At 61.6% G+C, this 57,190-nt stretch carries 48 protein-coding genes and 11 pseudogenes (2 of these 59 only partly in view); 43 read left to right on the top strand and 16 right to left on the bottom strand.

The genetic code is table 11. The features are described from left to right. Positions 1-1,213, top strand: partial view of a sensor histidine kinase gene (locus AC5WJ1_RS30290; protein ID WP_494477144.1) — the 3' portion only. 644 nt of this gene lie to the left of the window's left edge; only the last 1,213 of its 1,857 coding nucleotides appear in the window; its start codon lies off the left edge, out of view; it ends in the stop codon at positions 1,211-1,213. Between the two features lie 271 nt (positions 1,214-1,484). Here AC5WJ1_RS30290 and AC5WJ1_RS30285 read toward each other — a convergent pair. After that, positions 1,485-1,679, bottom strand: a pseudogene (locus AC5WJ1_RS30285) (IS110 family transposase); the annotation flags it as partial. 98 nt (positions 1,680-1,777) lie between these two features. On the opposite strand from AC5WJ1_RS30285, the pseudogene AC5WJ1_RS30280 reads away from it, so the two are divergent. After that, positions 1,778-2,793 (top strand): annotated as a pseudogene (locus tag AC5WJ1_RS30280) (IS110 family RNA-guided transposase). 492 nt (positions 2,794-3,285) lie between these two features. On the opposite strand, the pseudogene AC5WJ1_RS30275 reads toward AC5WJ1_RS30280, so the two are convergent. After that, a pseudogene (locus AC5WJ1_RS30275) lies at positions 3,286-3,978 on the bottom strand (IS6 family transposase). 68 nt (positions 3,979-4,046) lie between these two features. Here AC5WJ1_RS30275 and AC5WJ1_RS30270 point away from each other — a divergent pair. Further along, positions 4,047-4,485 (top strand): annotated as a pseudogene (locus AC5WJ1_RS30270) (transposase); the annotation flags it as partial. A 472-nt stretch (positions 4,486-4,957) separates the two neighbouring features. Here the strand turns inward: AC5WJ1_RS30270 and AC5WJ1_RS30265 are convergent. From AC5WJ1_RS30265 to AC5WJ1_RS30255, 3 genes and pseudogenes are all read right to left on the bottom strand, one after another. Continuing rightward, positions 4,958-5,687 (bottom strand): annotated as a pseudogene (locus AC5WJ1_RS30265) (IS6 family transposase). Between the two features lie 340 nt (positions 5,688-6,027). Next, the gene (locus tag AC5WJ1_RS30260; protein ID WP_494477143.1) at positions 6,028-7,713 is read right to left on the bottom strand and encodes a cation acetate symporter; all 1,686 of its coding nucleotides are present in this window, start codon (positions 7,711-7,713) and stop codon (positions 6,028-6,030) included. A gap of 3 nt (positions 7,714-7,716) precedes the next feature. Beyond that, positions 7,717-8,034, bottom strand: a complete 318-nt coding sequence (locus AC5WJ1_RS30255) for a DUF485 domain-containing protein (RefSeq protein ID WP_494477142.1) — start codon at positions 8,032-8,034, stop codon at positions 7,717-7,719. 110 nt (positions 8,035-8,144) lie between these two features. Between AC5WJ1_RS30255 and AC5WJ1_RS30250 the strand changes: the two genes are divergently transcribed. Then, positions 8,145-8,375 carry a hypothetical protein gene (locus tag AC5WJ1_RS30250; RefSeq protein WP_494477141.1) on the top strand — a complete coding sequence of 77 codons (231 nt, stop codon included), beginning with the start codon at positions 8,145-8,147 and terminating at the stop codon, positions 8,373-8,375. An 87-nt stretch (positions 8,376-8,462) separates the two neighbouring features. Here AC5WJ1_RS30250 and AC5WJ1_RS30245 read toward each other — a convergent pair whose 3' ends face one another. Continuing rightward, positions 8,463-9,371 (bottom strand): LysR family transcriptional regulator, encoded by a 909-nt coding sequence (locus AC5WJ1_RS30245; protein WP_494477140.1) that lies wholly within the window; start codon positions 9,369-9,371, stop codon positions 8,463-8,465. A gap of 43 nt (positions 9,372-9,414) precedes the next feature. Here AC5WJ1_RS30245 and AC5WJ1_RS30240 point away from each other — a divergent pair, with 43 nt between their 5' ends. Both AC5WJ1_RS30240 and AC5WJ1_RS30235 read left to right on the top strand, forming a co-directional pair. Beyond that, on the top strand, positions 9,415-9,597 hold the full coding sequence (locus AC5WJ1_RS30240; protein WP_494477139.1) for a hypothetical protein: 183 nt from the start codon (positions 9,415-9,417) through the stop codon (positions 9,595-9,597). Positions 9,598-9,906: 309 nt separating this feature from the next. Beyond that, positions 9,907-10,146, top strand: coding sequence for a hypothetical protein (locus tag AC5WJ1_RS30235; RefSeq protein WP_494477138.1), 240 nt, complete (start codon positions 9,907-9,909; stop codon positions 10,144-10,146). A gap of 218 nt (positions 10,147-10,364) precedes the next feature. On the opposite strand, the pseudogene AC5WJ1_RS30230 reads toward AC5WJ1_RS30235, so the two are convergent. Both AC5WJ1_RS30230 and AC5WJ1_RS30225 read right to left on the bottom strand, forming a co-directional pair. Next, a pseudogene (locus tag AC5WJ1_RS30230) lies at positions 10,365-10,811 on the bottom strand (transposase); the annotation flags it as partial. Positions 10,812-10,886: 75 nt separating this feature from the next. Beyond that, positions 10,887-11,582, bottom strand: coding sequence for an IclR family transcriptional regulator (locus AC5WJ1_RS30225; protein WP_494477137.1), 696 nt, complete (start codon positions 11,580-11,582; stop codon positions 10,887-10,889). Between the two features lie 168 nt (positions 11,583-11,750). Here AC5WJ1_RS30225 and AC5WJ1_RS30220 point away from each other — a divergent pair, with 168 nt between their 5' ends. The 4 genes from AC5WJ1_RS30220 to pcaF all read left to right on the top strand — a co-directional run bounded on the left by AC5WJ1_RS30220 (position 11,751) and on the right by pcaF (position 17,477). Then, positions 11,751-12,944: an acyl-CoA dehydrogenase family protein gene (locus tag AC5WJ1_RS30220; protein WP_494477136.1), complete on the top strand. Its 1,194-nt coding sequence runs from the start codon at positions 11,751-11,753 to the stop codon at positions 12,942-12,944. A gap of 12 nt (positions 12,945-12,956) precedes the next feature. Next, positions 12,957-14,087 (top strand): acyl-CoA dehydrogenase family protein, encoded by a 1,131-nt coding sequence (locus AC5WJ1_RS30215; protein WP_494477135.1) that lies wholly within the window; start codon positions 12,957-12,959, stop codon positions 14,085-14,087. A gap of 109 nt (positions 14,088-14,196) precedes the next feature. After that, on the top strand, positions 14,197-16,260 hold the full coding sequence (locus AC5WJ1_RS30210; RefSeq protein ID WP_494477134.1) for a 3-hydroxyacyl-CoA dehydrogenase NAD-binding domain-containing protein: 2,064 nt from the start codon (positions 14,197-14,199) through the stop codon (positions 16,258-16,260). Next, complete coding sequence (gene pcaF, locus AC5WJ1_RS30205) at positions 16,260-17,477, top strand: 3-oxoadipyl-CoA thiolase (protein WP_494477133.1); 1,218 nt, start codon at positions 16,260-16,262, stop codon at positions 17,475-17,477. Before AC5WJ1_RS30210 ends, pcaF begins: the two co-directional genes overlap by 1 nt. A gap of 195 nt (positions 17,478-17,672) precedes the next feature. Here pcaF and AC5WJ1_RS30200 read toward each other — a convergent pair whose 3' ends face one another. Beyond that, positions 17,673-18,494, bottom strand: a complete 822-nt coding sequence (locus AC5WJ1_RS30200; RefSeq protein ID WP_494477132.1) for an IclR family transcriptional regulator — start codon at positions 18,492-18,494, stop codon at positions 17,673-17,675. 133 nt (positions 18,495-18,627) lie between these two features. Continuing rightward, on the bottom strand, positions 18,628-19,416 hold the full coding sequence (locus AC5WJ1_RS30195; RefSeq protein WP_494477131.1) for an enoyl-CoA hydratase-related protein: 789 nt from the start codon (positions 19,414-19,416) through the stop codon (positions 18,628-18,630). A gap of 406 nt (positions 19,417-19,822) precedes the next feature. Between AC5WJ1_RS30195 and AC5WJ1_RS30190 the strand changes: the two genes are divergently transcribed. From AC5WJ1_RS30190 to AC5WJ1_RS30130, 13 genes and pseudogenes are all read left to right on the top strand, one after another. Then, positions 19,823-21,073, top strand: a complete 1,251-nt coding sequence (locus AC5WJ1_RS30190) for a CaiB/BaiF CoA transferase family protein (RefSeq protein ID WP_494477130.1) — start codon at positions 19,823-19,825, stop codon at positions 21,071-21,073. A 43-nt stretch (positions 21,074-21,116) separates the two neighbouring features. Further along, the gene (locus tag AC5WJ1_RS30185) at positions 21,117-22,262 is read left to right on the top strand and encodes an acyl-CoA dehydrogenase family protein (protein WP_494477129.1); all 1,146 of its coding nucleotides are present in this window, start codon (positions 21,117-21,119) and stop codon (positions 22,260-22,262) included. A 45-nt stretch (positions 22,263-22,307) separates the two neighbouring features. Beyond that, positions 22,308-22,787 (top strand): MaoC family dehydratase, encoded by a 480-nt coding sequence (locus tag AC5WJ1_RS30180; RefSeq protein WP_494477128.1) that lies wholly within the window; start codon positions 22,308-22,310, stop codon positions 22,785-22,787. Positions 22,788-22,855: 68 nt separating this feature from the next. After that, positions 22,856-23,623, top strand: a complete 768-nt coding sequence (locus AC5WJ1_RS30175; protein ID WP_494477127.1) for a glucose 1-dehydrogenase — start codon at positions 22,856-22,858, stop codon at positions 23,621-23,623. Positions 23,624-23,707: 84 nt separating this feature from the next. Beyond that, positions 23,708-24,691: a Bug family tripartite tricarboxylate transporter substrate binding protein gene (locus tag AC5WJ1_RS30170; RefSeq protein WP_494477403.1), complete on the top strand. Its 984-nt coding sequence runs from the start codon at positions 23,708-23,710 to the stop codon at positions 24,689-24,691. A 57-nt stretch (positions 24,692-24,748) separates the two neighbouring features. Beyond that, positions 24,749-25,498 (top strand): electron transfer flavoprotein subunit beta/FixA family protein, encoded by a 750-nt coding sequence (locus AC5WJ1_RS30165; protein ID WP_494477126.1) that lies wholly within the window; start codon positions 24,749-24,751, stop codon positions 25,496-25,498. An 18-nt stretch (positions 25,499-25,516) separates the two neighbouring features. Continuing rightward, a complete protein-coding gene (locus tag AC5WJ1_RS30160; RefSeq protein ID WP_494477125.1) occupies positions 25,517-26,452 on the top strand; it encodes an electron transfer flavoprotein subunit alpha/FixB family protein in 936 nt (311 codons plus the stop codon). A 25-nt stretch (positions 26,453-26,477) separates the two neighbouring features. Then, complete coding sequence (locus AC5WJ1_RS30155) at positions 26,478-26,888, top strand: PaaI family thioesterase (protein ID WP_494477124.1); 411 nt, start codon at positions 26,478-26,480, stop codon at positions 26,886-26,888. 147 nt (positions 26,889-27,035) lie between these two features. After that, positions 27,036-28,178, top strand: coding sequence for a CaiB/BaiF CoA transferase family protein (locus AC5WJ1_RS30150; protein ID WP_494477123.1), 1,143 nt, complete (start codon positions 27,036-27,038; stop codon positions 28,176-28,178). Then, positions 28,175-29,221, top strand: coding sequence for an acrylyl-CoA reductase family protein (locus AC5WJ1_RS30145; protein ID WP_494477122.1), 1,047 nt, complete (start codon positions 28,175-28,177; stop codon positions 29,219-29,221). Before AC5WJ1_RS30150 ends, AC5WJ1_RS30145 begins: the two co-directional genes overlap by 4 nt. A 50-nt stretch (positions 29,222-29,271) precedes the next feature. Then, entirely contained in the window at positions 29,272-30,042 is a 771-nt protein-coding gene (locus AC5WJ1_RS30140) for an enoyl-CoA hydratase/isomerase family protein (RefSeq protein ID WP_494477121.1), read from the top strand. Between the two features lie 283 nt (positions 30,043-30,325). After that, positions 30,326-30,712: pseudogene (locus tag AC5WJ1_RS30135) on the top strand (tripartite tricarboxylate transporter substrate-binding protein); the annotation flags it as partial. Positions 30,713-30,746: 34 nt separating this feature from the next. After that, entirely contained in the window at positions 30,747-31,142 is a 396-nt protein-coding gene (locus tag AC5WJ1_RS30130; protein ID WP_494477120.1) for a tripartite tricarboxylate transporter substrate-binding protein, read from the top strand. A 178-nt stretch (positions 31,143-31,320) separates the two neighbouring features. Here AC5WJ1_RS30130 and AC5WJ1_RS30125 read toward each other — a convergent pair. Continuing rightward, a protein-coding gene (locus AC5WJ1_RS30125) for an IS5 family transposase (RefSeq protein ID WP_494477119.1) occupies positions 31,321-32,308 on the bottom strand; the annotation gives its coding sequence in 2 pieces (ribosomal slippage) (positions 31,321-32,172 and positions 32,174-32,308; 987 coding nt in all). Between the two features lie 119 nt (positions 32,309-32,427). Between AC5WJ1_RS30125 and AC5WJ1_RS30120 the strand changes: the two are divergent. From AC5WJ1_RS30120 to AC5WJ1_RS30105, 4 genes and pseudogenes are all read left to right on the top strand, one after another. After that, positions 32,428-33,346, top strand: a pseudogene (locus AC5WJ1_RS30120) (NAD(P)H-dependent flavin oxidoreductase). A gap of 10 nt (positions 33,347-33,356) precedes the next feature. Beyond that, complete coding sequence (locus tag AC5WJ1_RS30115; RefSeq protein ID WP_494477402.1) at positions 33,357-34,907, top strand: class I adenylate-forming enzyme family protein; 1,551 nt, start codon at positions 33,357-33,359, stop codon at positions 34,905-34,907. A gap of 51 nt (positions 34,908-34,958) precedes the next feature. Continuing rightward, positions 34,959-35,936 (top strand): IS30 family transposase, encoded by a 978-nt coding sequence (locus AC5WJ1_RS30110; protein WP_494477401.1) that lies wholly within the window; start codon positions 34,959-34,961, stop codon positions 35,934-35,936. A 71-nt stretch (positions 35,937-36,007) separates the two neighbouring features. After that, positions 36,008-37,696 carry an MBL fold metallo-hydrolase gene (locus tag AC5WJ1_RS30105; protein WP_494477118.1) on the top strand — a complete coding sequence of 563 codons (1,689 nt, stop codon included), beginning with the start codon at positions 36,008-36,010 and terminating at the stop codon, positions 37,694-37,696. A 112-nt stretch (positions 37,697-37,808) separates the two neighbouring features. Here the strand turns inward: AC5WJ1_RS30105 and AC5WJ1_RS30100 are convergent, their stop codons facing one another. Further along, a complete protein-coding gene (locus AC5WJ1_RS30100; RefSeq protein WP_494477117.1) occupies positions 37,809-38,003 on the bottom strand; it encodes a hypothetical protein in 195 nt (64 codons plus the stop codon). 306 nt (positions 38,004-38,309) lie between these two features. On the opposite strand from AC5WJ1_RS30100, the gene AC5WJ1_RS30095 reads away from it, so the two are divergent. Further along, positions 38,310-38,606 (top strand): hypothetical protein, encoded by a 297-nt coding sequence (locus AC5WJ1_RS30095; RefSeq protein ID WP_494477116.1) that lies wholly within the window; start codon positions 38,310-38,312, stop codon positions 38,604-38,606. Next, entirely contained in the window at positions 38,590-38,865 is a 276-nt protein-coding gene (locus AC5WJ1_RS30090) for an H-NS family nucleoid-associated regulatory protein (protein WP_494477115.1), read from the top strand. The genes AC5WJ1_RS30095 and AC5WJ1_RS30090 overlap by 17 nt, the downstream gene beginning before the upstream one ends. 81 nt (positions 38,866-38,946) lie before the next feature. Here the strand turns inward: AC5WJ1_RS30090 and AC5WJ1_RS30085 are convergent, their stop codons facing one another. Continuing rightward, positions 38,947-41,652 carry a winged helix-turn-helix domain-containing protein gene (locus AC5WJ1_RS30085; protein WP_494477114.1) on the bottom strand — a complete coding sequence of 902 codons (2,706 nt, stop codon included), beginning with the start codon at positions 41,650-41,652 and terminating at the stop codon, positions 38,947-38,949. A gap of 692 nt (positions 41,653-42,344) precedes the next feature. Here AC5WJ1_RS30085 and fabG point away from each other — a divergent pair. The 13 genes and pseudogenes from fabG to AC5WJ1_RS30020 all read left to right on the top strand — a co-directional run. After that, entirely contained in the window at positions 42,345-43,097 is a 753-nt protein-coding gene (gene fabG / locus AC5WJ1_RS30080; RefSeq protein ID WP_494477113.1) for a 3-oxoacyl-ACP reductase FabG, read from the top strand. Positions 43,098-43,177: 80 nt separating this feature from the next. After that, entirely contained in the window at positions 43,178-44,152 is a 975-nt protein-coding gene (locus AC5WJ1_RS30075; protein WP_494477112.1) for a Bug family tripartite tricarboxylate transporter substrate binding protein, read from the top strand. 187 nt (positions 44,153-44,339) lie between these two features. Further along, a complete protein-coding gene (locus AC5WJ1_RS30070) occupies positions 44,340-44,513 on the top strand; it encodes a DUF2889 domain-containing protein (RefSeq protein ID WP_494477111.1) in 174 nt (57 codons plus the stop codon). Further along, positions 44,513-44,935 (top strand): annotated as a pseudogene (locus tag AC5WJ1_RS30065) (DUF2889 domain-containing protein); the annotation flags it as partial. The gene AC5WJ1_RS30070 and the pseudogene AC5WJ1_RS30065, both read left to right, overlap by 1 nt. A gap of 8 nt (positions 44,936-44,943) precedes the next feature. Continuing rightward, a complete protein-coding gene (locus tag AC5WJ1_RS30060; RefSeq protein WP_494477400.1) occupies positions 44,944-45,849 on the top strand; it encodes an SDR family oxidoreductase in 906 nt (301 codons plus the stop codon). Between the two features lie 8 nt (positions 45,850-45,857). Then, the gene (locus AC5WJ1_RS30055) at positions 45,858-46,727 is read left to right on the top strand and encodes a MaoC/PaaZ C-terminal domain-containing protein (protein WP_494477110.1); all 870 of its coding nucleotides are present in this window, start codon (positions 45,858-45,860) and stop codon (positions 46,725-46,727) included. 46 nt (positions 46,728-46,773) lie between these two features. Further along, entirely contained in the window at positions 46,774-48,303 is a 1,530-nt protein-coding gene (locus AC5WJ1_RS30050; protein WP_494477109.1) for an AMP-binding protein, read from the top strand. Then, positions 48,272-48,469, top strand: a complete 198-nt coding sequence (locus AC5WJ1_RS30045) for an acyl-CoA dehydrogenase family protein (RefSeq protein WP_494477399.1) — start codon at positions 48,272-48,274, stop codon at positions 48,467-48,469. Before AC5WJ1_RS30050 ends, AC5WJ1_RS30045 begins: the two co-directional genes overlap by 32 nt. 15 nt (positions 48,470-48,484) lie before the next feature. Continuing rightward, the gene (locus AC5WJ1_RS30040) at positions 48,485-49,642 is read left to right on the top strand and encodes an acetyl-CoA acetyltransferase (RefSeq protein WP_494477108.1); all 1,158 of its coding nucleotides are present in this window, start codon (positions 48,485-48,487) and stop codon (positions 49,640-49,642) included. 2 nt (positions 49,643-49,644) lie between these two features. Beyond that, positions 49,645-50,058, top strand: a complete 414-nt coding sequence (locus tag AC5WJ1_RS30035) for a Zn-ribbon domain-containing OB-fold protein (protein ID WP_494477107.1) — start codon at positions 49,645-49,647, stop codon at positions 50,056-50,058. A gap of 108 nt (positions 50,059-50,166) precedes the next feature. Beyond that, entirely contained in the window at positions 50,167-52,197 is a 2,031-nt protein-coding gene (locus AC5WJ1_RS30030) for an oxidoreductase (protein ID WP_494477106.1), read from the top strand. A gap of 180 nt (positions 52,198-52,377) precedes the next feature. Further along, entirely contained in the window at positions 52,378-53,304 is a 927-nt protein-coding gene (locus AC5WJ1_RS30025; RefSeq protein ID WP_494477105.1) for an IS110 family transposase, read from the top strand. A gap of 479 nt (positions 53,305-53,783) precedes the next feature. Beyond that, a pseudogene (locus AC5WJ1_RS30020) lies at positions 53,784-53,903 on the top strand (DDE-type integrase/transposase/recombinase); the annotation flags it as partial. On the opposite strand, the pseudogene AC5WJ1_RS30015 reads toward AC5WJ1_RS30020, so the two are convergent. Then, positions 53,874-54,549 (bottom strand): annotated as a pseudogene (locus AC5WJ1_RS30015) (Fic family protein); the annotation flags it as partial. The pseudogenes AC5WJ1_RS30020 and AC5WJ1_RS30015 overlap by 30 nt on opposite strands. A 474-nt stretch (positions 54,550-55,023) precedes the next feature. Here AC5WJ1_RS30015 and AC5WJ1_RS30010 point away from each other — a divergent pair. After that, entirely contained in the window at positions 55,024-55,737 is a 714-nt protein-coding gene (locus AC5WJ1_RS30010; RefSeq protein ID WP_494477104.1) for a hypothetical protein, read from the top strand. Here AC5WJ1_RS30010 and AC5WJ1_RS30005 read toward each other — a convergent pair. Both AC5WJ1_RS30005 and AC5WJ1_RS30000 read right to left on the bottom strand, forming a co-directional pair. Then, positions 55,701-56,468: an AraC family transcriptional regulator gene (locus AC5WJ1_RS30005; protein ID WP_494477103.1), complete on the bottom strand. Its 768-nt coding sequence runs from the start codon at positions 56,466-56,468 to the stop codon at positions 55,701-55,703. The genes AC5WJ1_RS30010 and AC5WJ1_RS30005 overlap by 37 nt on opposite strands. Positions 56,469-56,516: 48 nt before the next feature. Further along, positions 56,517-57,190, bottom strand: partial view of an acyl-CoA dehydrogenase family protein gene (locus tag AC5WJ1_RS30000; RefSeq protein WP_494477102.1) — the final stretch only. The gene runs 1,681 nt beyond the window's last position; only the last 674 of its 2,355 coding nucleotides appear in the window; the start codon falls outside the window, past its right edge — the gene reads right to left on this strand; its stop codon occupies positions 56,517-56,519.

Genomic DNA, 57,190 nt, shown 5'->3' with positions numbered 1-57,190 from the left:
CGACAGGGATGTCGGGCGCATCGAAGAGCTGGCGGAACTGGTGGCCACCAGGATCGGCAACAGCGACGTGACTCGGAAAGCAGGCCTGCGCAAGATCGATGCGCTGTACTTTGGCTTGGGCATGGATTTGGTCAGGCAGATCCGCGACGCCAGCCGGAGGATGGAACCCTACGGCCTCTCAGCGGCGGACTTTGCGGCGCGCTACGTGCCGACCATGCAGCCCATCCTCGATCTGCGCGATGCCGAACTGGCGCACGCTGGTACGCAGATAGACGAGGCCCTGGAACAAGCGCGCTTTTACCTGGCGACTGCCATCCTCTTCTGTACGCTGTTGTTGGCGGCCATCCTCATGCTCATGCTGACATTCAAGCGCAAGGTGATCCAGCCTGTCGTGGCAGTCTCCAAGGCAATTATGTCCGAAGCGCGAGGAATGCCAGGCTTTGCCCGTCAGAAGGACGACATCGCGAATCTGCAGCAAGGCCCGCAATTGTTGCAAGCCGCCAATGCGGAGAACCTGCTTCTGCTGGACCAGCGCGAGCAGGCGCTGAGCTTCATTTCACATGACATGCGGGCGCCGCTGACCTCGATCATCGCGCTCATTGAATCCCGGAGAGACGCGGCAGGGCCCAACGACGAGGTGACAATGCGTGAGCGTATCCTGCGTCAAACCAGGCGGGCGCTGGCGCTGGTCGACAACTATCTGGCACTGACACAGGCTGAATCCAAGACCTGGGACACGCAGGAGGTCGATTTACGCGAGATCATTGTCGAAGCCATCGATGATGCCTGGGCTTTCATGAATCAGCGCCGAGTCCGGATCGTACACTGTGAAGCCGAGAAGGGCGCCTGGGTGCGTGGCAACTACTGGTTGCTGCTTCGGGCAATCGGCAACTTGATCAACAACGCTATCAAATTTAGTCACGAACTCGGCGAAGTACACGTGGACTTGGCGCGCCAAGACGCCTGCTGGAAGGTATCTGTGACGGACTTTGGCGCCGGGATCCCGGCGAACCTCATTCCCAGACTGTTTCAGCCATTTCAGCGTATTCAGGAACCTGGCCCATACGCTGGTTCCGGTGTTGGACTGGGGCTGGCGTTTGTGCGCACGGCAGTCCTGCGGCATGGCGGCAACGTGTCGGTGACGAGCACGCCGGAGGACGGCACGACGTTCGTGGTGACCTTGCCGGCTGCAGGTTCGCCTGTAGCCGACTAAGAGCGGCTTATGTGGACGCCTCCCGGATCGCAAGCCGGTTTTGCATGTTGGTAGGCAGCACGCTTATGTCCGGCCTGTTTGCGCAGGCCGGTTGGCCTGCTGGCCCATATGGATTTCGCTGGCGAGGGCCTTAGCTAACAATCGAACTTGGAAGTTCAACACTCTTATCAGGCTTTCCTCGCCCCGGTCCAACCTGTTTGCCATCATGCAGTTTTGCTTGCGCTCGTTGGTGAAAGGGTTCAGTGAGGTGTAGCCTCATGCAGACGAGCGACTACGCTGCCGTGCTCGCCTGTTGGTATCTGGTTCCTCGGTGTAGGACAGCCCATATCGTGCGGGCAAGCTTGTTCGCCATGGCCGCCACTACAACGTTGAATGGACGTCGCTGAAGCAGGCTGTCAAGCCACGGCGATCGTATGCCACGCGTGATCACGGCTCGGGTGCCGTGCATCAGTAAGGTTCGCAAATGGGGGCTCTGATAATCATATAGCCGGCCTCCCCTCCGTTCGGGTCGAACGGCTGGCGTAGAGTCGAGTTGCGAACTGACGTGACGCACAGGAGGCCGGCATGAACAAGTTTAGTGGAATCGACCTGCACTCGAACAACAGTGTGGTTGTGGTCAGCGATGAAGCTGACCGGGTTATCTACCAGCGGCGGTTACCAAACGATCCGGTCCAGATCCGGACGGCCCTGGCGCCGCATCGTGACGAGCTGGTGGGGGTGGTAATCGAAGCCACGTTTAATTGGTACTGGCTGGTTGATGGCCTGATAAAAGATGGCTACCAAGTGCATCTGGCGAACCCCGCAGCGATCAAGCAGTACGAGGGGTGAAATATAGTGGGGACTTCGCGGATGCTGCCCATCTCGCACAACTGCTGCGTCTGGGGCTATTGCCAGAAGGCTACCTTTATCCAGCAGAAGAACGTCCGGTGCGCGATCTCTCGCGCAAGCGCATGCAACTGGTGCAGTGTCGAACGGCCCAGATCCTCGCGATCGAGAACCTGTTCTCACGCCACACTGGTGGGCAGATGCGGGGTGAACGGGTCAAGCGTCTGGATCAGACACAGGTCAGCGAATTCGGCTTTGCACCGGATGTGGCACTCGCGATGCAGGCCAATCTGGCGGTGATGCAAACCTTGCAGGAGCAGATCGAAATCCTCGAGAATCGACTCATGGAGCGGGTGAAACTGCAACCCGACTACGTGTTGCTGAAGTCGGTGCCCGGCATTGGTCCGGTTCTGGCAACCACGATCATGCTGGAAACCGGAACCATCTCGCGTTTCACCGAGGTTGGTGATTTCAGTTCGTACTGCCGCTGTGTGGACAGCCGGCGCGAAAGCAATAGCAGGAAGAAAGGCGAAGGCAATACAAAGAACGGCAACAAGTATCTGGCGTGGGCATTTGTCGAGGCGGCGAACTTCGCCATGCGCTCGTGCCCGGAAGCCAGGCGCTTTTACGAGCGCAAGAAACGTGCACGTAACGGGATTGTCGCGATCAAGGCGCTGGCGCACAAGCTGGCGCGCGCCTGCTATCACATGCTTCGGGAGCACAAGCCATTTGACGTAACCCGCTGCTTTGGCTAAAAGGCGGTGCAAGGGGAACGAGCCCGGTATTGCGACTGGTGAAAAGCCATGGCTCTGATTGGGTCTTCCCTTTGCCCCGCTTCCTGTTTGCAGATAACCGGGTCGCCTAGACAATGAGCCACGCTTGACTGGCGTTGCGCAGGCAACAGCCACGGTTCTGAAACCCATTGGACCTTGTCTGGCACCAACGTTTCTCTGGGGCGGCACCGCCGCCAGGGCGATCGACAATTCATCGCCGATCGCTTGATCCCGATGGGTGTCTGGTGCGATCCGGTTCGCAACCAGCCGCGAGAAAACGGATGCGATACCGCTGGCCCTGCAGGCAGCCTGCGACAGGATAACGGAAGGAATTTCGCCGGATTGGCATGACGATGAAAATGATCATCATCATGCCAATCCGGCGATGGGGAAGATTTGCGCCTTGACTTCGGCCGACTAATGGGTGTCGCGATAAGCGAGCGAGGGCGGACGAACCCTGGGGGCGCTGTTGCCTTATGCAGCCAGGGAATAGAACTGCTGCGCAGCCGACGGATTGCTCCCTTCGTGGCACTGCATTTGGCCTTTGGCGCTCATATGCATGAGCTCGATACCGCCCAGCAGGATGCGCGCGCAGCGAAAGTCCTTGAACCCAAGCATCGGTCGGGTCAGGCGTTTGATGGCTCGATGGTCCTGCTCGACGATGTTGTTCAGCTACTTGACCTGGCGAATGGCGATGGGAGTTTCCCGTTCGGCGTTGAGGTCGTGCAGCGCCGCCAGGTTGGCCGGGCTGCCGTCGATGGTCACCGTGTCAGGCTGCCCGTGCTGCGCGATGGCCTTCTCGAAAAACCGCCGTGCTGCGGCCTTGTCACGCTGGGCGCGCAGCAGGAAGTCGATGGTATTGCCCGCCTTGTCGACCGCCCGGTACAGGTATTTCCACTGACCGCGTACCTGGATGTAGGTCTCGTCCATGCGCCAGCTCTTGCCCACCGGTCGCTTGTGCCGGCGGAAGATCTTGTTCAACGCTGGCAGCAATTTGAGCGCCCAGCGGTGCACGGTCGAATGGTCAACCGAGATGCCACGCTCGGCCATCATCTCCTCGAGATGACGCAGGCTCAGCGGATAGGCGACATACCAGCGCACGCAGGTCAGCATCACCTCCAGCGGATAGTGCAGGCGCTTCAATACCTTCGCAATCTCCGCGTTCATCACCACTGCCAACCTTGCCTGAGTTCGATATCGGCTCATTCTACCGGAGGCTTATTGCGACAAAACCACAGATTGCAATCCTCGAGAAGCGGCTAGCCGAGTGCGTCAGGTTGCGCCCCGAATATCGTTTGCTGAAGACTGTGCCTGGGATCGGCCAAACGCTGGCGACCACCATCATGTTGGAGATCGGAGACCCAACGAGGTTTGCGAAAGTGGGCAATTTCAGTTCGTATTGTCGCTGCGTGGATAGCATACGGCAAAGCAATGGCAAGAAGAAAGGTGAAGGCAACACCCGCAACTGGCAACGCGTATCTCGCGTGGGCCTTCGTCGAGGCCGCCAATTTCACGTTGCGCCAATGCTTACCCGCGCGGCGCTTCTACGAGCGCAAGCTTTGCGCCACGAACAGCTTCGTCGCGCTCAAGGCGGTGGCTCACAAACTGGCCCGCGCCTGTTATTACATACTGCGTGAGCAGCAGCCGTTCGATGTGACGCGATGTTTTGTTTGATGCGTCGGTGCAAGGCGGCGAGCCACTAAGTTGACTGGCCTGCAGCCAAGGCACTGATTGGATGCCGTCCTGCGCCGACTAACTGTTTGCGGAAGATGAATCGCCCAGCCCGTGAGCCACCGAATGACTGGCGTCGCTTGCGATAGCCAAGGCTTTGTAAATCGCGCCTTTGGACACGGTCTGGCGCCGATGGGCCAGAGTCAAGAGACAAGAATTCCCCCCCATCGTAGGGTGCAGTGGCGAAGCACTGTTGCATCGCCACTGCACCCTACGAAACAAGCTGACTGCGAACAGATCCGCAGCCGCCCTGGCGGCGTTGACCACCCCAGAAAACCATTTCTGGCAATCGCTACCGTGCTGCTCGTGGAGCGAAATCGCGCCCATGTTTTCGTTTGGTTGGCTGCGAACTGAATCGCACCAGACACCCATCGGGATCAATAGGGAGGCAAGGCCGTGACGGCGGGCCTATTGCTCAGGAAGCGGTTGACGGATTTTGGGCCACTTCAGTGACTTCGTGCCAGGCGGCAAACCTCGTGGCAAGCTGCTTGCGATAGAGCGATGTGCGCAGCAAATGACGCTTGAGCGCGAAGTGCTGCCGGATCGGGCCGAAGTTCGACAGGAACGCCTGCGTGCGCTTCGGGTTGCGGAATCCACGCATGTGCCGCTCGCGTTCACGGGTGGGTTGGTGGCATCTCGGCGCGATTGTTCACACGGGCGGCGGCCTTCACGAACACGTGCTTGACGCTGGCCAGCGCCGGGATGTCGGCCTTTGCGGCCGGATAGCTGCGCAGTTGATCCGTGACAATCTTGCGCGGCGCTGGGCAGGAACGCAGCACGCGTAGGAAGAAGCGTTTGGCCGCGGCCTTGTCGCGCCGCTTCTGCAGCAGGATGTCGAGTTCGGCGCCATGCTCGTCGACCGCCCGCCATAGCAGGTAGGGTTCGCCGCGCAGCGTCACGAACATCTCGTCGAGATGCCAGGTGGTCCCCGGCTTGCGCCGTGCGGCCTTGACGCGATGCGCGAAGCCCGCGCCGAATTTATCGCACCAGCGGCGAATCGTCTCGTAGGTCACGATGACACAGCGCTCGAACGGCAGCTCCTCGATATCGCGCAGGCTCAGGTTGAACCTGAAATACCAGCGCACCGCGCAGCTGATGATGACGGCGGGGAAACGGTGACCGCGATAGCGCGATTTCTTCTTCATCGCGCCATCTTACGCGACCTCGCCAACGTGACAGTGCCGCGCGGGTTATACAGGGCGCAGTTCCGACCCCGTCATGACGAAATTGAGGTGATGCCACGACCTTCAAGCCCTGTGGTCGATCGACGTCTACCCCTCAGGTCGTCACGGCGTTGCTGCCGGATGGCTTGAGTCTTGCCCCAAGCGGAATCTCGCCATGTTGCAGATATCGCCACAAGGCGATCGCGAGACGGCGCGCGAGCGCGTACGCCGTTGTGGGACGGAGATGCGGCGGGTGTCCGTTTGCGCGGAACCGGCGGTTCGCCCGCCTATTCCATGAGTGGGGGCGGGGGGCGAACGCGTCTCAGTGATCCTGCGCCTGGATCGGCAGTATGCCGGTATGGCCGTAGAACTCCTGCATGGCGAACGCCTCGCGCTCCTGCCGGGAGCGTGCGCTGCGGTCGAGCATCGAGAACACCCAGATGCCCAGAAAGGCCAGCGGCACGGAGACCAGAGCGGGATTGTCAAGGAACACCGGGGCGTGCGCCTGGTGCAGCACGTCGACCCACACTGATTTCGAGAACAGCGTCAGCAGCACGGACGAGACCAGTCCCAGCGTGCCGCCCATCACTGCGCCGCGCGTGGTCATGCCGCGCCAGAAGATCGACGAGACCAGCACCGGGAAGTTCGCGCTGGCCGCCACCGCTGCCACGAGGCCAACGAGGAAGGCCACGTTGATGTTTTCGAACAAGATGCCAAGACCGATTGCGATCAGGCTCAGGAACAGCGTCGACACGCGGGAGATGCGCATCTCCTTGCGCTCGTCGGTGCGGCCCCGGGAGAGCCAGCAGGCGTACAGGTCGTGCGACACCGTGGTCGCGCCCGAGAGCGTGAGGCCGGCCACCACCGCCAGGATCGTGGCGAAAGTTACTGCGGCGATGAAGCCGTAGAACATGTTTCCGCCGATGGCTTGCGCCAGTTTCACGGCGACCATGTTGGAGCCGCCGATCAGATCGTGCGTCAGGTTGAAGCTGCCGTTGGCGCCGGTCGTGAAGAATTCCGGATGCTGGGCAAGCAGCGCGATCGCCGAGAAGCCGATAACGAACGTGAGCAGGTAGAAGTAGCCGATGAAGCCGGTGGCGATGAACACCGACTTGCGGGCTTCCTTCGCGCTCGGCACCGTGAAGAAGCGCATCAGGATGTGCGGGAAGCCGGCCGTGCCGAACATCAGCGCAATGCCGAGCGAGAACGCGTTCAGTGGGTCCTTCAGCAGCTTGCCCGGGCCCATGATGCCGAGGCCGCCAGGGTGCACCGCGACGGCGTGCTCGAACATGGCCTCGGGGCTGAAGCCAAACTGCGCGAGCGCGGCGAGAGCCATGAACGTGGCGCCGCAGAGCAGCAGGACGGCCTTGATGATCTGGACCCACGTGGTTGCTGTCATGCCGCCGAAGAACACGTAGACCACCATCAGCACGCCCACCACGACCTCGGCCATCCAGTAGTCGAGGCCGAACAGGAGCTGGATCAGCTTGCCGGCGCCGACCATCTGCACCACGAGGTAGAAGATTACGACGACGAGCGAGGTGCTGGCGGTCAGCAGCCGGATCGGCGCCTGCGCGAAGCGGTAGGCCACGACGTCGACGAAGGTGAACTTTCCGAGGTTGCGCAGCGGCTCCGCGAGCAGGAACATCACGAACGGCCAGCCCACCAAGAAGCCGATGGAATAGATCAGGCCATCGAAGCCGAACGCGAACACCATGCCGGACAGGCCGAGGAACGACGCAGCCGACATGTAATCGCCGGCAATAGCCAGCCCGTTCTGGAAGCCGGTGATGCCACCGCCGGCCGTATAGAAGTCCTTGGTGGTGCGAGTGCGGTGCGACGCCCATTTCGTGATGCCAAGCGTCACGAGCACGAACAACACGAACATGCCGATGGCGACGGGATTCAGCTCGACATGGTCGGGGACCGGCCCGGAGATGCCGTTGGCGCGGGCGAGGGCCGCGGCGAACGCGAGGGCGGCGCCGCAGAGGAAACGCAGGGACTTCATGGCTCAGTCTCCCTGGCGCGCCTGCAGCAGCAGGGTCTGCATCAGCGGGTCGAGGGTGCGGTTGGCGCGCCAGACGTACCAGCCCGTCAGGCCGAAGGCGGCGGCAATGATGCCGACGCCGGCCAGCACTCCTGTGCTGGTGGCGGCGCCCGCGTACAGCGGGCGCGACAGCGTCTGCGGCGAGAGCGCGACGAAGAGGATGAAGCCGTAGTACGTGAGGATCATTAGCGCCGTCAGCGCGAAGCTGAAGCGCCGGCGCGACGCGACGAGCTGGCGGTATGCCGGGTTCGCCTTGACGGCGTCGATCTGGGACTGCTGCATGGGTCTGTCTCCTGTGTCATTTCTGGGCGGGCGGTCCGGGTCAGAGGACGCCCTGTGCCTTGAGTAGTTGCGCCAGTCGTTCTGCCGACAGCCCCAGCATCGCATGGAGCATGGCGTCGGTAGCATCGGCGAGCGCCGGCGGACTGCGGCGCACTGGCACGCTCGCCGTCGAGGCGGAATGGCGGGGCGAGCAACTGCGTGCTGCCGGCCTCGGCGTGCGGCTGGGTAGTCACGAGACCGCCCCGCATGGCGCGCGGCAAGGCCATTACCTGGCTCCGCAGCCTTGTTTCCTTGTTGCTCAGATTCTTGCATTGCCTTATTTGATTAACAATACCACCTGACATTTACAAAATGTTAAGCAGTAATGGACAAATGGGTTGGATCTCGGCAATGTTGCGCAGCTTGTACCCGCGGGCTGGCCTGGCTGCTCAGGTCCAGGTGGCGGACAGGTCGGCGATGGCCTGGCTCAGGTAGTCGATCAGGGCTTGGGTCGCGGGGGTCGGATAGCGGTTGGGCAGCGTGACGATGTAGAGCGTGTCTTGCGGGCCGGCGATGCGGTAGTCCGATAGGACCGGCACGAGCGCGCGGTTGGCCGGCACTCGCGAGACATAGGCTGGCATCAGGCCGATGCCCATGCTCTGGCTGACGGCCTCGGCGAGGAACGGGTAGTCGGTTGATTGCAGGGCTGGCTGGACGGTGATCGCATGGACGCCGCCGTCGTGTTCGTGGGTGAGGGTGATCGTCACGCGGCGGCCGGAGTAGGGCGAGGCGACCACAGGATGCCGGTCGAGGTCCTCGGGCGATTCGACCGGGCCGTGCGTCTCCAGGTAGTCGGCCGAGGCGTAGAGCTTCCAGTCCACCGCGCAGATGCGGCGCGCCACGTAATCCAGCGGCGGCGTGGAGGTGATGCGCACCGCCACGTCCACTTCGGCCGCGATCAGGTCGTCGACGCGGTTGTTGAAGGTCACGGTCAGCGCGATGTTGGGATGGGCGCGCGCGAAGTCGAGCAGCTTGGCGCCCACAAACATCCGGCCGACGCCGGTCGGCACGCTGATGCGGACCTGGCCGCGCAGGGTCTGCCCGAGGCTGTCGATGGAGGCGTAGGCGGCGCCCAACTCGTCGAGCATGCGGCGGCCGCTGTTGTAGAGGGTGTGGCCCGCCTGGGTCATCTCCAGGTTGCGGGTGGATCGCCGCAACAACTGCGCGCCGGTCTCCTGCTCCAGAAGCTTCAGTCGCTGGCTGATGTTGGAGCGGGTCATGCCGAGCTTGCGCGCGGCGGCGCTGAGGCTGCGCGAATCGACGATCTCGACAAACAGGCTTATCAGGTTGAGGTCCATAAGGTGGGTCGGGCGTCGTAAACGGACCGAACGAGACGGCGGCGTGCGTAGATTAGTCGAAATGGCGAAATGGCGGAAACATTTCGGAAATTCGACGGCGTCGCCGGAAACACTAAAGCCGCTCCTGAAGTGTCGTTCGCTGTCGCTGACCGAAGCGGGAGTTGTCAACCGCATCATCACCGACTTGGCGGTTATCGACATGGTCTCTACCGGTATCATCGTCTGAGCGTTGGCACCCGGCATTTCCACGGGTGTGCTGCAGGCCAGGCCGGAACCTACGCTGAGCTTCGTTTGCCCACCTCAAGCTGTGTCAAAGGGGGCTGTCGTCCTTTGCTTGAAGTGCCTTGGGGGAAGGGCGTGAGGACATGACCCGCGCTTCCGGATAGCAACTTGCAGCGATGGTGGTGAATCAGACACATGAGTGGCAAGTTCGTCGTCGTGAAGATCGGCCGCTTGTGGCGGATAGGCGACCGCCTGCCGGCTGGAGGTTGCTAGACTTCGGTTTGCTCGTACTGCCTGGTTGACAGATGGAGTGATGAAAGCATCCGGCCTGGGAATAGAAGGTCCGAGGCCAAGCGCCGAACTGGCGCGAGAAATCCTGGCGCGCTCGCAAAAGGTGGCTAGACCGCGACGGCGGATAACGCTTGCCAAGCACATCGAGGCAATGTTCAACGCGCACGCGATTGCGGGTCGCGAGGTGGAGGCCATCATCGCCAAACTCGTTGCCAATCGCTCGATCAGCGACAACGAGGGCGCCATCAGCTATCACGTCTGACTGGTGACGGTCGACCACAGGCCGACCGTCGGTGTAACGATGTATCCAATTCTCAAGGGAACTGGAACGGGCGCGCGACCGGGCGTGCATCGTTCACATTCTTCGCCGGCTCCTGAGGCCTGGGAAATGGATCGCGGCCAGTAATAGTCCTCCGGCGGTGAGAATTAGAATGTCCTGCAAGAGGTGGCCTCGCTTGTTCGGACAGGGATCCGGAGTTTTTAAGTGGAAGCGCTGGGGCCCGATTTGATCGCTGGCAGGGTCGCGAAGTATGCCTCATCTGGGGTCTGGTCCGCCAGACTGGAATGGGGCCGTCGTTGGTTGTACCAAGTCAGGTAGTTAGCGATAGAGCGGCGCGCGTGGCTGACCGAGTCATAGGCTTTCAGGTAGACCTCCTCGTACTTGACGCTGCGCCACAGGCGCTCGACGAACACGTTGTCGCGCCAACTGCCCTTGCCGTCCATCGACAGATCGATGCCGCGGCTGAGCACGGCGTCGGTGAAGTCGGCCGCGGTAAACTGGCTGCCCTGGTCGGTGTTGACGATCTCCGGCGTGCCGTATTTCGCAAAGGCCTCCTCCAGCGCCTCGACCGCGTGGCAGCTCTCCAGCGTGATCGCCACCCGGTGCGCCAGCACCCGGCGGCTGGCCCAATCCACCACCGCCGTCAGGACCTCCCTCGCAATGGTTTTGTCGTGCTTTGCCCATAATATGGGCAGTATTAGGGCGACCCCGAGGGAGAGTTGTCAGGTGTGGGAATTGACTTCGCCGACGATCAGCGAACCGATCTCATGCCTGCGGGATAACGGCAAGCGAGTCGTGGGGGAAACTATGCTGATGGCAGCGTGTCCTGCTGGCACGGCAAACGCGTGGCCGATGCCCGTGACACCGAAGCCCGCGGCCATGGTGTATCCCAGCCGCCGGCTGCGCTCGACGCCCGTGAGGATACGCGCGATCGTGAGGCCATGACTGTGGTATTCAGCTTCGTGACGAGCGTGATGCTGGCGGACCTCAAGGTTCGTCATCAGCGAAAGCAACGACAGGCTGCCGATACCCAGCCCGAGCAGGCGGGTGTGGCCTACCAGGCTCGCCAGACCGGGATTTTGAGGCGGTTGCTGCTCAAGATGCAGGTTGTAGCTGTAGTCGCCGATACGGACGACCAGGAACACGCCCTCGCCGGTTCGCCGCGCCAATCGGCGCATAGTGTGGAGATAGGCCTGCACCAGCGGTGGCCGTGACATTGTGCGCAGGCCCAGGAATGTCGCGGCCGTACCCAGGCGGTAGACGCGCGTCGTGGCGTCCTGTTCCACGTAATGCAGCGCAACCAGGAAGGCGATCATGCGCTGCGCAGTCGCCCGACTCAAGCCGGTGTACTCCACAAGTTGGCGCAGCGTCATGCCGCTGGCGTGGTGGTCCGCCATCAGCGCCAGAATGGAAAACACTCGCTCCAGGCTCTGGACGCCAGCCGGCGTCGATGATGGAGGTCCCACGTCCAGCGCGCTCCTGTCGATAAATTCTTGCCCACATTATAGGCAGTCAGAACTTTTTTTGTTGGTGCATCGCCAGCCATGTCATGAAATTGCTCTCTAACAACAACCGGGAGACTTTCCATGGATTTGTGCTTTAGCGCGGAGGAAACGGCGTTTCGCGAAGAAGTCAGCGCCTTCGTCCGCGACGCATTGCCCGACGATCTCAAACGCAAGGTCTTGGGGCACAAGCGGCTGGAGCGCGACGACTACGTGCGCTGGCACCGCCTTCTGTGCGAGCGAGGTTGGGGAGCGCCTTCGTGGCCGGTGGAGTTTGGCGGCACCGGCTGGAACGCGCTGCAGCGCATGATCTTCGAGATCGAGTGCTTCCGCGCCGGCGCGCCGCGCTTGCTGCCGTTTGGCCTGTCGATGATCGGGCCGGTGCTGATCAAGTTCGCCAGCCGTGAGATGCAGGACCGCTTTCTACCTCGCATTCCGCCTGTTCTCGATTTCTGGTGCCAGGGATACTCGGAGCCTGGTGCCGGTTCTGACCTCGCCTCACTCAAGACGCGCGCGGTTCGCCGTGGCAACTGTTACGTTGTCAATGGCCAGAAGACGTGGAATACCCTGGGGCATCACGCGGACTGGATGTTCTGTCTCGTCCGGACCGATCCGCAGGCCAAGCCGCAGGAGGGCATCTCGCTGTTGCTGATCGACATGAAGTCGACGGGAATTTCCGTCCGTCCTATCGTCACTCTGGACGGCGGGCGCGAAATCAATGAGGTATGGCTCGAAGACGTCGAGGTGCCAGTGGAAAACCTTGTTGGGGAAGAGAATCGAGGATGGACCTACGCCAAGTATCTGCTTGGGCATGAGCGGACCGGCATTGCCGGAATTGGCCATTGCCACCGCGAACTCAAGCTGCTCAAGGAACTTGCCGCCAGGACGCCCTATGGCGGACGCTCGATGCTGGACGAGCCGCGGATGGGCGACAAGATTGCCCGCATCGAGATGGAAGTCATGGCACTGGAAATGCTGCTGCTGCGCGTTGCTGCCCAGGACGATGGCAGCGGTCCGGGGCCCCAGGCTTCCATCCTTAAGATCCGCGGCTCTGAAATCCAGCAGGACCTTGCCATGTTGCAGATGGAGATTGGCGGGCCGCATGCCTGGCCGTACGACCCGCAATGGCTGGTCGACGGGAACGAGCCTTCGTTCAGCACGCCCGCATGGGTGGCCCCGTCGACAGCGGCTTATCTCGACCTGCGCAAGACCTCGATCTACGGTGGCGCCACGGAAGTACAGAAGAACATTATTGCCAAGATGATTCTTGGTCTCTAAAGGACGATTGTCATGGATCTCAAGGCGAATCCCGAGCAGCGCATGCTGTGCGATAGCCTGCGACGCTATCTCGAAAGCGAATATCCCTTCGAGTTCCGTCGCGCACTTGCCCGCCGTGGTGGCGGCTTTAGCCGGGACACCTGGCGCGCCCTCGCGGACATGGGTGTCCTTGGCCTGAGCATCGCGCCGGAGTACGATGGCTTTGGCCACGGCGCCGCAAGTCAGATGCTGGTGCAGCACGAACTGGGGCGGGCCCTGGTGCTTGAACCTGTGACAGCCAGCGCGGTGATGGCTGCGGCCATTCTTCAACGTCACGGCAACGAGGTGCAGCGCCTCGAATGGTTGCCAGCGATGGCGGCCGGTGAGCGGATGGTGACGGTCGCTTATCTGGACGAGGGGGCGCGATATGCCAGCTGCGAGGTCTCCACGCTGGCACGCCGCTGCGAGACAGGCTATCTGTTGTCGGGCCGCAAGATACTAGTATGGCATGGAGAAGCCGCCGACGCACTGCTGGTGATGGCGCGCGTGGCCGGGGAGGGTCTTGCACTGTTCCTGGTGCCGACAACGGCGAAGGGACTCCGGTGCGAGGGCTATCCCACCATCGATGGCATGCGCGCTTGCGACGTGGTCCTGCAAGACGTGATGATTCGCCAGTTGGATTGCATCGGGCAGCTCGGAGAGGGGGGGATCGCCCTGGAATGTGGGCTCGAGCATGGCATTGCCGCTTTGTGCGCCGAAGCGGGAGGCGCGATGGAGCGCTTGATCGAGCTGACCTCTGAGCATTTGCGTACCCGTCAGCAGTTCGGGAAGCCGCTGGGCTCATTTCAGGCATTGCAGCATCGCGTAGCTGACATGCTGGTGCAGAAGGAAATGGCCGTGTCCATGGCGTTTGTCGCGGCGCGGGCGTTGAGCGAAACCAATCCAGCTGAGCGTGGCCGCATGTTGGCGGCAGCTAAGTTCATGACGGCAAAGGCCGGGCGCTTCGTCGGACAGCAGGCAGTCCAGCTGCACGGCGGCATGGGCATGACCGATGAGCTGGCCGTTGGGGACTATTTCAAGCGGCTGATGATGCTGGATCCGTTGCTGGGAGATAGCGACTACCAACTCGGACGCTACAGGGGGTGGATGGCAGCGGCAGCATGAGCCATCGCACAGGGGCCGCTGCCGTGCGCCAGCAGGGCCTCCTGTGCTTGTCTTTAGCAACAGATTCCAAGGGCTCACCGAGATGAGCCACCTTTGAAGGAAGTTCCAGATGGACGTAGAAATCAAGAGCCCGATCCGTACCGAGCCCCGCGGGGGTATCCTGGTTGTTGAGATTGATAACCCGCCGGTCAATGCCGGATCCTGGGCGGTGCGCAAGGGATTGGTGGACGCCGTTGCTGTCCTGGAATCCGGGTGCGACCTGCACGCCTGCGTCATTGTTGGCGCGGGGTCAACCTTCGTTTCGGGGTCGGACATCCGCGAGTTTAACCAGTCGCTTTCGTTTCCGTCGATGGCGCAGGTGATTGAGGCCATCCGTGCCTGCAGCAAGCCGGTCGTATCAGCGCTGCATGGGTTTGCGTTAGGCGGCGGCTTTGAGCTGGCCCTGGGCTGCGATGCGCGGATTGCCATGGCGGGCACCCAGGTCGGATTGCCGGAGGTAACGCTCGGCATCTTGCCCGCCGCGGGCGGGACGCAGCGTGTGCCGCGATGCGTCGGGCTGGCGCGTGCCATCCGCTTGATCTGCACGGGTGAGCGCATCACAGCTGAGCAGGCGCTGGAGCTCGGGCTTGTCGACCGGGTCGTGTCGGGGAATCTCCTGCCCAATGCCATTGACCTGGCGAGATCGCTGAATGGGGAGAAGCGGGACCTGCTCGACAGGCAGGTGCCCGCGGAAGACGAGGCAATGGTTTCCGCGGCGGAGCAGGCTGGCTTGCGCGCGGGCAAGCGACGCCCGGCAGTTGTCGCGGCGATCGCGTCGATCAGGAACGCAGCCCGGTTGGACAAGGCTTCCGGAATGGCCGCCGAACGGGCGCTGTTCGATCAGCTGCAATTGTCTGACGATGCTGTCGCATTGCGGTATCAGTTCTTCGCGGAGCGGGAATCTGTGAAGCTTCCCGCGGAAATCCAGGTCAAACCGCGAGTCGTGCAGACCCTGGCTGTGATCGGGGCCGGGACCATGGGGGGCGGCATCGCCATCAATGCGCTCGACGTGGGCCTGGAGGTCTTGCTGCTGGAGCAGGATGCGGAAGGCATGGAGCGCGGCGTGCAGCGCATCCAGGCGTATTTCAATGGCCGCGTGGCCGACGGCAAGTTGTCCACGGGCGATGTGGCGTCACGGATCAGCCGGCTGAAAGCGACACTCGATTGGAGCTTGCTTAGTGGTGCGGATGCTGTCATCGAAGCCGTGTTTGAAGACCTCACCATCAAGCAAGAGGTATTCCGGAAGATCGATGCGTTCGCCAGGCCCGGGGCGGTCCTGGCCACCAACACGTCGTACCTCGATATCGACGCAGTTGCCGCCGCGACCCGGCGGCCGCAGGACGTGCTGGGCCTGCACTTCTTCAGTCCGGCAAATGTGATGAAGCTACTGGAGGTGGTGAAGGGGCGCGACACCGTGGCGGACGTACTGGCAACGGGCATGGCCCTGGGCAAACGGCTGCGCAAGACTCCGGTGTTGTGCGGCAATGCCTTCGGCTTTATCGGCAACCGGATTTTCAATGCCTATCGCAAGCAATGCGAGTACATGCTCGAGGATGGCGCCTGGCCCGAGGAAGTGGATCAAGCCCTGGAAGCCCTGGGCCTTGCCATGGGGCCATTTTCAGTGGCGGATCTGTCAGGCCTGGACATCGCCTGGCGCATGCGCAAGGCGCAGGCCGAGCAGCGTGACCCGCGGGAGCGATATGTCGACATTCTCGACCGCCTCTGTGAACAGGGAAGGATTGGCCGCAAGGCCGGGGCTGGCTACTACCTGCATGAGTCCGGCAAGGCGGCGGGAAAGACCAGCGATGCCATAGTGCGAGAAATCATCGAGCAGGCTTCGGCTCGACGTGGGCTGAAGCGACGGCCGCTGAGCGCCGAAGAGATCCAGCGTCGGGCACTTCTGGCGATGGTGAATGAGGCAGCACTGCTGATGCGTGACAACGTTGCGAGTCGGGCTAGTGATATCGATGTCGTCCTTGCGCAAGGCTATGGGTTTCCGCGCTGGGTGGGCGGTCCAGTATTTTGGGCACGGCGGCAGGACCCTGCCTCGCTACAGGCAGACCTGCAGCGATTGGCAGAATCTTCCGGCCACGGCTTTGTGCCCGGCGACGTGTCCACCCTCATCAATTCCTAATGGAGAAATTGACTGTGAACGATGCATTCATCTGTGACGCAATCCGGACCCCGATTGGCCGGTATGGTGGCGCGCTGTCAAGCGTACGCGCCGACGATCTGGGGGCGATTCCCATCCAAGCGCTGATGGCCCGCAATCCCCGCGTCGATTGGGAGGCGCTGGATGACGTTTACTACGGTGCGACGAACCAGGCAGGGGAGGATACGCGGAATGTGGCGCGCATGGTTGGATTGCTCGCCGGCCTGCCGCCGGATGTTCCCGGCGTGACGCTGAACCGACTGTGCGGCTCGGGACTTGATGCGGTCGGGTCCGCTGCGCGGGCCATCCGGGTCGGCGAAGCCGGCCTGGTCATTGCCGGCGGGGTGGAAAGCATGAGCCGGGCACCGTTCGTCATGCCCAAGGCGGAAGGTGCCTTCAGCAGGAGCAACGCGGTTTACGACACGACCATCGGGGCGCGCTTTGTGAATGCGCGCATGAAGGAACTCTACGGCGCCGATAGCATGCCGGAGACCGCCGAGAACGTTGCCATGGAGTATGGCATCCAGCGCGAGGCCCAGGACCGCATGGCGCTGGCCAGCCAGTGCCGCGCCAAAGCAGCCCAGGAGGCGGGGCATCTGGCGCGCGAAATCACGCCAGTTAGTGTCAGGCAGCAGAAAGGCCAGGTTCTGCTCGTCGATCGCGACGAGCATCCCCGGGATACAACGATGGAGGCGCTGGCCCAACTCAAGGGAATTGTCACGCCGGGCGGCACGGTGACAGCGGGAAATTCCAGCGGGGTCAATGATGGCGCGTGTGCCCTGTTGCTGGCTGACAGTGAAAATGCTGCGCGGTACGGACTCACCCCCCGGGCGCGAGTGGTCGGCATGGCCGTAGCGGGCGTGCTTCCGCGTGTGATGGGTATCGGGCCGGTTCCGGCTACCCGCAAGGTGCTGGCCCGGACCAGGCTGACGCTGGAGGAATTGGACGTGATCGAGCTGAACGAAGCCTTTGCAGCGCAGGGACTTGCTGTGCTTCGACAACTCGGCCTGGCCGACGATGATGCCCGGGTCAATGCCTGGGGCGGGGCGATCGCGCTAGGGCATCCGCTGGGTGCCTCAGGCGCACGCCTGGCGACCACGGCAGTGAATCGCCTGCATGCTACCGGTGGCCGCTACGCGCTGTGCACGATGTGCATTGGGATGGGGCAGGGTATCGCCTTGATTCTGGAGCGGATCTGAGTCAGCACCCGGCAGGGCATGGCTGGTGCGAGCCACAGGCCTTGCAGGTATCGCGGAGAGGCGCAGTCGCTGCGCCTTTCCCTTCCGACGAGCAATACGCGGACTTTTGTCGTTGAAGGCTATTTAAAGCCAAGCGACGGGATCCGGCCTGGTGCAGCTCCCTGGCTGGCAGACATCTACGCGTCAGCGTTAGCCTCAGCCTCCAGCGACTGGTCGCTCGATCACGCTGATCATTCCAGAAGCTTTGGTGGCCACTTCCCTGACAGTCGCCTTCAGGAACTCGAGTTCATTCTGAAAGCGCTCTGACGGCCCCGCCACATTCAGGGAGGCCACGCAACGGCCTTCAGCATCAAACACCGGTGCCGCGACAGAGGCCAGGCCCTTGCTGTAGCTGCCGAAAGAGCAGGAAAGTCCTTCCTCCTGGATCTTGGCCAGCTCTTTGGTCAGGGAGGCCCGGGTGAAAGGGATCTCCATCTTGGCCTTCAGGGAAACTGTTGCCAGGTATTGTTTGCGCCATGCCGGAGCGGCAAAGGCAAGCAGCAGCCTGCCTGCCGAACTCGCATAGAGTGGCCGGGAAGTTCCGACCGGGATCTGGTAGCGGATTGGATGTGGACTCTCGATGATTTCCACATAGGTTATGGCTTCCGCTTCCGGGACCATCACGCCGAGCATCACGGTCTCTTCGGTGCGGGCCGCCAGTTCTTCCATGAAGGGGCGGATCATGCGAGGGAAATTCCAGGCCGACATGACGCCCGCAGCGAGGCGGAAAATGGATGGCCCGAGCCGATAGGTCGAGTCGTTGTGCACCAGGTAACCTTCCGCGACGAGTGGGCGCAGAAGGTTCAGCAGACTGCTTTTCGGTGATTCCAGTGCGACATTGAGTTCGGCCAGTGTCATGCCGTCGCGCGTCTTTGACAGGATCTCGAACAGACCCAGCAGGCGAGTCAGCGAGCGCGGGCCGGATGGCTCGCTGGCTTCCTCATTGAGACCTTCACATTTACGGGAGACTCTTGGCATCTGTGGTGCTCACTTTTCCATGTCGCCACACCTTCACGGTGCGGTAGCATCACAATTCTAACCTACGCCATCTTTGCCCGTTGCGGTCAGGCGGCCCAGCCACCGCATACGGGCGTGGCATGGGCGGTGCACCTTACTCGGCTTTCGGGCCCCGGAAATTGGGCTTGCGTTTTTCCATGAATGCGCGCACCCCTTCGTGGGATTCCTCGGTGCCGTAATAGAGGCTGAGCGCCTGCATGCCGAGCCCGCCAATGCCGCGGATCGAGTCCGAGTCGGCATTGAAGGAGCGCTTGGCAATGGCAATGGCGGTCGGGCTCAGTGCCATGATTTCCTCGCACCAGCGCTCCACTTCGGCGTCGAGTTCGTCCGCGGGCACTACGGCGTTGACCAGACCCCATTCCAGGGCCTGCTTCGCGCTGTAGCGGCGGCACATGAACCAGATCTCGCGCGCACGCTTTTCACCGATCACGCGTGCCAGGAAGGCAGTGCCGAAACCCGGGTCCACCGAGCCGACCTTAGGCCCTACCTGGCCAAAGATGGCGCTCTCCGAGGCGATCGCGAGGTCGCAGCAGGTCACAAGCACATTGCCGCCGCCGATGGCGTAGCCGTTCACGCGGGCAACCACGGGCTTCGGGACTTCGCGGATCAGGCTCTGCAGTTCCTCGACCGGCAGGCCGATCAGACCGCGCCCGTCATAGCCACCGTCGTGCGCCGACTGGTCCCCCCCGGTGCAGAACGCCTTGTTGCCTGCGCCTGTGAGCACGATCACGCCGACTGACTTGTCCCATCCGGCCCGGTGCAGCGCGTCGATCAGTTCGTCGCAGGTCTTGCCGCGAAAGGCGTTGTATTTGTCCTGGCGGTCGATGGTGATCGTTGCGACGCCATTCTTCACAGTAAAGCGGATATCGGTGTAGTCAGTCATGGATTCCTCCGTGGTGGTTTGATACATCAAGTCGATACAACGTTGGGCGGGCGCGAAGGTCGTTGACTCAGTCCCGCGAACGCCCTGTTTCAGATACTGAAGTTGACCGCGTGCGGAGTGCCCGGCTCATCGCGGCGAGTCCCGGGCGACAGCAAGCCGCCTGCCCTGCGCATGTGCGCTTTGCTCCCGCCTTCCAGACACATCCATCCTTGTTCTCGCGACCGCGCCATCGATGCGTTGTGTTCACATATTGGAACAACGATCAAAAAACGCTAGACGAATGATGCCATAGTTCGTAGGATTAGAACACTGTTCAAATATTAGAACGAAAGCCGGCGATCGGTCGGCGTCATCAGGCGAGATGACGCCAGCGCAAGCCCGGGGCTTTCCCAATTGGAGAAATGGCGTGGCTGGATCTCTTTCCCGTCTTAGGGTGCTAGACCTCACCCGGGTGCTGGCCGGTCCCTGGTGCACCCAGATGCTTGCGGATCTTGGCGCTGACGTGATCAAGGTGGAGCGCCCGCGTCTGGGCGATGACACACGGCACTGGGGTCCCCCCTGGGTCAAGTCCGAGGAGGGTGAGGAGACCACCGACTCGGCATACTTCACATCGACCAATCGCAACAAGCGCTCGATCGCCATTGACCTGGCCAGCCCGGAGGGCCAGGCGCTGGTTCGAGAGTTGGCAGCCAAGTCCGACATCCTGGTCGAGAACTACAAGGTTGGGGACCTGGCCCGCTATGGCCTGTCGTATGCCGAGCTGCGCGAAATCAATCCGCGGCTGATCTATTGCTCCATCACGGGCTACGGGCAGGACGGCCCGTATTCCGATCGTCCCGGCTACGACTTTATCTTCCAGGGTGAAGGCGGGCTGATGAGCATCAACGGAGAAGCCGACGACAAGCCGGGTGGCGGCCCGATCAAGACGTCCATCGCGGTCACCGACGTGCTGACCGGCCTGAACGCGGCCATTGCGATCCTCGCGGCGGTGGAAAGCCGTCACGCGACCGGAGTCGGGCAGCACATTGACATTGCGCTCCTCGATACCGTGGTGAACTTCGGCGCCAACCAGATTGCGAGCTTCTTCGCTACCGGCCAGATTCCGCGCCGCTGGGGCAATGAACACCCGAACCTGACGCCTTACCAGTCGTTCGCTACGGCCGATGGCCACATCATCGTGGGATGTGGCAACGACAGCCAGTACCGCAAGTTCTGCGCAGTGATCGGGCGTGACGATCTTGTTGCCGAACCGCGCTACCAGACCATGAAGAGCCGCAATATCAATCGCCGTGCGCTGCAACGTGAACTGGACGAGACGATGCGCCAGCAAACGACGGCCTATTGGCTGGAGCACCTTGCGGATTCAGGCGTGCCCTATGGGCCGATCAACAACTACAAGCAGGTGTTCGAGCATCCGCAGGTTGTGCACCGTGATCTGCGCGTGGACATGCAACACGCCCGCGGCGGCACCGTCGGCACGGTGAGGAATCCGATCAGGCTGTCCGGCACCCCGGTCGAGTATCGCATTGCGCCGCCGCTTCGTGGTCAGCATACCTTTGAGATCTTGGCTGAAGTACTGGGCAGGGATACGGAGGCCATCTCGGCATTGCAAGGCGCGGGCGTGGTCGAAACCCCTGTGCAGCCCGCTGAACACTGAACCGACGCCATCGACATACAACACATCGCCAAAGAGAATCGCAATGACCTACACCCTGAATGAGGATCACCGGCAGATCCAGGATCTGATTCGCCGCGTCGCTCGTGAGAAGGTAGCGACACGCGCCGATGAAATCGACCGGACCGCGGAGTATCCGCATGACATGTTTGCGCTGCTCAAGGAGCTTGGCCTGTTCACCCTGCCGTTCCCAGAGCAGTACGGTGGTGCAGGCAGCTTGCTGTCCGCCTGCATCGCGATCGAGGAGTTTGCCCGGGTCTGCTACAACACCGCATACCTGTTGCTGGTCCAGTGGGTGCCGTTCGGTGCGATTCTCTCTGGGGGAACTCCTGAGCAGAAGCAGTGGCTGCTGCCTGGCCTCGCCTCCGGCGACCTGCGCGGTGCTTTCTCGACGACGGAAGCACAGAGCGGATCCGATGTAAGCGGCATTAAGACCCGTGCCAAGAAGGTCGATGGCGGGTACGTGCTCAATGGCGCCAAGATCTGGTGTACGAACTCCGACATCGCCGACTTTGTCCTGGTGGCGGCGAAGTACGGCGACGATCCAAGGAACAACATCAGTATGTTCATCGTCGAGAAGGGGATGAAGGGCTTCACAGTCGGCCGCAAGGAAGAAAAGATCGGCGCGCGCGGTGTGCCGTCCTGCCCGCTGTTCTTCGACGATGTCTTCATTCCCGAATCCCACAAGCTGGGCGGTGGCTTCAAGGCGGTGATGGAGGCCTTTAATGCCAGCCGTCCCTTAATCGGTGCGCGCGGCGTTGGCCTTGCGCAAGGCGCGATCGACCATGCCACGCAGTTTGTCAAGGATCGGTCGGCATTCGGCCAGCAGGTCAGCGATTTCCAGGGCATCCGCTGGATGCTGGCGGACATGCAGATGCAGACCGAGGCAGCCCGCAACCTGGTCTACCGCGCGGCATCCCTGGTGGATGGCGGGGCCAGCGCCGCGGAAACTGCACCCATGGCGGCGATGGCCAAGTGCTTTTCCTCGGATACAGCGATGAAGGTGGCAACTGACGCAGTGCAACTGTTCGGCGCGGCCGGTGTTTCCGCAGAGTATTCGATCAACCGGTATTTCCGCGATGCGAAGGTGCTCCAGATCATCGAGGGCACGAATCAGATCCAGCGGAACATTATTTCCAACAGCATGCTGGGCCGACCGGCCAAGCGATAGCCCATTCCAATCCCACCACAACCATTGTAACGAAAGGAAGCTCCCATGGAAGACGCAACGCTTCAAACTGTCGGGCTCGGCATGTACTTCGAAGACCTTCCGGTAGGACGCAAGTTCAGGACCATCGGACGCACCATTCAGGATGCCGACATCTGTGCATTCATCAACGTGATCCACATGACGGAAGTGCTGTTCACCGACATGGAGTTCCTCAAGCATGAATCGGACATCAAGGGTCGCCTGGCGCCGGGCTCGCTGGTCTACTGCTTCGCGGAGGGCCTGCTCACGCAGTCCACCATGCAAAAGACCGGCTATGCGTTCCTGAATATGGAACTGGACATCAAGAACCCTGCCTTTGCCGGCGACACACTGCATGTGGAATGCGAGGTGATTGAAGCGCGGCGGTCGAAGAGCCGGCCCGGCCGTGGCCTGGTGCGCACGCGCAATCGCGTGGTGAAGCAGGACGGAACAGAACTGCTGGTCTATACCCCGCTGCGCATGATCAAGTGCCGCGACTCGCAGTAAGCCGGACACCGTCTCGGTGGCAACGCTATCGCATTGTCACCTTCGATAAATAGCCAGAGGAGTGAGTGATGAAAGGTCTGCAGGAAAAGGTAGTTATCGTGACGGGCGGCGCTGGTGGTATCGGTGCGGCGCTGTGCAAGCGCTTTGCCGAGGAAAAGGCCGCTGTTGCCGTGTTCGACCTCAATGCGGAGGCAGCGCACCAGGTAGCGGCCCAGATCCGTGAAGCTGGTGGTAAGGCGAGTGCCTACGCCGTCGACATTACCGACAACGCCGGTGTCAATGCGGCAGTGGCTGCAGTAGAGGAGCAACTCGGACCTGTGGATGTACTGGTCAACAACGCCGGCTGGGATTTCGCTGCCCGTTTTGTCGATACGACGCCGGATCTTTGGCAGAAAATCATTTCGATCAATCTGGTCGGTCCGCTGAACTTGCACCAGGCGGTGGTGAAAAGCATGGCAGCGCGCGGTGCTGGCCGTGTGATCAATATTGCCTCGGACGCGGGCCGTGTGGGCTCTTCCGGCGAGTCCGTCTACTCCGCCTGCAAGGGCGGGATCATTGCATTCTCGAAGACCCTGGCGCGCGAGCTGGCCCGCAAGAAGATCAACGTGAACGTGGTCTGCCCGGGGCCGACAGATACGGCTTTGTTCCGAGATTTTGCCGGCGAAGGCGAGAGTGGCGAAAAGCTGCGTGGCGCATTGGCCAAGGCCATCCCGTTCGGCCGTCTGGGCCAACCGGAGGATGTGGTGGGGGCGGTCTGCTTCCTGGCTTCAGATGATGCAGCTTTCATCACCGGGCAGGTGCTGTCGGTTTCCGGTGGCCTGACCATGGCAGGCTGACTGGCAAACGAGCAGGGGCGTGCCCGGGCCCATGCACCAGGGCGAGCCTGAGCACTAAGGGAGACAGTTGTGCGAGTGAAGACGATGCAACGCAAGCCGCGACCTGCGGCGTTCGCGGTCAAGCTGGTGGCAGGCCTGCTGGGCCTGACGGCGATTGCGAATGCGCAGGACAATTACCCAAGCCGGCCGATCCGGCTCGTATTGGGATTCTCGGCCGGTGGCGGCACGGATGTCGTTGCCCGCATCCTTGCCCAGAAGCTTGGCGAGAATCTGGGCAAGCCGGTGGTGGTGGACAACAAACCGGGAGCAAACGGGAATATTGCTGCGGAAGTCGTGGCGAAAGCGGCAGCTGACGGCTATACGTTGCTTTACAACACCTCAGCAATCATCCTGAGTCCATCGCTTTACTCGCGACTCAACTACGATCCGCAGAAGGACTTCGCGCCGGTAGGGCTGGCAGCCAATTTGCCCATCGTTCTCGTATCCAACCCCAACGCACCGGTGCGCACGGTCAAGGATGTGGTCTCTTCGCTGAAGGCCCGCCCCGGGGAGTTGAATTACGGCTCGGCCGGCAGCGGCAACATCACCCACCTTTCGATGCTGATGTTCGAGAACGCGGTCGGTGCCCATGGCACGCACGTTCCGTATCGTGGCGAGGCGCCTGCGCTAGCGGACCTGGTAAGCGGGCAGGTCCAGATCTACATGGGAACGTCGGGTGGCGTCGTTCCCCTGATTCGCGACAAACGCTTGCGGCCGCTGGCGGTTGGGAGCCTGACGCGCTTGCCCTGGTTGCCCCAAGTTCCGACGCTTAACGAAAGCGTGGCGGCTGGCCTGGAACTTGGGGCCTGGTCGGGCATCGTCGCACCGGCTGGTACGCCGCAAGACATTATCAAGCGCGTTTCCGCGGCACTCCATGGAACGCTGAATGATAAGACGGTCCAGGCACGCCTCAGCGAGCAGGGTGCGGAAGTCAGATATGCGCCGCCGGAGCAGTATGGTGCATTCCTGCGGTCGGAGCAGGCGCGCTGGGAAAGGCTCATCCGCCAGGCCAATATCAAACTCGATTGAAAATCAAATGAACGGGTTGGCACCGATGTGGTGTCTTCCCCTGAAGGAACGAGCGCAATGAAAGTACTGGTCGCAGTCAAGCGGGTGGTGGATTACAACGTCAAGGTCCGCGTCAAGGCGGACGGCAGCGGCGTCGATCTGGCCAACGTGAAGATGAGCATGAACCCCTTCGACGAAATCGCCGTGGAAGAGGCCGTGCGCCTGAAGGAAGCCGGCGTTGTCACCGAAGTGATCGCCGTCTCGTGTGGTGTCACGCAGTGCCAGGAAACCCTGCGCACCGCGATGGCCATCGGTGCCGACCGCGGCATCCTGGTGGAATCGAACGAAGACCTGCAACCGCTGGCCGTGGCCAAGCTGGTGAAGGCGCTGATCGACAAGGAACAGCCGCAACTGGTGATCCTGGGCAAGCAGGCCATCGACGACGACTCCAACCAGACCGGCCAGATGGTGGCCGCGCTGGCTGGCCTGCCGCAAGCCACGTTCGCCTCCAAGGTGGTGGTTGCCGACGGCAAGGCCTCGGTGACGCGTGAAGTCGATGGCGGCCTGGAAACGCTGTCGCTCAAGCTGCCGGCCGTGGTGACGACCGACCTGCGCCTGAACGAGCCGCGCTACGTCACGCTGCCGAACATCATGAAGGCCAAGAAGAAGCAGCTCGATATCGTCAAGCCGGAAGACCTCGGCGTCGACGTCAAGCCGCGCCTGTCGACCCTGAAGGTGGTCGAGCCTGCCAAGCGCAGCGCGGGTGTGATGGTGCCGGACGTCGCGACGCTGGTGCAGAAGCTGAAGAACGAAGCCAAGGTTATCTGAGCGCGGGGGAGAAATAACATGACTGCACTCGTCATTGCTGAACACGACAATCAATCCATCAAGGCCGCCACGCTGAACACCGTGACCGCCGCTGCCCAGTGCGGCGGCGACGTGCACGTGCTGGTGGCTGGTTCCAACGCCAAGGCCGCGGCTGACGCCGCCGCCAAGATCGCCGGCGTGACCAAGGTCCTGCTGGCCGACGCACCGTACTTCGGTGACGGCCTGGCCGAGAACGTGGCCGAGCAGGCGCTGGCCATCGCCAACGACTACTCGCACATCCTGGCTCCGGCCACCCCGTACGGCAAGAACATCCTGCCGCGCGTGGCTGCCAAGCTGGACGTGGCCCAGATCTCGGAAATCTCCAAGGTCGACGCCCCGGACACGTTCGAGCGCCCGATCTACGCCGGCAACGCCATTGCCACGGTCAAGTCGGAAGACAAGATCAAGGTCATCACCGTGCGCGGCACCGCCTTTGACGCCGCTGCCGCCGAAGGTGGCTCGGCCGCCGTTGAAACCCTGCCGGCCGTGGCCGACGCAGGCGTTTCGCAGTTTGTTTCGCGCGAAGTGGCCAAGAGCGACCGTCCGGAATTGACCGCCGCCAAGATCATCGTCTCGGGTGGCCGTGGCGTGGGTTCGGGTGAGAACTACACCAAGGTGCTGACGCCGCTGGCCGACAAGCTGGGCGCCGCACTGGGTGCCTCGCGCGCCGCCGTGGACGCCGGCTTCGTGCCGAACGACTACCAGGTCGGCCAGACCGGCAAGATCGTCGCGCCGCAGCTGTACATCGCCGTCGGTATCTCCGGCGCGATCCAGCACCTGGCCGGCATGAAGGACTCCAAGGTGATCGTCGCGATCAACAAGGATGCCGAAGCGCCGATCTTCTCCGTGGCTGACTACGGCCTGGTGGGCGACCTGAACACCGTGGTGCCGGAGTTGGCCGCGGCACTGGGCTGATGCCCTTGGCAAACAGGAGAACGTGATGAACGTGTCGGAAATGCAGGTAATCGTTGACCGCTCGCCGCTCAACCGCTGGCTTGGCATGGCGGTGCAGGCGGTTGGCGAGGACTCGGTCAGCCTGACAGTGAAATGGCGTGATGAACTGGTCTCAAGCCCGGAACGCCAATCCACGCATGGCGGCATTCTTGCCACCCTGATCGACGGCGCTGGTGACTACGCCGTGGCGGCCAGGATCGGCCATGCCGTGCCCACCCTCAACCTGCACGTTGACTATCATCGCGTCGCAACACCCGGCGACTTGCGTGTGGACGCGAATATCGTGCATCAGGGTGGCACTGTGGCAACTGCGGAGGCCCGTGTGTATGACACGTCGGGCCGCATGGTGGCGAGCGGCCGTGCGCTGTACTTTGTCGGTGCCAGGCCAAAAGCATGAATGTGAAAGGTGCGATCAAGGTGGAGTGAGGAGATTCCGGATTGCGCCCGGAAACAAGCCGCGAACACCTTGGCATGAGGGCAATGGCATTGACACGGGCTCACGCCGGATAAGCATGGTTTCGAGCCCAACAGAACGGAGACTGACGTGGGGCCACTGAAAGGAATCAAGATCGTCGAACTGGCCGGCATTGGCCCGGGACCGATGGCAGCCATGACACTGGCCGACCTTGGTGCGACCGTATTGCGTATCGAGCGGCGTGAACCGAGCGGGCTTGGGGTGAAGCGCCCCCTGCAATTTGACCTGTTGCTGCGCAACCGCCAGGTGATCGCGCTGGATCTGAAGCAGGCGGAAGCCAGGGAACTCGCGCTGCGCCTGATCGAGGAAGCGGACGGCCTGATCGAAGGCTTTCGCCCTGGCGTGGCCGAGCGAATGGGGCTGGGTCCTGAAGCCTGCCTCGAGCGAAATCCCCGCCTTGTCTATGGCCGCATGACGGGGTGGGGGCAGGAAGGCCAACTGGCACAGGCGGCAGGCCATGACCTCAACTATGTAGCGCTGACCGGCGTGCTTGACCGGATTGGCCGCGAGGGAGAGCCTCCCACGCCGCCACTGAATCTGGTTGGCGACTTTGGTGGCGGTGGCCTCTATCTTGCGCTTGGCATGCTGGCGGGAATCATTGAAGCGCGGCAATCGGGCCAGGGCCAGGTGGTGGACGCTGCTATCGTGGACGGCACCGCGGCGCTGGCCACGTCGATGATCGGCATGCATGCGGCCGGGATGCTTGGCAGCCGTGGCACGAACCTGCTGGACTCGGGCGCCTACTTTTATGACGTATATGAGTGCGCCGACGGCAAATGGGTGTCCGTCGCGCCCATCGAGGGAAAGTTCCACGACGAACTGCTTGCCCGGCTCGGGCTGGATCCGTCCGAACTGGCGGTGCAGGACGACCGCGCGGGCTGGCCGCACAACAGATCGGTCATTGCCGAGCGCTTTCGCAGCAAGACGCGGGACGAGTGGTGCTCGCTCCTGGAGGGCTCGGATGCGTGCTTCGCCCCGGTACTGACGTTCGACGAGGCGCCAGATCATCCGCATCTGAAGGCCCGCGGCACGTTTGTCGAAGTCGAAGGGGTGGTGCAGCCGGCTCCCGCGCCGCGATTCTCGCGTAGTCGGGCGGAGTTGCCACGCCCTCCGACCGCGCCAAGCAGGGAAGGCGGGATCGAGGTATTGCGTGCGTGGCTTGGCGACGTGGCGGCCGACCAATGGGGTCAGCTGTGCGGAGGCGGCGCATGAAGACTGACGCCATGGCCGGTTGCGCAAACCAGGCGAGCGCCAGTGCCAACGCGGCGGCGGCAGTCCCGGCATCCTTCAGGGCCTATCAGATCAGCCGCGGGGATCGGGTCCGTGGGGCAATCACGGATGTGTCGCTCGATACGCTAACGCCTGGGGAAGTGGTGGTGCGATCAGCCTATGCCGGACTGAACTACAAAGACGCGCTGGCCACCACGGACCAGGGGAATGTAATCCGGCATTTCCCTCGCATCGGAGGCAGCGATGTCTCAGGGGTAGTGGTGGCGTCTGACGACGTCCGGTTCCGTCCCGGCGATGCCGTGATGGCGTATGCGCGTGGGCTTGGAGTAGACGAAGACGGCGGCTTCTCCCAGTATGTGCGACTGCGTGCCGAACACACCCTGCCGCTCCCGTATGGCCTGGATTTGCTGGAGGCGGCGGCGCTCGGGGTGGCAGGGTACACGGCAGCCATTGCCGTGCATCTGTTGCTGGAGAACGGATTGGAGCCCGCCGCAGGCGACGTGCTGGTCAATGGTGCCACCGGTGGCGTCGGGAGCATGGCCGTGGAGATGCTGAGCGGCCTCGGCTTTCGCGTCTCGGCCATGTCCAGCAAGGCCGATGAGGACGACATGCTTCTGCGCCTTGGCGCCGTCGAGGTGATCCGCAGCAGCAGTATCGAAAACAGCGGCCGGCCACTGGAACGTTCGCGCTGGATTGGCGCAATTGACAACGTCGGCGGTGCCCAGCTTGCTTGGCTGACGCGCACGCTTCGGCCCCGCGGTGTCATTGCCAGCGTGGGCAATGCCGGCGGAAGCGAACTGGCTACTTCAGTGCTGCCGTTCATCCTGCGCGGCATTCGCTTGCTTGGCGTCAACGTCAGCTACTACGGCGAGTTGGAAGCGATGCTGTGGCAGCGCCTCGCCACAGACCTGAAGCCTGCTCGATTGCGGCACAACACGAAGATCATCGCGCTTGACCAGCTACCGGACCGAATCCAGCAGATGCTGGCCGGTCAAAGCACCGGGCGGACGGTTGTTGCGTTCTAGCTGCGTCACGGCAACGCCGTTACCCGCTCACTCCTATCCGAATGAATCCTATGCTCGTGAATGTCGCCTATGTGGACGGCGTGGCCGTCTTGACGCTGAATCGGCCCGAAGCGCTGAATGCCATCAGCTTTGCCTTGCTGGACGACCTCGACCAGGCACTGGACGAGATCGAGGCTTCGGATGCAAAGGGCGTCATCGTGGTCGGTGCTGGCAATAAGGCGTTCTGTGCCGGTGCCGACATCAAAGAACTGAATGGCCGCTCGCCGGCAGAACAGAAGCGGGACACGCTTCGCGGACAGGCGACTATCTCCCGGCTGGGGCGGTTACGGAGTCCATCCGTTGCCGTTATCCAGGGCTACACCTTCGGTGGCGGTCTGGAGATTGCCCTGGCCTGTACGTTCCGACTTGCTGCCCCGACTGCGAAACTGGGTCTGCCAGAAGTCAAGCTTGGGTTGATTCCGGGCTATGGCGGTACGCAGCGTCTGCCGCGCCTGATCGGGGAGGCCAGGGCACTTGAGCTGATGCTGTCCGGAGGGGTGATGGAGGCCAGCGAAGCGCTGGCTTGCGGCCTGGTGTCCCGGGTGATTGACAGTGGGAAGCTTGTCGCTGCTGCACAGGAGTTCCTGTCGCCGCTCACGCAATACAGCAAGACGGCCTCCCGCCTGATCCGCGAGTCGGTTGCGCGCGGCTTGTCGGTCGGACTGGAAGAAGGGCTACGCATCGAAGCCGACCTGATTACGCTTGCATTCCAAAGTGCAGATGCCAACGAAGGTATGCAGGCATTCATCGAGAAGCGAAAAGCCGAATTCAAGGACAGATAGTTGAAGTGCGAAACCCTGACCGACCCATCTGATACTTCAGGTCGTCGGAATATTTCAGGTTCCCAGGTGTCCCGGTTCTCCTGCGCTATCCGATTCATTTCAAGGAGCCAGTACAGTGAAGAAGGTTGACGTCCAACGTAGGCAGTTTCTCGGCGTTGCGGCTGCCTACACGGCGGTAGTTGCATGTGGAAGCGCTGCTTCAGCGGCTGGCTTTCCGACCCGCCCGGCGACAGTTGTCCTGCCGTATGCGGCAGGTGGCGCTACGGATTCCCTGTTGCGATCCATGCAACCTTCGCTCAGTGAAACTCTCGGACAGGCTGTCGTGATCGAGAACAAGCCTGGTGCATCGGGCTTGCTAGGGGCAATCCAGATGATGAAGGTGCCGCCGGATGGCTATAGCCTGAGCCTCATTCCTGAGGCCGCTTTTCGAATTCCACAGTTGCAGAAGACTGCCTTTGATCCGCTCAAGGACTTCACTTACATCATTCGACTGGCTGGTTATGCGTTTGGCCTCGCGGTGCGTGCCGATGCGCCTTGGAGAACATGGAATGAGCTGGTTGCTGACGCAAAAAGGAATCTGGGAAAGATCAGCTTCGGCTCTGCAGGCCCCAACAGCACGATGCATTTCACCATGGAAGAGATCATGGAGAAAGCTGGCATCCGGCTGAACCACATTCCGTATAAGGGTGAAGCCGATGTGGTGAATGCCCTGCTCGGGGGGGCATGTAGACATCGCTATCGCAAGTGGGCCATTGACACCGCATACCGCATCGGGTCGTTTGCGGGTGCTGATGACCTGGACCCCGAGCGCTATCAGTCGGTATCCGAATGTGCCCACGCTGCGAGACGCGGGTTACGACATGGTTTCGATGGCGCCATTTGGGCTGGTTGGCCACAAGGGCATGAATCCTGCGACGGTAAAGGTACTGCATAATGCTTTCCGGAAAGCTCTGGATGGGCCGGAAGGCTCGACAGCGCTGCGGCGGGTCGAACTCGAGAATGCCTACCTGAACAGTAACGCCTACGGGGCATATGCCCGCGACGAGTTTGAGCGTCAGCGGATCTTGATCAAGCGTCTGGAATCGCGCGCTTCCAACTAAAGTCGGAATGATAAAATGAAAACACGTGTCACCGAGAAACTAGGGAATCGCTGATCAATGAGGTTTGCGCTTGATGTTGCACAAGCCAAGGACTTCAGCTTTCGCAATGCGGGAGAGATAGGACGATTCAAGCCGTCTTTCTCGCGTTTCGCACCTTTCTTGGCCGCGCTTTGCGCGCTCAGGACGGATTGCTCCCCTCTGAGGCCAACAACAGCCTCCTGGCGAACACCAGATTCGCCAAACCAAACAGGCTGAACAACTGCGCCGTGTTCTTGACCAGGCCCTTGTAGCGAACCTTGCGATGACCAAACAGATTCTTGATGACGTGGAACGGATGCTCGACCCGCGCCCGAATCTGGGCCTTGGCCCGCTCGACGGCGATCAGCAAGTCCTTGATCGCTCCGTCGCGCATCGCCTTGATCTTGCCGCGCTTGACGGCCACCTGCCACTTCACGGTCTTGCCTTGCAGTTCCTCGCGCTTGTCCACGCCCGTGTAGCCTGCGTCGCCAAACGCATGGTCTTCGTGGCCATGCAGCAAGGCGTGTGCCTGCGACACGTCGGACTTGTTGGCCGCTGTGCCCACCACGCTATGTACCAGCCCAGAGGCTGCATCCACACCGACATGGGCTTTCATCCCAAAGTGCCAAGCATTGCCTTTCTTTGCCTGGTGCATCTCCGGGTCGCGGCTCTTCTTTTTGTTCTTGGTCGACGGTGGCGCCTCGATGAGGGTGGCATCCACAATCGTGCCTTCCTTCATCATCAGTCCCCGCTCGCACAGCATGATGCCGATCTCGTCGAACAGCTTTCGCGTCAGTTCATGCTCGACGAGCAGGCGGCGAAACTTCAGCAGCGTGGTCGCGTCTGGCACCGCCTCGATTGCCAGGTCGATCCCGGCAAACGCCCGCATCGCCATGCTGTCGTACAGCGCGTCTTCCAGTGCCTCGTCCGACAGCCCGTACCACTGCTGGAGGAAGTAAATGCGCAGCATCCGCTCAAGGCCGATCGGCGGCCGGCCACGTTTGCCCTTGGGGGTAGTACGGCTCGACCGCCGCAATCAGGCGCGCCCACGGCACCACGCTTTCCATCTCCGTCAGGAAGCGCTGGCGGCGCGTCACACGCTTCTTGCCGTGGCTTTCCGCTTCCGCAAAACTGATCTGTCGCTTCATCACAAGACCTGAATCATGGACACGCTTATGACAACGCGCCCACCCAATGCCTCGATGACTCGCGCACTGATTTAATCAGCGATCCCCTAGGAATCAAGTACCCTATTCTTCAAGGCGGAATGCAATGGGTGGGCAAAGCGGAACTGGCGTCGGCTGTTTCAAATGCCGGCGGTCTGGGGATCCTGACGGCGCTGACTCAGCCGACGCCGGACGATCTCCTGCGGGAGATCACGCGCACGCGCACCATGACTGACCGGCCATTTGGCGTCAACCTGACCATCCTTCCTACGATCAACCCTCCGCCGTATGCAGACTATCTCCAGGCAATCATCGATGGGGGGATCAAGGTAGTCGAGACGGCAGGAAATAGCCCTGTAGAATTCATCGGTCGGATGAAGGAGAAGGGCATCACGATCGTCCACAAATGCACCGCTGTGCGCCATGCGCTGTCAGGAACGCAATGGCGTCGATATTGTCAGCATTGATGGCTTCGAGTGTGCCGGCCACCCGGGCGAAGATGACATACCCGGAATGATCCTGATTCCGCTGGCGGTGCGCGCCCTCACAATTCCGGTGATTGCCTCGGGCGGCATTGCCGATGGGCGAGGCATGGCCGCGGCGCTGGCGCTCGGTGCGGAAGGGGTGAATATGGGCACCCGCTTCCAGGCGACGAAAGAGTCGCCAGTGCATGCGAACATCAAGCAGGCGCTGGTGGAAGCGACCGAACGCGACACTCGGCTGATGTTTCGATCTATGCGCAACACCTCTCGTGTCCTGCGCAACGCCGTATCCGAGGAAGTCGTTGCAATGGAGCGTCGGGCCGGCGGGTGCGAGTTCTCGGAAATTCGGCATCTGGTGGCTGGCGCGCGCGGGCGTGAGGCCCTGGCTTCCGGCAATGTGGAGGGTGGGGCGATCTCGACTGGATTAGTCGTGGGCCTGATCGATGATATACCCGGTTGCGCGGAACTGATTCATCGGATGGTGGAAGAGTGCCGCGCTCATCTGGCACGCGCCAGCTCGGCATTTGCAGCAGCATAGAGTGAACGCAATGCAAGCTAACAGAATTCATGAGCTGTTCGATCTGCGTTTCCGAACCGTCCCGGACCAGGTCTTTCTTCATACATTGGATGGTCCGCTGACCTTTGCAGACCTTGCGCGTTGGGTCAATCAATTGGAGCAAGAGCTTCGAATGCTGGACGTGCGCCCAGGCGACCGGGTGTTCGCGTTGGCCGAGAATTGTCCCGAGCATGTTGCATTGATCCTAGCCTGCAGCAGGGTGAGTGCCTGGGCCTGTAGCGTCAACGCGCGGATGGCTGCGGGGGAGATCGATGTCTTCGCAAAGAAGGCTGACGCCCGCGTCGCATACTTTACGAGCGGTATCTCAGGTGTCGCGGCTGAGCATGGGCGAAGATATGGTGCCCGGCCGTCAGTTGTAGGCGGATTGTTGCGTAGCCCAGTGCGTCAGGAGGCGCTATCCGAGCCGTCACCGCTGGCAGAAGAGGTGGCCGCTGTCATCTTCACCTCAGGGACGACCGGTACACCCAAGGGCGTTCAGGTGACCCATGCGGGTCTCCTCCACTACGCGAAGGTAGCAACAGACTGCCGACATATGAAGCCGCAAGATCGTTCGCATGCCTATCTGCCGATGACTCATATCTTTGGCCTGGGGGCCATGTTGGTGGCATCGCTTTATGCAGGCAGCAGCCTGGTCATGCGCAGCCGATTCGATCCCGAGGATGTGTTCGATGCCCTGGCGCACCACGGCATTTCGATCCTGCAGGGGCCACCCGCGATGTTCAGTCGGTTGATGTCGTGGCTGGGCGAGCAACGGGTCGAGCATCCCGCTTGTCCGACATTGCGATACATCTATTCCGGGGCCGCTCCGCTGGACCTGACACTAAAGCGCGCCATCGAGAAGCGTTTCGGGCAGCCCGTCTATCACGGATATGGCATGTCCGAGTACGCCGGCGGGGCGACCATGGTGCGGGATGGGCAGTCTCGCGACGATAGTTCCGCGGGCTACCTCCTTGAGGGGGCGGAGCTGCGGCTGGTCGGCCTGGATGGGAATGAGGTTGCGCAAGGTAAGCGAGGGGAGATCTGGCTAAGAGGGGTGGGCCTGATGCCAGGTTACTTCCGTGATGCACAGGCGACAGCCGAGGCCATGCGGCCAGGTGGCTGGTACGCCAGCGGTGACATCGGGACGCAAGCGCCCGACGGTGCATTGTTCGTGGTTGGCAGGCTCAAGGAGATGATTATCCGCTCCGGTTTCAATGTTTATCCGGGAGAAATCGAGGCGGTGATGCTTCGACATCCTGCTATTCGCAATGCAGCCGTTATTGGTCACAGGGAAGCCGATGGCAATGAGCAGATATTGGCCTTCGTTGAGACAGAAGGTGATTTGCCGCTGGAAATGCCGTCCTTCGAACGCTATCTGAGGGACAATCTTGCGCCATATAAGTACCCGGAACGCATCGTGAAGGAGGATGCCTTGCCCATGACATCGAGCGGCAAAGTACTTAAGCGTGCCTTGTTGGAAATGTCCGAGATGTTGAAGCAGGGCGGCCTCAAATCTGAAGTGCAACACCTTGCCATTCGGTAAGGTGTGGTGAATGACAAGAACGAAGTACCAACAACTCAACCCGAAGAACGCATGCGCATCGAGATTTGGAAGGCAGAAGATGTCAGCCTGCGAGCCATGGCTCGCAGGCTTGGCCGCGCGCCTTCGACACTGGTGCGTGAGCTTCGCCGCAATACCACCGCCCGTGGCGGCTATGACGCAATGAACGCGCAAACTTGCCGTACGCAACGCCACAAGGCCAGCCGTCCAGCAGCTAAGCTGGCTCCTGATAGCGTGCTGTGGGGCGTGGTGCGCCACTTCCTTGACCAGAAGTGGTCGCCCCAGGAAATCTCCGCTACGCTCAAGCGCGCCTTTCCTGACGAGCCCGACCGCAACGTGTCCCACGAGACCATCTACAACGCCATCTACGCCTATCCGCGAGGTGAACTGCGCCGCCAGCTTATCGCCTGCCTGCGCCAAGGCCGCGTCAAGCGCCTCCCGCGCTCACGTGGCACTGACCGACGCGGCCAGATTCCCGAGATGGTCAGCATCCATGTGCGCCCGCCCGAGGTCAACGACCGGCTGATGCCCGGGCACTGGGAGGGTGATCTCATCAAGGGCGCGGGCAACCAATCGGCCGTGAGCGTGCTAGTAGAGCGCATGAGCCGTGCTGTACTGCTGGTCAAGATGCCCGACGCTACTGCTGCTTCGGCCTTGGCGGGCTTCACCGCCAAGCTGCAATCCATGGTCGCGCCGCTGCGCCAGACGCTGACCTACGACCAGGGCCGTGAGATGGCTCGGCACGCCGAACTCAGCGCTGCCACCGGGGTGCGCGTGTACTTCTGCGACCCGCACAGCCCTTGGCAGCGCGGCTCCTGCGAGAACACCAACGGTCTGCTGCGCCAGTACTTGCCCAAGGGCACCGACCTGTCCGTCCACTCTCAGGAGGAGCTTGATGCCATCGCCGACAGTCTCAACACCCGGCCTCGCAAAACCCTTAACTGGCACAACCCATTGCAAGCCCTCGCTCAGGTTCTGGCTAATCCCTCAGACCAGCTGCCTGTTCAATAATTTGCAGGGTGTTGCACTTCGCACTTGAAACCGCCCATTGAAAACTCGCCAAACTTCCGCAAAATTCGTCCATGTCCACTGCTGCCCCAGATTCCGCATCCCCGACTATCCGTTCTAAGGCCATGCGCCCCGCCGCCAGCATGCTCATACTGCGCGACGGGCCGCAAGGCATGGAAGTGCTGATGATGCGCCGCTCACAACGCGACGACGACCGCAGTGCCGGTGCCTTCGTGTTCCCCGGCGGCACGCTCGATCCGCAGGATGCTGCACTGCGCACGTTATGCGTCGGTCTTGAGGACAAGGCGGCCAGCGCGCGGCTCAATGTCGCCTCGAACGGGCTCGATTACTACCTTTGCGCGGTACGCGAAGCGTTCGAGGAGGTCAGCCTGCTGTTTGCCTACGATGAGCACGGTCAACTCGTGCAGCTCGATAGCCTCGCGGAAGGCATCCGCCGGCAACTGCGGGAGGCGGCCGGCTATGGTGGCAAGGGGCTGGCGCATGTCTGCGAGATGCTGGGCCTGCGGCTTGCCGTGGACAGGCTTGCGTACAGCGCCTACTGGGTCACGCCGCCGGGCCTGCCCAAGCGCTTTGACACTCGTTTCTTCATGGCGCTGCTGCCGGCCAGGCAGACTGCGGTACACGATGGCGTGGAAGCTGTGAAGCACTGCTGGGTGCGCCCGGCCGATGCCCTTGATCCCGCCAGCAACATCACGCTGGTCAATGCCACGCGCAAGATCTTGCAATCGATCGCACATTTCGAGAGCGCGCAGGCCTGCTTCAACTTCGCTCAGCAGCAGCGCAACATAGCACCGGTCATGCCACGACTGGCCGGAGGCACGAAGGGTCAGCGCCCGGTGATGCCGGGAGAAGCGTCCTATGCGGAAATAGCGCGCATCGATCCCGATGGCGCCGGCCATGCACGCTACTCGCTGGAGCCAGGTCGTGCGGTCAAGTTGTCCGAACGCGTCTGGCGCGTGACGGCCAACAACGGCAACGTCATGACCGGGCCGGGCACCAACACCTACTTCGTGGCAGGCGCTGACAACAACTGGGCCGTGATCGATCCGGGCCCTGATGATGCGGCGCACTTCGAAGCCGTCCTGGCTGCCGCGCCGGACCCCGTCAAATGGATCTTCGTGACGCACACGCATCTTGACCATTCGCCCGGTTCGGTACGCCTGCGCGCCGCCACGGGCGCGCCCGTATTCGGGCGCGTGACAGCCATGACCGACCGCCAGGACCAGACCTTCGCCCCCGACCATATGCCGCAACACGGTGACGTTTTCGTCCTCGGACCGCATACAACGCTGCGCGTGATCCACACCCCGGGGCACGCGTCGAACCACCTATGCTACCTGCTCGAAGAAGAAAAGACCCTCTTCGCGGGTGACCACGTGATGCAGGGCTCGACCGTCGTCATCAATCCGCCCGACGGCGACATGCGCGCCTATCTGGCATCGCTGCGGGCTCTGCTGGACGAGGACATCGAGTGGATCGCGCCAGGTCACGGGTTCCTGATGAGCCAGCCCCATGACGCGATCCGCTTGCTGATCCAGCATAGACAGCAGCGCGAAGCCAAGGTTCTGAACGCACTGCGAGCGTTGGCCCCGGTGGATCTTGCCACGTTGCTGGCTAGCGTCTACGACGACGTGCCGCCGGGCAAACATCCCATCGCCCAGCGCTCGCTGCTTGCGCATCTGCGCAAGCTGGAGGCCGATGGCGTGGCGCGTGAGGCTGATGACGTCTGGCAGTTGCTGTAGTTGAGAAGGATCCGCAAGAATCTTTTGGGGCTAAACTGCGCTCTAGCTCTTCTCGTCGCAGCACAGCACCAACGCGTGTTCGGGTGGTGACATGTACAGGCCCACGATGTCTTTAAGCTTCTCGACGAACTTCGGATCGCGCGAGACCCATGAAGCCGCGCACGATGTGCGGCTTCAACCCGTGGGCGTGCCAATGGCGCATGACGGTGCTGGCGCTCACACCCAACTCGGCGGCCATCTTGCGCGTGCTCCAGTGCGTGGCCGCCACAGGCTTGGCTTGAGTTGTCAGCTCGCGCACGGGCGACATCACCATCGCCGGCAGCGGCATCGCCGCCGAGGGCGACGTGGCAGGGATAACGCGCGCCGGGATCAATAAATCCCAACAGGCGACAGATCGGAGGGTTACGGTCTTTTTGGCGAGAAATTCACGAATGCCGGCCGACCCTCTATATCGAGGAACGAATCCCCCAAGGCTGTCGCTTTCCTGAACTGATCTGGCAAGAACTCAAGCAGCGAGGCTATACGGGCAGTCGCGCCTCCGTGCAGAGTCGCGTGGTCCGCCTTTTCCGTAGGGCAAGGCACCGCTTGTCCAGGTACCCCTGCGCACGATGCCGTGCCCGTCAACGACCTGGAGGCGGAGTTGGGCGCGGCGCAGCGTCGGGCCGAACGGGCCGAGGCAGAAGCGGCGCCGGCGCGCCAGCTGCTGGCAGAATTGCGAATGGGGCCACCTGAGCGAGATGGTCGTGGCGGGCGGCGGCGCAAGGCCGGCGGCCCGGCGCCGACCGACAAGGAGGCGCCAGGCGAAAAGCTGGACGGACAGCAGGACGAGAATCAGGGCGCGCCAGCCGCCGCCTTGAACCCGGAAGACGGCAGCGACAGCAGTGGCGACAGCAATGACTGCAAAAACTGAGCGGGCGGCGGCGTTCCGCTGGATCCAGACGGAGATGGCCGACTACGGGCTGACCATGGAGGGGTTGGAAGCGGCGGGGTGCTTCGATCCGCCGCCCTCTCCGCCCCCGTCGCCACCCGCATCAGCGCCACCGCCACCGCCCGTGGTCTGCTACCGCAACGCCGCGGGACAAAGTTGGGACGGGCAGGGCGAGATGCCCGACTGGCTGCGGCGGGCGGTCAATGCGGGGCAGTCGGTGGAGTTTTTCCTGGTCGAATAGAAAGTCGATCTGATTGCTGCAGAGCGGGGTCAAAATTGAGCGTCGTATCCGCTTCAGCAAATGGGACGTCATCTCGAAACCCTACTTGATCACGCCGTATCGTCGCCCAAGCGCCACTGCCTGTGTCCGACTACGCGTCGCCAGCTTGGCGTTTATGTTGTGCAGATGCGTCGAGATCGTGTTCACGGAAACGTATAGCTTCTCCGCCAGTGCTTTATTCGAGTAGCCCTCCGCCACCAAGTTAAGGAGCTGAATTTCTTTCGGCGTGAGTGCCTCGGCTGGACCGGCTGTCGCTTGGTCCTGCATGAGATATAGAGCCTCGCTTTGGACGAGGGAACCGAAAGAGGCCATGAGGGATTGCAGATAGTCTGCAAACATCGGATCGACGTGCGCGGGGGTGGCGGCGAGCACCTCCTTCACCAAACATAGGGCGATCGCGCCTTCATCAACAAATACGCTGGCGGCACCCTCAGTAAACCCCGCTCTTAGCACAGGGATGCAAGCCGCGACCGCACCATCCTTGTCCCCCTCCAGGAAGCTGCCCATCGCGAGGAGTAGCTCCAACTTCAATCGGCGACGCTCCAACCCGTGTGAACGGGCATTACCTAAGAGCCCCTCAAGCTGCGCCCTGGCCTTTTTGCGAACGCCACAAGACAGCTCCCATCGCGCTTGGCCAATCTGGAGATCATCCCAATCGTGCGCAAGATGACAGCGCATGCTAATGTCATGCAGCGCTGGCGATTCAGCGGCACGAACCAACTCGTCTTGCGCAGCCGCGCAATGCCCTTGGCGCAGGAGTATCCGAGAACGCTCCAGGCGGGCGGCGACCTCAAACCTTGGCAAAGCGCGCTCCTGACCCAAGTACTCAAGCCGCAACAGGCTGTCAAGGGCCTGATCCACGTTTCCGCGGCGAAACTCGATTCGCGACAGCAACAAGTATCCCAGAATCGTATGATCCGAAAGCCAGGCCTCTTGCGCCAGGGGCAAGTAGACGAGCAGCAACTGCCGGGCGTGCTCGATATCCCCGCACTCATAGACGGACACCGCATAAAGCATCCCGGCCCAAGCATTGCCATGAAGCGCACGATCACTCGCGGCCTGTGAAGTTTGCAGGGCCAGGCGAAAGCGGGCCCGCGCTTGCCTCAACCGGCCGCCCAACAAATCCGTGATGCCTTCTACACACTCGGCGTACATGCGATGAAAACTGCTGCGCTCCATAGGCAGCCGCTGCCGCGCTCTGTCCAGCATGCGTCTTGACTCATCAAACAGTCCGAGCACCGTTGCGGCGGAGGCGACTACAGTTACTAATGATGAGTCAGCAAAAGGCGAGGGACTGGGCAGCGCGGTCAACGCTTTTCGTCCAGCCGTGTACGCTTCTTCCCAACGATCCATCTGGTTAAGCAATGTGACCCGCAACGCGGCCAAATGCGCACCCGCCTCGGCATCTTCGGCAACTTCGGGGCCAAGCGAGTCTAGCTGTGACTTTGCCGCCCGAGGGCCACGCGTATAGTCAATCGCCCAAGCCTTAATGACTTGCAAGAGAGGTGAGTCATTGAGCGCCGCGGCAGGCAAGAGGTCGAACCAACGGGTCAGCAACCCGAATCGTCCTTTCGTTAGCAACGACGTGGCATGTTCCTGCATGAGAGCGGTGGCTTCCACGAATTGCCCCCCTAGCAGCAAGTGTTCAATCGCCCGTACTTGCCGGCCCTGGATTCGATAGGCGTCCGCCGCTGCTTTGTGCAACCTCGGAAGCTCGCCGCCGGCCACGCGCTGAAGCTCGGAACGAAGAAAATCCGCAAAGAGGCTGTGATATCTCCACGTACCGCTCTGGCCCTCAACTGGCGCGAGGAAGACATGCGCAGCGGAGAGTTCGTTGAGCATGCTGCTGGAGTCCGCGTCAGGGACAAGCGCCTGACACAGGTCAACCGACACCTCGGTGAGGATCGAAGTCCGGAGAAGGAAAACTTGTCGTTCCTTGGGTTGCTTGGCGAGAACTTCCTCTGCCAGATATGCGGCTAGCCCGGTCTCAGGGCCCGAGAAACTAAGAATGACATCGCGCTGCCTGGCATTTCGGTCTAGCGTAAGGGCTGTTAGCCAGAGCGCAGCAGCCCAGCCTTCTGTTTTCGAATGCAGAAGGGAGAGATCGAGATCCGACAGCGCTTGTTGACTTCGCTGAGAGAAGAATCTTCGAGTTTCATCGAGAGTGAAACGCAAATCTCTCGTGTCGAGCTCGCGTAGCTGTCCCGTCGCACGCAACCGCCCCAGGCGCAGGCACTGTGTTACGCGGGTGCCAATGACAAATTTCCCGCCACGAGGGAGGCGATCGACTAGCTGTTCGATCAGTGACAACACCGCCTCTGAGCGAATCGTCTCGAATTCGTCGATGAACACGACGAAGGGGAAATCGATAGTGGAGAGCCGATCGACCACGTTCTCCGATTGACTTACCGCATACGTCGAATGTTCAGAGTCTTCTGGCTCGGGCTCCAACTGATCCAAAGCCGCATGGATGCTTGTGACAAACCTGGCAATGTCATTGTCGGCGGCATCGACGTTTAGCCAAGCAGTCGCAATACTTTTCTCTATCAGACGACGACGCGCCTGCGCCATCAACGTCGACTTGCCAAACCCCGCCGGCGCCTCTAGCAGCACCAACCGAACGGCTCCCGACTGAAGAATCGATTCAATGGCAAGTTCGCGCAATACATGGCGCGCATCCGCCGCGGGAGGGCTGAGCTTGACACTTGGCAAACTTGAAGACGCTGCTGAATCCAGATAGGTGCTCACGAGAATTTGACTTGAAGCGTGCCGCCGTAGCCGGATAGGAGTTCGGCCAGTTCAGCGTCGATAGTTTCGCGGGTCCGCCGCGCTTGCCGCGGAAGTCCAACATATTGCCACGATCGGGGTTGCCTTGCGGAGAGGTCTGGGGCCAGTGAGGCCAAGCAGAAGCCCCCGCACATGTCATTGATGTCGTGGCGTAGCGCTTAAGCCACCAATTCCCCGCGGCCTGAATGCAAAATGTGCGCAGATCGCGGCAACCTGGTCCAAGTGGGGCTTCTATCGGCGGCCGAAGGCTTCAGTCGGCCAGCATGAGGCGCTTTCCGGGACAGCTGGCGCTCGGCCCGGCAGCGAGCCTCCGCCCGCAGAAATCATGAATTCTTGTGATAGGCATCCCCAGGGCATCCCGGCACACTTGCTGGCAGCAATAGGGATAGACGTTGCCGAACATGACGTCTTCGCCGTCGGAAAAGCCAACTCTCCAGACCATCGTACGCGGGGAAATCATGTCGATTTCAGGGGATGAGTTTCGAGCGCGCGTTGCTCGCTGCCCAAGACGATCGAGTTTTTCGAGTCCCTGCCTCGTGAAGTAACCGGAAAGATCAGAAAGCGCGCGCTTCGAAACCCTTACTTGGGGGAAAGCGGGGCGCCGCATCTGGCAAACAGCCTGGCACATTTGCACATCGAAGGAGGCAAAGGAAATGGATTTGGGTATTCAAGGAAAAGTCGCATTGATCACGGGCTCAGCAAGAGGCCTGGGCTTTGCATCCGCACTGACGTTGGCGAAGGACGGGGTGCGCATCGTCATCAATGACCTGAAGCAAGAGGCAGTGGACCAGGCGGTTGGACGACTGAAAGAGGCCGGGCATGAGGCGATTGGCTTCGCGGCAGATGTGTGCAGTCGCGACGATATCAATGCCATGGTAGAGGCCGCCACGCGAATCTTTGGCGGTATCGACATCCTGGTGAATAACGCTGGCTTCACGCGAGACAAGTATCTGACCAAAATGTCGGAAGAGGAGTGGGATTCCGTCGTCTCCACCATTCTAAAAGGCTCGTTCCATTGCACGCGCGCAGTATTGCCTCACATGATGGACCGCAAGTGGGGGCGGATCGTTAACATCTCTTCGCGGGCGCATCTTGGGAACCCGGGGCAGACCAACTACTCATCCGCCAAGGCGGGGCTCATCGGCATGACTCGCTCACTGGCCTATGAGCTTGGGAAGTTCAACATCACGGCGAACGCAGTGGCCCCCGGCCTGGTCGCAACGGAGCTGGTGCGCGGTCTCGAAACTTACGAGAAGCTTCGTACCAATGCGCTGACCCGTCAGCCGATCCAGCGGATGGGGGAAGAAGACGATATCGCCGATGCGGTCGCGTTTCTGGCATCCGAGCGTGCTGGATTTATCACCGGCGAAACGGTTCACGTCACGGGCGGTCGATACTCGACTTGATGAATCACGGACCAGCCAACGCGTCGGGCGAGTTTCGAAGCCAGACAGGAGTGAGTGGCCGATTAGTATAAGGAGACACAATGATCGCATCGAGTTCACGTATGGCTTTGGTGGCCGCTCTGTTGGGATGCGGTTTCATGCAGCCAGCAGCAGCAGAGGAGTATCCCGCAAAGCCTATTCGACTAGTGGTTCCGTATCCCGCAGGGGGAATCACTGATGCCCTTGCAAGATCGTACGCCAAGGCGATTTCGGACGAATTGAGGCAGGCTGTTGTTGTAGAGAATAAGGGCGGGGCAGGGGGTAACCTCGGCATGGATACTGTCGCGAAATCGAAAGCGGACGGCTATACGCTGGGCTTCGGAACAATTGGTCCGCTGGCAATCAACGCCAGCCTTTTCAAGAAGCTTCCGTACGACCCCAAAAGGGACTTTCAACCGATCGCGCTACTCGCCTCGACGCCAAACATCATTGCCGCGAATCCGGCCAGCCCCTACACAACCTTGCAGGATGTGATTCGTGCCGCCAAGACGTCGAGTGTCGACTACGCGACCGGCGGAAACGGGACGAGCCAGCATCTGGCTAGTGAGATGCTTGACAGCATGCTCGGGCTCAAGATGACACATATTCCCTTCAATGGCGAGGGGCCAGCTTTGGCGGCTGTCATCGGGGGACAAGTACCGCTTTTGCAGCTTAGCTTCTCCGCAGTCTATGGTCAGGTCAAGGCGGGACGTCTCGTCGGTTTGGCCGTCACCTCGTCCAAGCGCAGCCCTTTGCTACCTAATGTTCCGACCGTAGCCGAGGCGGCTGGACTTCCGGACTTTGAGGCGTCCCCCTGGTTCGGTGTCGTTGCGCCCGCTGGCCTATCGAAAGCACTGACCGAACGGTTGAATGCGGCCAGCCTGAAGGCACTGGGATCCAAGGACTTCACTGAACGCATCTCCACAGCTGGCGGCACGATTCGGGGCAGCTCACCGGAGCAGTTCGAAGAGTTTATTCGCAAAGAGGTGGATCGTTGGGCCGTGATCGTGCACAAGACCGGAGCGACGGTTGACTGATAGTGCGTGCAGCGGACGTCGGAGGTCATGAAGGAGACTATCGGCCGCACCCTGTGAGCTGGAAGCATCGGTCGTCGGTCAGGGCGGGCGCTGTCTTCCCCTCATACATCGGCCAGCGCCACTGCGTTCATTCACATTGCCGGCCACGCCTTAGCCGGAGCAATAAACCAATTTCGGGAGGCTGTAAATGGTGGCGTCTTCGCACTTTCTCTCGCAGCCCGCTTGTGCAAGGAAAGCGGCTCACACGCGCACGATTCAACTTCAGGCGTATGAACGTCAGGACGGCCTGTGGGATCTGGAGGCGTTGATTGAGGACACGAAGCCTGAGGAGTTCGCGACTCAGACAACGCATTTCTCGTAGGGGTGCCCATTCACCTGATGGCCATGCGGGTCACCGTCAACGGTGCCTTGGATGTCCTTGCGGCAGAAGGCAGCATGCAGCGGATGCCATTCCCGTCGATCTGCCCGGAGGCGCAGTCGCGTCTTGAACGGCTGGTTGGCGCGAACCTGCTCAAAGGGTTTCGCCAGGAAATCTCCAAGCGCATATCCGCACATGAGCGCTGCTTGCATCTGTCGGAACTGGCGGCGTTACTGCCGACGCTCGCAGTGCAGACCATACTGCAGGCCAAGATTGTCGACGAAGTCGAGACGCAGCCGAGCTCTCGTCCACTGAAGATCGGCGGATGCCATGCGTGGAGAGAGGATGGCCCGTTGGTCATTAAGCATTACCCCCAGTGGTATCGACAGCCAGTGGCATCCGGAGATCAACCGGAAAATTCGTAGTGGAGAAGATGATGAAAGACAAAGTGATAGTCGTGACGGGCGCCGGCAATGGCATTGGCCGCGCCATTGCCTTGCTTTTGGGCGCCAACGGTGCCAAGTTGGTGGTCAACGACCTGGGCTCTAGCGGCAGCGGCGAAGGCAGTGATGTCGGCGCCGCGCAAACGGTGGCGGAAGAAGTCCGCAGCGCCGGTGGCGCAGCCGTGGCAAATACGGACTCCGTGGCTACACCCGACAGTGCTGAAGCGATCGTCGACACCGCAGTGCGCGAGTTCGGCCGCATTGATGCGGTCATCAACAACGCTGGCATCCTGCGCGATCGCATCTTCCACAAGATGAGCCTAGAGGAATGGAAGGCGGTTGTTGACGTGCACCTGAACGGCGCCTACTACGTCAGCCGCGCCGCTGCCACGTACTTCAAGGAGCAGGAGAGCGGCGCCTTTGTCCACATGACCTCGACCTCCGGTCTCGTGGGCAACTTTGGCCAGGCCAACTACGCGGCGGCCAAGCTGGGTGTGGCTGCGCTGTCGAAGTCCATCGCACTCGACATGGCGCGCTACAACGTGCGCTCGAACTGCATAGCCCCGTTTGCATGGAGCCGGCTGATCGGCACCATCCCCGCCGGGGACGAGGCCCAGCAAAAGCGCCTCGAACGCATGCAAGCCATGAAGCCAGAACAGATCGCGCCCGTGGCTGCGTTCCTTTGCAGCGATGCGGCGGCAGACGTGAACGGCCAGATCCTGGCGGTGCGCGCCAACGAGATCATGGTGATGAGCCAGCCGCGCCCGGTAGCGTCCGTTCACCGCTCCGAAGGCTGGACTCTGGAGTCAATTGCCGAACACGCGGTTCCGGCGATTAAGCGGGCGTTCTCGCCGCTGGAGCGTTCGCCGGACGTGTTCTGCTGGGATCCGATCTGAGGTAAGCCATGGCAATCGTCTACAACGACCTGAAGGCGTGGGCATTTCCCGAGGAAGTGTCTGCCTACACTGACAACGACTGCATCCGCTACGCGCTCAGCCTGGGCTTTGCCGCCGATCCGCTGAATGCGAAGGACTTGCCGTTCGTTCATGAAGATGGACTGCGCATCGTCCCCACGATCCTAGCCACGATTGGTTCGCCTGGCCCCTGGACGCAGGACCCGCGAACCGGCATCAACTGGATCAAGCTGCTTCACGGCGAGCAGCGGATGCGCTTTCATCGTCCGCTGGCAGTTTCCGGCGCCGCGCGCAGCAGTACGAAGGTCAGCCGCATCGTCGACAAGGGCGAGGGCAAGGGCGCGTTGCTGGTCACCGAGCGAACGGTGACGGACGCCGAAACGGGCGAACTGCTGGCAAGCATCGAGAACGTTTCGTTCTGCCGTGCCGACGGGGGCTTCGCAACGCCGCATGCGCCGGGCGACGCGCCGCTGGCACCGCTGCCGGCTAATCCCGAACGAGACCCGGATGCCGTCATGGTCATGCCGACTGCTGCGAACGCCGCGCTGCTGTACCGGCTTAACGGTGATCGCAATCCAATCCACGCTTTGCCGGATGCAGCGCGGAAGGCGGGCTTCGACAGGCCGATTCTCCACGGCCTTTGCACCTATGGCATGGCCGCGCGCGCAGTCATTCAGTCATGCTGCGATGGGCAATCCGAGCGCATGGCGAGCTTCTCGGCGCGCTTCTCTTCTCCGGTCTTTCCCGGGGAAACACTGCGCGTCGAAATGTGGAGGGAAGAAGGCCAGGTCAGCTTCCGCACCCTCATCGTGGAGCGCGGCGTTGTTGTACTGAGTCACGGCGTCGCCGACATCCGCTGACTGGCACGGGGCTGCCCAGTCGATCGCATCAACGAAAAGAGCATTCATGTCACCCATCGAAACCTATGCGCAGCAGACGCCCGATCGCGTCGCGTACTACATGGCTCCCTCAGGCCAGGCAGTGACCTGGCGCGAACTCGAGTTGCGTTCCCGGAAATGTGCCGCTGCCTTGATGGCATCCGGTCTCTGTGTCGGTGACGGCATCGCGGTGTTCCTCGAGAATCACGTACGCTACTTCGAGATCCTCTGGGCAGCTCACAGAATTGGCTTGTACTACACCACCATCAGCCGGCACCTGAAGGCTGAAGAGGTGGCTTACATTGTGCGGGACAGCGAAGCCAAGACGCTCTTCTGCTCCGACGCCACGCTCAATGACGTGGATGGCAGCGCGTTGCACGACCTGGCTGTCCGGCGCGTGATCGTCGGTGGACCTCAGCCGGGTTTCTCCACCTATGAGGCATGGCTGGCACAGGTCCCGGATGATGTGCAACTGCCGGACACACCCGAAGGCAGGGATTTCAGCTATTCGTCCGGCACGACCGGCCTGCCGAAGGGAGTCAAGCGGGCGCTCGGCGCCAAGACGGCCTATGACACAACGCGTACCAACTACAAGGAATTCGACACCAACTCGGTGTATCTTTCCACAGCGCCGTTCTACCATACGGCGCCTGTGCGCTGGAATATGTCCGCCATGCGGGCCGGGGCAACCTGCGTGCTCCTGGAAAAGTTCGACCCGGTCGATGCCCTCGAGGCGATTCAGCGCTACCGCGTGACGCACTCGCAATGGGTGCCGACTATGTTCGTGCGCCTTCTGCGCCTCGATCCTGCGCAGCGTGCGAAATACGACCTGTCGAGCATGGCGAAGGTCATCCACGCAGCGGCGCCGTGCCCCGTCCCCGTCAAGGAGGAGATGATCGAATGGCTGGGGCCGATCGTCTACGAGTACTACGGTGGCACGGAACTCGTGGGTCGAACGTCCCTTTCCTCTGAGGAGTGGCTCACGCACAAGGGATCCGTTGGCAAGCCCGAGTTCGGCGCCGTGCACATCGTGGGCGAGGGCGGCAAGGAACTACCCGTCGGCGAGACCGGCGTCGTGTATTTCTCCGGCGCGAGCCCGTTCGTCTATCACAACGATCCGGAGAAGACTCGCCAGGCATTCAATGAAAACGGTTGGGGAACGTACGGCGACATCGGCCATGTCGACGCCGAAGGCTATCTCTACCTGACCGACAGGCTGGCCAATACCATCGTTTCCGGCGGCGTCAACATCTACCCGCAAGAGGCGGAGAACGTCCTGATGACGCACCCGACCGTATTCGATGTGGCCGTTGTCGGGGTGCCAAACCAAGAGTTCGGCGAGGAGGTGAAAGCCGTCGTGCAACTGCACGAGCCCGGACTGGCAAGTCCGGAGCTGGCGCAAGCGCTAATCGCGCTGTGCCGCAGCCGCATCTCGGAAGTCAAATGTCCGAGAACCGTCGACTTCGTCGAAGCCCTGCCGAGAACCGAGACTGGCAAGCTCCTCAAGCGCCTGGTGAAGGCGAGCTATTGGCCCACCGAAGCGCGGGGAGGGCATTGAAAACGAAAGGACTCATGATGCGAACTCAGGAAAGGTACAGCGGTCGACTGCCGGCGCGAAGGGCACCAGTCACCCGATCGCGCACACCTGCACCGACGTGAGGCCGGATCGTATCTGGGGTGGCTCCAACGAGATCATGCGTGAAGTCATTGCCCGCACCCTCTGAAGCAAGGAAAGAACAATGAAGAAAGAACTCTCCCGTTCGGTCGCCATCGTAGGCGTTGCCGAATCGGAGCTCGGCAAAGTGCCGGGCAAGACCGCCCTGGAAATGCAGGGGCAGGCCGCCCACCTTGCCCTGCGCGAGGCCGGGCTGTCGCTGGCCGATGTCGATGCCGTCTTTGCGCATACCGACGATCGTTTCTCGTGCCTCCAGGTCGCTGAGTATCTCGGGATTCGCCCCAGCTACGTCGACTCGACCAATGTAGGCGGCATGTCGAATCTCATGCATATTCGCCACGCGATGGCTGCGATCGCCGCGGGGATGTGTTCCGTGGCCCTGGTTACCTACGGGAGCACCCAGCTCTCCGACGGCTCGCGCAAGAGCGGTGTGATTGCCGAGAATCCGGCCAACCCGCGCGGGCAGTTCATTTTGCCCTATGGGCAGCTCAGCCCCATCGGCTACTACGCGATGATCGCGCAGCTCCATATGCATCGGTACGGCACCGCGATGCGCGACCTCGCGGAAGTAGCGGTAGCGGCCAGAAAGTGGGCGCAGTTGAATCCCAAGGCGTATCGGCGCGAGGAGACCTCCATCGAAGAGGTCATGGCCTCCCCGGTGATCGCCTCGCCGCTGCGCACGCGGGATTGCTGCCTGGTGACCGATGGCGGTGGCGCCCTGGTGATCACCTCGGCGGAGCGCGCGCGGGACCTCAAGGCCAAGCCGGTGTATGTCATGGGCGCGGCCGAATCGTTCTCGCACCATTACACGCCCTTCAACACCGAAGACTGGCTCGATACGCGCGTGGCGCAGACGGCCGACGCCGCGCTGAAGATGGCTGGCGTGACGCGCGAGGACATCGATGTCGTACAGATCTACGACCACTTCACCATTGGCGTTATTCAGGCACTCGAGGAACTGGGCTTCTGCGAGCGCGGGGAAGCCGGCGACTTCGTCGCCGGTGGGGCGCTGGCGCCTGGCGGACGCTTCCCGATCAATACCTCGGGCGGCGGCCTGTCATTCGGTCACCCCGGGATGTTCGGGATGTTCGTCATCATCGAGGCAGTGAGGCAGCTACGTGGGGAATGCGGCGCGCGCCAGTTGCCCAAGGCCGAGCTTGCACTGTGCCACGCGCCTGGCATGGTGTTTTCCTGCAACACCACGATGATTCTCGGAGTCTGAAGATGAGCGACATTCAACGTACTCTCCCCCAGCCGACCCAAATCACCGAGGGCTACTGGCAAGCGGCCAACGAAGGTCGGCTGGCTGTCCAGTGCTGCCAGGATTGCGGCAAGCACCAATTCCCCCCGCGCCCCTTCTGCCTGAGCTGCGAGTCGGACAAGGTCGACTGGCGTGACGTATCCGGCGAGGGAGTGATTTACACCTATACGATCAACTACCGGTCATCCGACGCCTACCTGAAGAAGAGACTGCCCTATGCCGTCGTGGTGGTGAATCTGGATGAGGGTGTGCGAATGATGGCGAACCTCTTCAACGCCGATCCGAACGAGATCGCCATCGGCAAGCGGGTGCGCGTGGTTTTCGAGCGGGCGTCCGAGACGATTCAGCTTCCGCAATTCGAGCTGGTGAAACCCTGAAGTCGCTGACGCCAGTTTAAAAAAACCAGTCGCCCCCGCGCCCCGGACGGGATGCGGGCGCGACTGGCAGTATGGACGGGCATGTCCCCTACCAGGAAGCAGAAAGCCATGTCAGTACGATATCCCCATATTCTCGACCCCCTGGACCTGGGCTTCGTCGCGCTGAAGAACCGCATTGTGATGGGCTCGATGCACACGGGGCTCGAGGAACAGCCGGACGCGTACGAGCGCATGGCGGCCTACTATGCAGAGCGTGCCCGGGGCGGAGTCGGCATGATCATCACGGGCGGCGTCTTCCCGAACCTTGAGGCGGGCCGCGGCTCGAAACTGTCGACCCCTGAGGAAGCCGGGCAGCACCGCTTGGTGACGGAGGCCGTCCATGCGGCGGCGCCGGATGTAAAGATCTGTATGCAGATCCTCCATGCGGGCCCGCTCGCAGACAACCCGGACTGTGTGGCGCCGTCTGCGCTGAAGTCGCGAGTTGGCCGCTACACCCCTCGGGAACTGTCCGAGGACGACATCGCGCAGTTGATTGCCGACTACGCGCAGTGCGGCAAAATGGCCCAGCTCGCGGGATACGACGGCGTCGAGATCATCGGTTCCGCCGGCTACCTGATCAGCACCTTCCTGGTCCGCAAGACCAACCTGCGCTCCGACCGTTGGGGCGGCTCTTGGGACAACCGCATGCGGCTTCCCCTCGAGGTCGTTCGGGCCGTCCGTGCTGCGGTGGGGCCCGACTTCATGGTGATTTTTCGCATCTCGGCGATGGATATGCTGGAGGGCGGCCTCGCCTGGGAGGAAGTTGTCTCCCTCGCACGATCACTGGAGTCCGCGGGCGTCAACATCCTCAGCACGCATTTCTGCTGGCATGAGGCGCCGGTGCCGACGATTGCCACCATGGTTCCGCGAGCGGCATTCGCCAGCGTGAGCGGGCGACTGCGCCGTGTGGTACGCATTCCCGTGATCACGAGCAACCGGATCAATATGCCTCAGGTTGCCGAGGCGGTGCTCGCACGCGGCGACGCCGATCTGGTCTCGATGGCCCGCCCCATGCTGGCCGACCCCGAACTCGTCAACAAGGCGCGCGAGGGACGGGAGGACGAGATCAATACTTGCATCGGCTGCAATCAGGCCTGCCTTGACCACACCTTCAGCGGGCACAAGCAGGTGACTTGCCTGGTGAATCCACGTGCGTGCAACGAAACCCGGCTCAATCTCTCACCCGCTGCCCGGAAGAAGCGCATTGCCGTGGTTGGGGCGGGGCCTGCCGGACTCGCCTTTGCGACGGCGGCGGCGCAACGTGGACACGCAGTCACGCTGTTTGACAAGGCATCCGAAATCGGGGGGCAGTTCAACCTGGCGAAACGGATCCCTGGAAAAGAGGAGTTCCATGAGACCCTCCGCTACTTCGCCCGGATGATTGCGAAGCTCGACATCACGCTGCGTCTGAACACCGTCGTCGATGCCTGCATGCTCAAGACGGGAGGCTTTGACGAGGTCGTGATTGCGACCGGAGTCAGTCCACGCGTGCCGGACTTGCCCGGCCTCGATAGCCGAAAGGTGGTCCCGTACATCGATGCGATCCTAGGCCGCAAGCCAATTGGCAAGCGCGTGGCCATCATGGGAGCGGGTGGCATCGGCTTCGACGTGGCGTCGCTCATCACGCACGTCGGAGTTTCCCCGGCGCTTGACGTCGATACCTTCGCTCGCGAATGGGGCATCGACTTCCAGAACCACCCCCGCGGTGGCGTAACCGGGGTCGTCCCGCAGATTGCCAGGGCGGACCGCGAAGTGTGGCTGATGCAACGCAAGGCAACTGCGGTGGGCAGGAACCTGGGGCGTACGACTGGGTGGACCCATCGCATGGTGCTGCAGCGACGGGGTGTCCACATGGTGTCGGGAGTTGAGTACCTGAAGATTGATGCCGCTGGATTGCACACGCGGGTCAATGGCGAGTCGCGGGTGTTCGACGTCGACACGATCATCATTTGCGCCGGCCAGACGCCTTTGCGAACGCTATATGAAGAACTGCAGAAGGAAGGCGTGCAGGCCCGGTTGGTCGGTGGTGCGGACGAGGCCGCGGAACTCGATGCCAAGCGGGCAATCGACCAGGCGACACGGATGGCTGCGGAGGTATAGGGCTCATCGAGGAATTCATGCGAGATCGAACCAGGCGAAGAGCCGTGGCCATTCTGCGCGATGCAACTCGGCAACTGCCTTCAGGGCTCTGATAATCATATAGCCGGCCTCCCCTCCGTTCGGGTCGAACGGCTGGCGTAGAGTCGAGTTGCGAACTGACGTGACGCACAGGAGGCCGGCATGAACAAGTTTAGTGGAATCGACCTGCACTCGAACAACAGTGTGGTTGTGGTCAGCGATGAAGCTGACCGGGTTATCTACCAGCGGCGGTTACCAAACGATCCGGTCCAGATCCAGACAGCCCTGGCGCCGCATCGTGACGAGCTGGTGGGGGTGGTAATCGAAGCCACGTTTAATTGGTACTGGCTGGTTGATGGCCTGATAAAAGATGGCTACCAAGTGCATCTGGCGAACCCCGCAGCGATCAAGCAGTACGAGGGGTTGAAATATAGTGGGGACTTCGCGGATGCTGCCCATCTCGCACAACTGCTGCGTCTGGGGCTATTGCCAGAAGGCTACATTTATCCAGCAGAAGAACGTCCGGTGCGCGATCTCTCGCGCAAGCGCATGCAACTGGTGCAGTGTCGAACGGCCCAGATCCTCGCGATCGAGAACCTGTTCTCACGCCACACTGGTGGGCAGATGCGGGGTGAACGGGTCAAGCGTCTGGATCAGACACAGGTCAGCGAATTCGGCTTTGCACCGGATGTGGCACTCGCGATGCAGGCCAATCTGGCGGTGATGCAAACCTTGCAGGAGCAGATCGAAATCCTCGAGAATCGACTCATAGAGCGGGTGAAACTGCAACCCGACTACGTGTTGCTGAAGTCGGTGCCCGGCAGTGTGGACAGCCGGCGCGAAAGCAATAGCAGGAAGAAAGGCGAAGGCAATACAAAGAACGGCAACAAGTATCTGGCGTGGGCATTTGTCGAGGCGGCGAACTTCGCCATGCGCTCGTGCCCGGAAGCCAGGCGCTTTTACGAGCGCAAGAAACGTGCACGTAACGGGATTGTCGCGATCAAGGCGCTGGCGCACAAGCTGGCGCGCGCCTGCTATCACATGCTTCGGGAGCACAAGCCATTTGACGTAACCCGCTGCTTTGGCTAAAAGGCGGTGCAAGGGGAACGAGCCCGGTATTGCGACTGGTGAAAAGCCATGGCTCTGATTGGGTCTTCCCTTTGCCCCGCTTCCTGTTTGCAGATAACCGGGTCGCCTAGACAATGAGCCACGCTTGACTGGCGTTGCGCAGGCAACAGCCACGGTTCTGAAACCCATTGGACCTTGTCTGGCACCAACGTTTCTCTGGGGCGGCACCGCCGCCAGGGCGATCGACAATTCATCGCCGATCGCTTGATCCCGATGGGTGTCTGGTGCGATCCGGTTCGCAACCAGCCGCGAGAAAACGGATGCGATACCGCTGGCCCTGCAGGCAGCCTGCGACAGGATAACGGAAGGAATTTCGCCGGATTGGCATGACGATGAAAATGATCATCATCATGCCAATCCGGCGATGGGGAAGATTTGCGCCTTGACTTCGGCCGACTAATGGGTGTCGCAATAAGCCTCCGGTAGAATGAACCGGTGTCGTCCTGGTACGCGGTCAGTGGAAGTACCTGTACCGGGCGGTCGACAAGGCGGGCCATACCATCGACTTCCTGTTGCGCGCCCAGCGCGATAAGGCTGCGGCGCGGCGCTTTCATCAGCGCTTGCACGTTGTCACGATCAACCTCTGGCACTTTTGCCATGACGACCTGCTGAATCACGGATAGCGCATCCTGATCGGGTTGCAGCACGACGTCCCGCATCGTTTGTTTGATCATATCACGCCAGGCAAGGCGTAGTGGATTGGGTTCCGCCAGATCCTGCTTGATGGCCAGGTACTCTTGCGTTGAGCGCTCGTAGGCCCAAACGTAGAGATCGCGCAGCAATTCTGCCAAGGATGGCGCGGCTATGAGCTTGCTCCGGCACATCCAGGAACGTCAGCGGACAAAGGTTTGCACGGAATAGCGGCAGATTTGCCACCAGGCGCGAGGTGCGTTTGTTGACGTCCACGAATGGCTGCAGGTATGGCAGGTGCACCAGCACGAAGAATGATTGTTCAAAGGGATCGGCAATCTGGTTCACTTTCTCGAGCAGGAAATCTAGTGCGACCTCAATTTGCTGTGGTGCTGAGAGGGGACGGTAAACAGTTTGGCCAATGTCCACGGCGTGCCGGCGAATCCGGCCTTCATCGGCAGGATTGGGCAACAGGTTCTCCGACAAGGCGCTATGCAGGTTCATTAAGGTATAGCGGTCGAAACCGACCGTACCGATATTCTCCGTCCGATGGTGGGAATCCGACTCGTGGCCCACGCTGCAGGCCGCCTGGAATAGGCTTGTGCGACGAACGGGGTGAACGTTTGATGGACGAGATGCTTGCAGCGCTGGTACCGGCTCTTCATGCGCTGATTTCTCTGGATCCACCGGCGGCTGCGGCACAGTGTGGCCTTACAGCCTGAGAGCCCCCAAACTATCGGCGCCAATGGACCGTGCCGATCGAGGCAAACGGCTGGCTGACTGGGGCTTGGCAAGGCCCAACTCTGCTGTGCACATTATGCATACATTGCCGGATCTCAGTTGTCCAATGCGCTGCCTTGGTTTGCAATCCATGTATCAAGAAGCATCAAGCACGTGCCATGATTCCCACGGATCGCACATAGGCCAACCTTCTTGCAGCGGAGGCACGGCGCGAAGGTGGCGTGATGAAATGGCGGCTTCGCGGTTTCGCAAGGCCGAAAGACCTCAGGCGCCTCGATGGCCATCGCTCCATCCCGTAGGAGATGTATAGTGATCGACAGAATTGATCTGGACCACCCGGACCGCGCAGTGCTCAGAGAACTGAGAGGGCTACGGACGGATATTCGCAGCATGCGCCGTCGGGCGAACAGGGCCGCCAGCGCCGCGGGGCGGCCGGGCACGGATGCTTACCGGAACGCGCTGGTCGAGATCCTCGACAACTGGATCGGCAACTGCAGCGGACAACAACAACTGGTCTGCTTCGCAGCGGCCGCCGAGATGGGCTTCTTGATGGAGCGGCATGTGGACCGCTGCCGTGCCACCGCCATGCAGTCGGGGCGTGAGTTATTGCGCGTGCTCTACTGGACGGTTGTGCGGCAATGGCCCGTGCCGCGCCGTTTCCGTGCCGGCGGCGCAACGGCGCCAATCCCTCCGGCCCAATCCCCGGGCACGGTGGCGCTGCAACCATTGTGCGGGGAGTGCGCAGCACTGCAGCAAGACTCGCGCCGCGCATCCGGTCATCCGCAACTGTGCCAGGTCGCGCCGCTCGCGCGGCAGCGCTATTCCGCGTATCTCGAAGTCATGCAGTGTGAGCACCAATGTCGCACCTGCGATGCGCATTGGATGATGAATTGCAGCGACGCCAGCCCATTTATCGGCTGGGCGTTGCGGTCAGTCAGCGCTGCGGGCCGTTCGTATTCGCCATTGCCTTCCGCTTTGATATGGCATCAGGCCACCGATCGATGCCACTGGGGCGAGGAGTGAATCGCCAGCCGCCTGGCGGCGTCCATGGTCAAGCCGAAGCGATCGTAGAATGCAGCGTCGAGATAGCTATTCTCGGGCCAGCCGGCAAAGCGCCCAAGGTCGCGCATGGCAACATAGCCGCCCGTGGCTTCGAACAGCACCCTCATCAGCCGTTGCGTTCGGCATAGATCGGTGAGGGCCATCCCTTGTGAGAAGAGTATGCGGCGCAGCTGTGCGGTCGACATATCCAATCGTTCGGCGATATAGGCGGCGCTCCACGCGACCTGGGGCTGCAGGAAAACGCGCTTGCAGATGCGGTGATGCAAGGCCGCCGGAAGCGCTGCCGGCGCCATGGTATCGATCTCCAGGGTACAGGCAGCAGGTTGCACATTGCAGCCGTCCAGATACAGGTCCATGGCATCGAACGGATCGATGGTGATCTTTTGCCCGGGGAGCAGCAAGCGCTCATAGCCGCGCCGCAGGATGACCAATCTCCCGTGCGCGCCGATAATCGACAGCGGAAACGCCGGCAGCAGTCGATGCAAGCTGATGTGCATGTGGGACTGCAAACGAACGCGCATAGCGACCATGCGATTGCCGGACACCCCGTTCACCGCCAAGAGAAAGCCGTCAGTGATTTCATGATCGTGACCGTGAATCTGACACCAGCTCGATGTGAGCTGCACATAGCGTCGTATCGAGCTGATGGCGATTTTCCGGGCCTTGGTCGCGGGCGCGACACCGGCTTCCATTCATGCCCTTACAGGCATGAATGGAAGCCCCTCGCTTCAGGTTTAGGTTCAGGCTGGCAACTCGAGAACAGTCCGGGCCAGGATGTTGCGCTGAACTTCATTCGCTCCGCCGTAGATCTTGGCAGCACTGGCATTCAACAAAGGGGCGAGCAGATGCACGCTATTGCCACCAACATTGACCGCACCCGCCAGTGCAGCGGAATCGCCTGCGTAGCGCGTGATGGCGAGCCCGATCCGCTGGTAGGTCTCCGTAGCCCAGATCTTGAGCATTGAAACCGAAGGCGGCAGCCGTTCCCCGCGTTTGACGTAGTCTGCATACCTGGTGTACAAGGCGCCGAGATCGGCGACATCCAGCGCCAGCTCGGCATATGCCGCTCGGAAGGCGGGGTCGTCCATCAGCCCGCCCGCCTGGCCCAGCGCGCGCAGGTGCCCCAGCGCATGCTGCGACTGTTTGGGGCTACCCAGGTGCAGGCGCTCGAAACCGAGCAGCGCCTTGGCAATGGTCCAGCCGTCGTTCAGGTTCCCCACGAGGTTTTCGCGCGGCACGCGCACGCCGTCGAAAAAAACCTCGCAGAACTCGCTGTGCCCGGCGAGATCGCGAATCGGCCGCACCGTGATGCCCGCAGACTTCAGGTCACATAGCAGGAAGCTGATTCCTGCTTGCGGTTTGGCGGCCTTGTCCGTACGCACCAGCATGAAGATGTGCGTCGCATCCTGCGCCA

This window comes from Cupriavidus sp. MEYA8, from assembly GCF_059278825.1.
Note: the sequence above shows the minus strand (reverse complement) of the source record. Positions and strands in the feature narration are given on the sequence as shown.

Bases quoted from the DNA above. Each gene is read 5' to 3' on its own strand.
- AC5WJ1_RS30255 (WP_494477142.1), bottom strand. From the start codon at position 8,034: ATGCAGCAGTCCCAGATCGACGCCGTCAAGGCGAACCCGGCATACCGC.
- AC5WJ1_RS30140 (WP_494477121.1), top strand. From the start codon at position 29,272: ATGCTCGTGAATGTCGCCTATGTGGACGGCGTGGCCGTCTTGACGCTG.
- AC5WJ1_RS30165 (WP_494477126.1), top strand. From the start codon at position 24,749: ATGAAAGTACTGGTCGCAGTCAAGCGGGTGGTGGATTACAACGTCAAG.
- AC5WJ1_RS30145 (WP_494477122.1), top strand. From the start codon at position 28,175: ATGAAGACTGACGCCATGGCCGGTTGCGCAAACCAGGCGAGCGCCAGT.
- AC5WJ1_RS30025 (WP_494477105.1), top strand. From the start codon at position 52,378: ATGAACAAGTTTAGTGGAATCGACCTGCACTCGAACAACAGTGTGGTT.
- AC5WJ1_RS30035 (WP_494477107.1), top strand. From the start codon at position 49,645: ATGAGCGACATTCAACGTACTCTCCCCCAGCCGACCCAAATCACCGAG.
- AC5WJ1_RS30175 (WP_494477127.1), top strand. From the start codon at position 22,856: ATGAAAGGTCTGCAGGAAAAGGTAGTTATCGTGACGGGCGGCGCTGGT.
- AC5WJ1_RS30060 (WP_494477400.1), top strand. From the start codon at position 44,944: ATGATGAAAGACAAAGTGATAGTCGTGACGGGCGCCGGCAATGGCATT.
- fabG (WP_494477113.1), top strand. From the start codon at position 42,345: ATGGATTTGGGTATTCAAGGAAAAGTCGCATTGATCACGGGCTCAGCA.
- AC5WJ1_RS30005 (WP_494477103.1), bottom strand. From the start codon at position 56,468: ATGGAAGCCGGTGTCGCGCCCGCGACCAAGGCCCGGAAAATCGCCATC.
- AC5WJ1_RS30260 (WP_494477143.1), bottom strand. From the start codon at position 7,713: ATGAAGTCCCTGCGTTTCCTCTGCGGCGCCGCCCTCGCGTTCGCCGCG.
- AC5WJ1_RS30115 (WP_494477402.1), top strand. From the start codon at position 33,357: ATGCAAGCTAACAGAATTCATGAGCTGTTCGATCTGCGTTTCCGAACC.
- AC5WJ1_RS30180 (WP_494477128.1), top strand. From the start codon at position 22,308: ATGGAAGACGCAACGCTTCAAACTGTCGGGCTCGGCATGTACTTCGAA.
- AC5WJ1_RS30100 (WP_494477117.1), bottom strand. From the start codon at position 38,003: ATGTCGCCCGTGCGCGAGCTGACAACTCAAGCCAAGCCTGTGGCGGCC.
- AC5WJ1_RS30185 (WP_494477129.1), top strand. From the start codon at position 21,117: ATGACCTACACCCTGAATGAGGATCACCGGCAGATCCAGGATCTGATT.
- AC5WJ1_RS30160 (WP_494477125.1), top strand. From the start codon at position 25,517: ATGACTGCACTCGTCATTGCTGAACACGACAATCAATCCATCAAGGCC.
- AC5WJ1_RS30210 (WP_494477134.1), top strand. From the start codon at position 14,197: ATGGACGTAGAAATCAAGAGCCCGATCCGTACCGAGCCCCGCGGGGGT.
- AC5WJ1_RS30075 (WP_494477112.1), top strand. From the start codon at position 43,178: ATGATCGCATCGAGTTCACGTATGGCTTTGGTGGCCGCTCTGTTGGGA.
- AC5WJ1_RS30105 (WP_494477118.1), top strand. From the start codon at position 36,008: ATGTCCACTGCTGCCCCAGATTCCGCATCCCCGACTATCCGTTCTAAG.
- AC5WJ1_RS30030 (WP_494477106.1), top strand. From the start codon at position 50,167: ATGTCAGTACGATATCCCCATATTCTCGACCCCCTGGACCTGGGCTTC.
- AC5WJ1_RS30055 (WP_494477110.1), top strand. From the start codon at position 45,858: ATGGCAATCGTCTACAACGACCTGAAGGCGTGGGCATTTCCCGAGGAA.
- AC5WJ1_RS30110 (WP_494477401.1), top strand. From the start codon at position 34,959: ATGCGCATCGAGATTTGGAAGGCAGAAGATGTCAGCCTGCGAGCCATG.
- AC5WJ1_RS30245 (WP_494477140.1), bottom strand. From the start codon at position 9,371: ATGGACCTCAACCTGATAAGCCTGTTTGTCGAGATCGTCGATTCGCGC.
- AC5WJ1_RS30170 (WP_494477403.1), top strand. From the start codon at position 23,708: ATGCAACGCAAGCCGCGACCTGCGGCGTTCGCGGTCAAGCTGGTGGCA.
- AC5WJ1_RS30215 (WP_494477135.1), top strand. From the start codon at position 12,957: ATGGATCTCAAGGCGAATCCCGAGCAGCGCATGCTGTGCGATAGCCTG.
- AC5WJ1_RS30220 (WP_494477136.1), top strand. From the start codon at position 11,751: ATGGATTTGTGCTTTAGCGCGGAGGAAACGGCGTTTCGCGAAGAAGTC.
- AC5WJ1_RS30235 (WP_494477138.1), top strand. From the start codon at position 9,907: ATGAAAGCATCCGGCCTGGGAATAGAAGGTCCGAGGCCAAGCGCCGAA.
- AC5WJ1_RS30040 (WP_494477108.1), top strand. From the start codon at position 48,485: ATGAAGAAAGAACTCTCCCGTTCGGTCGCCATCGTAGGCGTTGCCGAA.
- pcaF (WP_494477133.1), top strand. From the start codon at position 16,260: ATGGAGAAATTGACTGTGAACGATGCATTCATCTGTGACGCAATCCGG.
- AC5WJ1_RS30130 (WP_494477120.1), top strand. From the start codon at position 30,747: ATGCCCTGCTCGGGGGGGCATGTAGACATCGCTATCGCAAGTGGGCCA.
- AC5WJ1_RS30250 (WP_494477141.1), top strand. From the start codon at position 8,145: ATGGCGTCGGTAGCATCGGCGAGCGCCGGCGGACTGCGGCGCACTGGC.
- AC5WJ1_RS30090 (WP_494477115.1), top strand. From the start codon at position 38,590: ATGACTGCAAAAACTGAGCGGGCGGCGGCGTTCCGCTGGATCCAGACG.
- AC5WJ1_RS30070 (WP_494477111.1), top strand. From the start codon at position 44,340: ATGGTGGCGTCTTCGCACTTTCTCTCGCAGCCCGCTTGTGCAAGGAAA.
- AC5WJ1_RS30050 (WP_494477109.1), top strand. From the start codon at position 46,774: ATGTCACCCATCGAAACCTATGCGCAGCAGACGCCCGATCGCGTCGCG.
- AC5WJ1_RS30195 (WP_494477131.1), bottom strand. From the start codon at position 19,416: ATGACTGACTACACCGATATCCGCTTTACTGTGAAGAATGGCGTCGCA.
- AC5WJ1_RS30200 (WP_494477132.1), bottom strand. From the start codon at position 18,494: ATGCCAAGAGTCTCCCGTAAATGTGAAGGTCTCAATGAGGAAGCCAGC.
- AC5WJ1_RS30155 (WP_494477124.1), top strand. From the start codon at position 26,478: ATGAACGTGTCGGAAATGCAGGTAATCGTTGACCGCTCGCCGCTCAAC.